The organism is Roseateles sp. FW301-B2, from assembly GCF_058788955.1.
In genome coordinates this window covers 168893-213106 of the sequence record NZ_JBYTBE010000001.1, presented here as the reverse complement: position 1 = coordinate 213106, position 44214 = coordinate 168893, and the positions used below count along the sequence as shown (strand labels likewise).

The window sequence follows — 44214 nt, the reverse complement described above, 5'->3', positions numbered from 1 at the left end:
CTGGAGCGGGAGAAGAGTCTCGAACTCTCGACCTCAACCTTGGCAAGGTTGCGCTCTACCAACTGAGCTACTCCCGCATGGACTTCAACACACGACTCACAGGGCTTTGGCTTTCACCATCTACGCTGCGCTGTTTGCGCTGAAGCTCACATTCTATACCGGATTTTCTGTGTCGCGCAAGGGGTCTCGCGGATTTTCAATGCTTGAGTGCATCTCCACCCGCAACGGCCGCCGTCGCCGGCTCGGGCTTCGCAGCCTCCGCCGCCGCTTTCTCAGGAGCGACCGCGGTCACTTCCTCGTCGGGCAGAGGTTGAGGCGCCGCCTCCAGTGCCACTTCCAGCACACGGTCGATCCACTTCACCGGCACGATCTCGAGCTGGTTCTTGACGTTCTCGGGAATGTCTTGGAGATCCTTGACGTTTTCCTCGGGAATCATCACCGTCTTGATACCGCCGCGGTGCGCCGCCAACAGTTTCTCCTTCAAGCCGCCGATGGCCGTGACCTCGCCACGCAGGGTGATCTCGCCCGTCATCGCCACGTCGGCCCGCACCGGGATGCCGGTCAGCGCAGAGACAAAGGCGGTGGTCATGGCGATACCCGCGCTCGGGCCATCCTTGGGCGTGGCGCCGTCGGGCACGTGGATGTGCACGTCGCGCTTCTCGAAGGCCTCGTCCTTGATGCCCAGGCGGCGGGCACGTGAGCGCACCACCGTGCGTGCGGCCTCGACCGACTCCTTCATCACATCGCCCAGCGAGCCGGTGCGGATGATGTTGCCCTTGCCAGGCATGGCGGTGGCTTCGATGGTCAGCAGATCGCCGCCCACCTCGGTCCAGGCCAGGCCGACGACCTGACCCACTTGGTTCTTCTTCTCGGCGCGGCCAAAGTCGTACTTGCGCACACCCAGGAAGTCGTTCAGGTTGTCCTCGTTGACGAGCACCTTGCCCTCGTAGGTCTTGAGCGCCAGGCCCTTCACCACCTTGCGGCAGATCTTGGAGATCTCGCGTTCCAGCGAGCGCACGCCAGCCTCACGGGTGTAGTAGCGAATGATGCCGCGGATCGCCGATTCGGCGACCTCCATCTCTTCGTCCTTCACGCCGTTGTTGCCACGCTGCTTGGGCAGCAGATAGCGCTGGGCGATGTTGACCTTCTCGTCCTCGGTGTAGCCAGAGAGGCGAATCACTTCCATCCGGTCCAGCAGGGCCGGCGGGATGTTCATCGAGTTCGAGGTCGCCACGAACATCACGTCCGAGAGATCGAAGTCGACCTCGACGTAATGGTCGCCAAAGGTGTGGTTCTGTTCGGGATCCAGCACCTCCAGCAGGGCCGAAGAGGGATCGCCGCGGAAATCCATGCCCAGCTTGTCGATCTCGTCCAGCAGGAAGAGCGGGTTGCGCGTGCCGACCTTGGACAGGCTCTGCAGCACCTTGCCCGGCATCGAGCCGATATAGGTGCGACGGTGACCACGGATCTCGGCCTCGTCGCGCACGCCACCTAGGGCCATGCGCACGAACTTGCGGCCGGTTGCACGTGCCACCGACTGGCCGAGCGAGGTCTTGCCCACGCCCGGGGGGCCCACCAGGCAGAGGATGGGCGCCTTGACCTTGTCGACGCGCTGCTGCACCGCCAAGTACTCGAGGATGCGGTCCTTGACCTTCTCCAACCCGTAATGGTCTTCGTTCAGCACGTTCTCGGCATTCGCCAGGTCGTGCTTGATCTTGGTCTTCTTGCTCCAGGGCAGGTTGACCAGGGTCTCGATGTAGTTGCGCACCACCGTGGCTTCGGCCGACATCGGCGACATCAGCTTGAGCTTCTTCAGCTCGGCATCGGCCTTCTTGCGTGCTTCCTTGGGCATGCGAGCAGCCTGGATCTTCTTGTCCAGCTCCTCCATGTCGGCACCGTCTTCGCCGTCGCCCAGTTCCTTCTGGATCGCCTTGACCTGCTCGTTCAGGTAGTACTCGCGCTGGCTCTTCTCCATCTGGCGCTTGACGCGGCCACGGATGCGCTTTTCCACCTGCAGGATGTCGACCTCGTGCTCAAGCAGGTCGAGCAGCTTCTCCAGGCGCTTGGCCACGTCCGACAGGTCCAGCACCGACTGCTTGGCGTCGAGCTTGAGCGGCAGATGCGCGGCAATGGTGTCGGCCAGGCGGCCGGCATCGTCGATGCCACCGATGGAGGTGAGGATCTCGGGCGGGATCTTCTTGTTCAGCTTGACGTATTGGTCAAACTGCTGGGTCACCGCACGACGCAGCGCCTCCACCTCGGGCTTGGTGTCGGCCTCGGGCGGGATGGGCAGCACCTCGGCGACGAAATGCTCTTCCGTCTCGGTGATGCTTTGCGTGGTGGCGCGCTGCAGGCCCTCGACCAGCACCTTCACGGTGCCATCGGGCAGCTTGAGCATTTGCAGGATGCTGGAGACACAGCCCACCTCGAACATATCGTCCGACTTGGGCTCGTCCTTGCCGGCAGCCTTCTGCGCCACCAGCATGATCTGGCGGCCGGCTTCCATGGCTGCTTCCAATGCCTTGATGGACTTGGGGCGGCCGACGAACAGGGGAATCACCATGTGCGGGAACACCACCACATCGCGCAGCGGCAGCAGCGGCAAGGTGATCGGTTCTGCAGGCAGGATGGGATGACCGGACATAGAAACCTCTCTTTCTCAGACCCATCTAGGGCCTGAGGGGGCTATTACAAGATGCGCGTGCGCTGCTGGATCGCACGAATACCCGGTCAGGCGCTGGCCTTGGCCTGCTCGCGGTAAACGAGCAGCGGCTTCGCGTCTTCTTCGATGTTGTGCTCGTCGAGCACAACCTTGGCCACGCCATCGAGGGCGGGCAATTCGAACATGGTGTCGATGAGCGAATGCTCCATGATGGAGCGCAGGCCGCGCGCACCGGTCTTGCGGGCCAGCGCCTTGCGGGCAATGGCCATCAGCGCCGATGGACGGATCTCGAGTTCGACGCCATCCATCGCAAACAGCTGCTGGTACTGCTTGATCAACGCGTTCTTGGGCTCGGTGAGGATCTGCACCAGGGCATCCTCACTCAGCTCGCCCAGGGTGGCGACCACCGGCAGGCGGCCCACCAACTCGGGGATCAGGCCGAACTTGATCAGATCCTCGGGCTCCACCTCGCGGAACACCTCGGAGACGCGGCGCTCGCTCTTGGTCTTGACGGTGGCACCAAAGCCGATGCCGGACTTCTCCGAACGGTTCTGGATGACCTTCTCCAGGCCGTCAAAGGCACCGCCGCAGATGAAGAGGATGTTGGTGGTGTCGATCTGCAGGAAGTCCTGGTTCGGATGCTTGCGCCCGCCCTGCGGCGGCACCGAGGCCATCGTGCCTTCCACCAGCTTCAGCAAGGCCTGCTGCACGCCCTCACCCGAGACGTCACGGGTGATGGAGGGGTTGTCGGCCTTGCGCGAGATCTTGTCGATCTCGTCGATGTAGACGATGCCGCGCTGGGCCCGCTCTACGTCGTAATTGCAGTTCTGCAGCAGCTTCTGGATGATGTTCTCGACGTCCTCGCCCACATAACCGGCTTCGGTCAGCGTGGTGGCATCGGCGATCACGAACGGCACATTCAAGAGACGTGCCAGCGTCTGGGCCAGCAAGGTCTTGCCGGAACCGGTGGGACCGATCAAGAGGATATTGCTCTTGGACAGCTCGACCGAGTCCTTGTTGCCGCCCATGTGGCGCAGGCGCTTGTAGTGGTTGTAGACCGCCACCGACAGCGTGCGCTTGGCCACATCCTGGCCGATCACATACTGATCCAGGCTGGCCTTGATCTCGCTGGGTACGGGCAGGTCGGACTTGCTGGCGCGGGTTTGCGCGGAGTCGGCCGGGACTTCGTCGCGGATGATGTCATTGCAGAGCTCGATGCACTCGTCGCAAATGAACACCGACGGGCCAGCGATCAGCTTCTTCACCTCGTGCTGGCTCTTGCCGCAGAAGGAGCAGTACAGAACTTTCTCGCTGGAATTGCCTTTTTTCTCGGCCATGGATCTGCTTGGGTTTCATTCAGGCGTCACTGCCTGAACTGATGATAGTTCAAATGCGGCCGGGGCCCTTTTGTCAATAAGGGCCCCGTTCTTGCGCCAGTTGCCCCGGCGGCGGCGCTCAGGCGCGTTTTTCGATCACTTGATCGATCAGGCCATAGGTCGCGGCCTCGGCCGCCGACATGAAATAGTCGCGCTCGGTGTCGAGCTGGATCTTTTCCAGGCTCTGACCGGTGCGCTCGGCCAGGATGCGATTCAATTGCTCGCGGGTCTTGAGGATCTCACGCGCATGGATCTCGATGTCCGTGGCCTGCCCCTGGGCACCGCCCAGCGGCTGGTGGATCATGATCTTGGAGTTGGGCAGCGCGAAGCGCTTGCCCTTGGCACCCGCGGCCAGCAGGAAGGCGCCCATGCTAGCGGCCATGCCCATGCACAGGGTCGACACCGGGGGCTTGATGAACTGCATGGTGTCGAAGATCGACATGCCCGCCGAGACGCTGCCGCCGGGCGAGTTGATGTAGAGGAAGATCTCCTTGTCGGGGTTCTCGCTCTCCAGGAACAGCAACTGCGCCACCACCAGGTTGGCCACCGCGTCATTCACCGGCCCGACCAGGAAGACGATGCGCTCGCGCAGCAGGCGGCTGTAGATGTCGTAGGCACGCTCACCACGGCCCGATTGTTCGATGACGATGGGCACCATGCCCAGATTGCTCGTTTCCAGCGCGCTCATGAAGAATCCTTGAAACATGCGTGTAGCGTTGAGGTGGGCCGATTATGTCGCCCTCGGCACGACCTCGCTGCGGGAATGAAAAAGGCGTCGGCCTTGCGGCACGACGCCTTGCTCGGAAGAGCCTGGCTCAGCCAGCTCAGCCGGCCGTGGCCATCAGCTCGTCGAAGGGCAAAGCCTTGTCGGTGACCTTGGCATTGGCCAGCACGAAGTCGGTGACGTTGTTTTCGATCACAACCGCTTCCACTTCGGCCAGACGCTGACGATCGCTCAGATACCAGCGCACCACTTCGGCGGGCTTCTCGTAGCTTTGCGACAGTTCTTCGATGTGTGCCTGCAGCTGCTCGGGCTTGGCTTGCAGATTGTTGGCGCGCACCAGCTCGGCCACCACCAGGCCCAGGCGCACACGGCGCTCGGCTTGGGGTTGGAAGATTTCGGCGGGGATCGGCGCCTTCTCGGCATCCTTCACGCCACGCTTCTTCAGGTCTTCGCGGGCACCGGCAACCAGGCGCTCCGTCTCGCTGGCGATCAGTGCCTTGGGCACGTCCAGCTCGGCCACCGCCACCACGGCGTCCATCACGGCGCCCTTGTTGCGAGCCAGCACGCGGAACTTTACTTCGCGCTCAAGGTTCTTCTTGATGTCAGCACGCAGCGCTTCCACCGTGGCTTCCTTGATGCCCAGGGACTTGGCAAAAGCCTCGTTCACTTCGGGCAAATGCTGGGCTTCGATCCTCTTAACCGTGACCAGGAAGTCGGCTTCCTTGCCGGCCACATCCTTGCCGTGATAGTCCTCGGGGAAGGCGAGCGGGAAGGTCTTGGACTCGCCAGCCTTCATGCCGCGCACGGCCTTCTCGAAGGCCTCAAGCATCTGGCCTTCGCCGATCAGGAACTGGAAGCCTTCGGCCTTGCCGCCGGCGAAGGTCTCGCCGTCGATCTTGCCTTCGAAGTCGATGGTCACGCGATCGCCTTCGGCGGCCACGTCAGCGGCGGCGCGTTGAGCAAACGTGCGACGCTGCTTGCGCAGGATCTCGACGGTCTTGTCGATCGCCTCTTCGGTCACCTCGCTGGTGACGCGCTCGACCTCGGCGGCCGACAGATCACCCAGCTTGACTTCCGGGTAGATCTCGAAGGTGGCGTCGAAGGCCATCGTGCCTTCGGGTGCTTCGTCCTTCTGGGCGATGCTGGGAGCGCCGGCAACACGCAGCTGGGCTTCGTTGGCGGCTTGCGAGAAGGCCTGACCGAGCTTGTCGTTCATGACTTCGTACTGGACCGAGTAGCCGTAGCGCTGGGCCACGACGCTCATCGGCACCTTGCCGGGGCGGAAGCCGTCGGCCTTGACGGTGCGGGCCAGCTTCTTGAGACGGGATTCGACTTCGCTGTTGATGTCAGCGGCCGCCAGCGTGAGCGTGATGCGGCGTTCGAGCTTTTCGAGGGTTTCGACGGTGACAGCCATATGTGACTCTGAATGTGACTCTGAAAATTGACCTGGTGCGCGGGGCCGGACTCGAACCGGCACGCCCGTGAAGGCGTCAGGACCTAAACCTGGTGCGTCTACCAATTTCGCCACCCGCGCGAGTGGATTCAGAGTTGCCTCGATCTTTCTGATCGCGGCAGCCCTGTGGCGATGCGGCAAACCGGAGATTGTAGCCGGTAGATTAGGCAAAAACCGGCGCGCCATCCACCCAAGGGTTTTGGAGCGCGCCGGCGCGGACGCAGCCGGCGCTCAGGACTCCAGCTTGGAGGGCATGAATCGCGAGGCGGCGGCCGGGCGCTGCACCCGGAACCAGGCCGCGTACATGGCCGGCAGCGCCAGCAGAGTGAGCGCCGTGGCCACGATCAGGCCACCCATGATGGCCACGGCCATCGGCCCCCAGAACACGCTGCGCGACAGCGGCACCATCGCCAGCACGGCGGCGGCGGCCGTCAGCACAATAGGACGGAAGCGTCGCACCGCCGACTCGACAATCGCCGACCAGGCGGGCACGCCACGCTCGCGGTCCTGCTCGATCTGGTCGATCAGGATCACCGAGTTGCGCATGATCATGCCCATCAAGGCGATCACGCCCAGCAGGGCAACGAAGCCGAAGGGCCGGTTCAGCAGCAACAGCGCGCCGGCCACGCCGGCAATGCCCAGGGGTCCGGTCAGGAACACCAGCATGGCGCGCGAGAAACTCTGCAGCTGCAGCATCAGCAGGGTGAAGGTGATGAACAGCATCATCGGTACGCCGGCAGCGATGGAGCCCTGGCCCTTGCTGCTCTCCTCGACCGCACCGGCCACTTCGATGCGATAGCCGGGCGGCATCTTGGCCTGCAGCTCCTTCAGTGCCGGCCAGACTTGCGCCGTCACCGTGGCGCCTTGCAAGCCCTCGGCCACGTCGCCCTGCACCGTGACAGCGAAACTGCGCCCCTCGCGCCACAGCACGCCGGGCTCCCATTCAAAGCGCACCTTGGCGATCTGCGTCAGCGGTACCGCACGGCCGCTGGCGGTGGGCAGGTAGGCGCTGCCCAGATCGGTGATGGCATTGCGCTCCTCGGCAGGCTGGCGCACCACGATATCGATCAGGCGGTCGGCCTCGCGGTACTGCCCCACCGTGACGCCGGACAGCATCACCCGCGAAGCCTGCGCGATGCTCTGGCTCGTCACACCCAATGCACGCGCCTTGTCCTGATCCACCTCCAGCTTCAGTGTCTTGACCGACTCGTTCCAGTTGTCGTTCACACCCCGCATATTCGGGTTGGCGCGCAAGATCTCCTTGGCCTGATCGGCCCAGCGGCGCACTTCCTTGGCATCCTCACCCGCCACCCGGAATTGCACCGGGTAGGGCACGGGCGGCCCATTGGGCAGCAGCTTGACGCGCGTGCGCGCTTCCGGGAACTCCTTGGCCAGCAACTCCGGCAAGCGCTTGCGCAGGCTCTCGCGCTCCTGCAAGTCGCGCGGAATCAGAATGGACTGGCTGACGTTGGCCTGAGGAAAAATTTGGTCCAGCGGCAAATAGAAGCGCGGCACACCACTGCCAACCCAGGTGCTGACCGCGTCGACGCCCGGCTCCTTGAGCATGCGCGCCTCGAAGCGCTTGGCAAGCTCATGGCTTTGCTCGATCGTTGTGCCCTCGGGCAACCAGAGGTCCACCAGCACCTCCGGCCGGCTGGAGTCCGGGAAGAATTGCTGCTGCACGCGGCCCATGCCCACCAAGCCCAGCACGAACAAGGCCACCGTCATCGCAATGGCCTTCCAGCGGTTCTCGACACACCAACGAACCATCGCGCGGAAGCGGTTGTAGAACGGCGTGTCAAAGAGTTCGTGCGCCTCCCCGCCGTTGTGCGCCCGACTTTTCAGCAAGATGGCGCCCAGATACGGAACGAAATAGACGGACACCACCCAGGAGATCATCAGCGAGGCCGCCGTCACCGCAAAGATCGCGAAGGTGTATTCGCCGGTGGAGGACTTGGCCAGGCCGATGGGCAAGAAGCCCACCGCGGTGATCAAGGTGCCGGTCAGCATCGGCATGGCGGTGACCTCGTAGGCAAAGGTCGCCGCATGCATCTTGTCGTAGCCCTCCTCGAGCTTGCGCACCATCATCTCCACCGCAATGATGGCGTCGTCAACCAGCAAGCCCAGCGCAATGATGAGCGAGCCCAGCGAGATCTTGTGCAGCCCCACGCCCCAATAGAACATCGTCACGAAGGTGATCGCCAACACCAGCGGGATGGTGATGGCCACCACCAGTCCGGGCCAGACGTCGATGCGCAGCGGCCGGGTATGCAGGCCCAAGGCGATGAAGCTGACGGCCAGCACGATCACCACCGCCTCGATCAAGACCTGTACGAATTCATTGACCGAGCGTGCCACTGCCTGCGGCTGGTCCTGGATCTGGCTGAGTTCGATGCCGGCGGGCAAATACGCCTTGATGCGCTCGTTGGCCTTTCGCAAGGCCTTGCCCAGCGCAATGATGTCGCCTCCCTTGGACATCGACACACCCAGCGCCAGCACCTGCTTCCCCTGGTGACGCACCATCACCGACGGCGGATCGACAAAAGCGCGATTGATTTCGGCAATGTCCCCCAGGCGCAAACTGCTGGCCGTGGCGGTCTGTGGATTGATGGCCCGGATGGGCATGGCGCGCAAGGCCGCCACTGAGTTCAGCTGCCCCTCCACGCGCACCTGCAGATTGTTGCTGCCGGCATCGAGGACGCCCGCCCCCTCCATCGCATTCTGTGCACCCAGCTGGGCCAGCACCTGGTTGAAATCCACCCCCAACTCGGCCAGGCGCTTTTGCGAGACCTCGATGAAGAGCTTCTCGGCCTGCACGCCAAAAAGCTCCACCTTGGCCACGTCGGGCACCTTGAGCAGTTCGGAGCGCACCCGTTCGGCCTGCTGGCGCAACTCCTCATTGCTGAAGCCATCCGCCGACAGCGCGAATATCGAGCCATAGACGTCGCCAAACTCGTCGTTGAAGACGGGGCCGAGAACGCCCTGCGGCAGGGTTGGCCGCATATCACCGATCTTTTTGCGCGCCGTGTACCAGAGGTTGGTCACCTCATGCGGCGGCGTGCTGTCCTTGACCTGGAAGATCGTCAGCGATTCACCCGGCTTGGTGTAGCTGCGGATCTTGTCGGCATGCGGCACTTCTTGCAGGGTCTTCTCGATCTTGTCGGTGACCTGCTCGGCCATTTGCAAGGCGGTCGCACCGGGCCAGAAGGCCTGCACCACCATGGCACGAAATGTGAAGGGAGGATCCTCGTCCTGCCCGAGCTGAAAGTAGGCTGCGAAGCCCATCACCATCAGCACCACCATGAGGTAGCGTGTCAATGCCGGATGCTCGAGAGCCCAGCGCGAAAGATTGAAACCGCTGCGTGTCGACGTGCTGCTCATGCGATCCTCGCTCGGCTCAATGCGAGGCCGCGCTGGCGGCAGTCGTATTGCTACCGGGCTGGTAGCGGCGCACCTTCTGACCGGGGCTCAGCACGTGCACACCTGCCACCACCACCTCGTCGCCGGGCTTGAGCCCATCGGACACGACCACCTCGTTGCCATCGGCACCAGCGACCTGCACAACCCGCGGCTTCACCGTCATGCTGGCAGGTTCCAGCAGCCATACGGAGGTGTGACCCTGCTGCTCCAGCACCGCACTGAGCGGCAGCTTGATGACCTTTGCCAGCGACGGCGTCTGCAGCAGCACCGTCGCCGTCTGCCCCAGCTTGACGTCCAGCTTGCCCACATCAGCCTTGGCCTGGAAGGTGCGCGTGACGGGATCGGCCGCGGCCGCCAGCTCGCGCAGGCTGATGTCCCTGGGCTGCTGGCCCTCGCCCCAGAGGCGCACCTTGAAAGCGCCCGGCACCGCCGTGGCGGCGCGCAGCAGGCTCACCTGATCCTCGGGCACCGAGAACACCACGTCGCGCGGGCCGTCATGGGCAATGCGCACGATGGGCGTGCCCGGCCCCACCACCATGCCTGGCTCAGCATCCACGCCGGTAATCACGCCGGCGGTGTCGGCCACCAGCATGGCGTAGGCCGCCTGATTGGTTTGCACACCGGCTTGCGCGCGCGCCTGCTCCAATTGCGCTTGCGCGGCCTTGAAGGCGCTGTCGCGGCGCTCCAGTTCGGCCGCGCTGATGAAGCCCTGGTCCTTCAGCTCGATGAAACGTCGATAGTCGGCGCCCAGCTGATCGCGGTTCACCCGCGCGGCAAGCACCGCCGCCTTGGCAGCCTCCTGGGCCAGCACCAGATCCTGCGCGTCCAGCTGCGCCAGCACTTGGCCGGGCCTGACCACGTCGCCCAGATTCACACGCCGCTGCAAGAGCTTGCCGCCAACGCGAAAAGACAGTCGCGACTCGGTGCGCGCACGGATCTCGGCCGCGTATTCGCGCGTACCACCCGCCGAGTCACTGGCCAGCACCAGGGTGCGGACGGCGCGCTCCGGCTCCGGTGCTTGCGCAGGCTTGCTGCAGCCGACCACCAACAAGGCGCCAAGCACCGACAAGGACAGACGCGAGAAGACTTGGGGCATGAACCACCTCGGCAAAGGGGCCGCTCGCGCCGGCGCAGGGTCTTGCGCCCGGGCGACAAAGCATGCCCCGAAGTAACTGACTAACCGGTCAGTAATGTATGCAGACGCCCTCGGGCTGTCAAACCCGCAAGGTCGCGAATTCGGCCGCCGCTCGACAACAAAGCATTCGCAAAACACACACAATCTGGCCCGTGAGCATAGAACACTACGAAAACTTCCCGGTCGCCTCCTGGCTGTGCCCGCCAGCGCTGCGGCCGGCCGTGACAGCGATCTACCATTTCGCCCGCACCGCCGACGATCTGGCCGACGAAGGCGAGGCGACGACCGAGCAGCGCCAACAGGCGCTGCGGGCGTACCGCAGCGATCTCCATGCCGTCGCGGCCGGCATCGCGCCCTCGACACGCTGGCGAGCGCAGGTGTTCGAACCCCTGGGCACGGTCTTTCATGCATATCGACTGCCCTTGCGCCTGCTTGACGATTTGCTGGACGCGTTTGAGCAGGACCTGGTGAAAACGCGCTACGCCGACCGCGCCGAGCTGCTGGACTACTGCCGCCGCTCCGCCAACCCGGTCGGGCGCCTGCTGCTGCATCTCTACGGCATCGACGATGCCGCCGCGCTGCGGCGCTCGGACGCCATCTGCACCAGCCTGCAGCTGATCAACTTCTGGCAGGACATGAGCCGCGACGGCCCGGTCGGGCGCTGCTACGCGCCGAGCCCGGATCTGCAGCGCCACGGCTTGACGGCCGACGACCTGCTCGCCTGCCAGGACGGCCCGGCCGCCCGCGCGCTGTTGCGTGAACTCTGCGCCTGGGCCGAAGGCCTGATGCGCGAGGGGGCGCCGCTGGTGCACCAGCTGCCCGGGCGGGCCGGCTGGGAGCTCAGGCTGGTGGTGCAAGGCGGCCTGCGCATTCTTGAGAGAATCCGCGCCATGGAATTTGCAACCCTCAGCGCGCGCCCCCATCTGGGCGCGCAAGACCTGGCCCCGATGCTGTGGCGCGCCCTGCGCATGACGCCCGCGCGCCTGGCGCGCCAAGCGCAACACGCGGAGGCCGCGTGAGCCCCGAGCAGTACGTGCAGGAAAAGGCCGCCGGCAGCGGCTCCAGCTTCTACTACGCCTTTCTGTTCCTGCCCGCGCCGCGCCGCGCCGCCATCACGGCCTTCTACGCGTTCTGCCGCGAGATCGACGATGTGGTGGACGAGACGCAGGACGCCGGCGTGGCCGCCACCAAGCTGGCCTGGTGGCGCAAGGAGGCGATGGCCGCCTTTGCGGGGCAGCCTCAGCATCCGGTGATGCGCGCGCTCATGCCGCATTGCCCTGTCTACGACATCCGGCTGGAACATTTGATGGCGGTCATCGAGGGTTGCCAGATGGATCTGGACCAGAGCCGCTTTCTCGACTATCCGGGCCTGCAGCGCTACTGCCATCTGGTGGCCGGCGTGGTGGGCGAAGTCGCCTCGGCCATCTTTGGCCGCAGCGAGCCGCAGACGGTGGCCTACGCCCACAAGCTGGGCCTGGCCATGCAGCTCACCAACATCATCCGCGACGTCGGCGACGACGCGCGCCGTGGCCGCATCTACCTGCCGATCTCGGAGCTGCAGCAGTTCGACGTCAAGGCGCACGAGATCCTGCTGAGGCAGGCGCCCTGGGGCTATAGCGAGCGCTTCAGCCGCCTGATGGCCTTCCAGGCCGAACGCGCACATCGCCTATACGACGAGGCCTTCGCGCTGCTGCCCGAGGCCGACCGCCAGGCCCAGAAGCCCGGCATCATGATGGCCAATATCTACCGCGCCCTGCTGCGTGAAATCGAGGCCGAGCGCTTCCAGGTGCTGCACCAGCGCATCTCGCTGACGCCGTTGCGCAAGCTCTGGATCGCGATGCGCACCAACTGGCGCGGTCGTTGATGGCCGACCGCACGCGCCTGGCGGTGATAGGCGGAGGCTGGGCCGGTCTGGCGGCGGCCGTCGAGGCCTGCCAGGCCGGCGCCGAAGTCACGCTGTTCGAGATGGCCAGCGCGCCGGGGGGGCGTGCACGCACGGTCAGCGCCGGCGCGCACGCGCTCGACAACGGCCAGCACATCCTGATCGGCGCCTACAGCGCCAGCCTGTCCCTGCTGCGGACCCTGGGCGTGGACCCCGCCATGGCGCTGCTGCGCCTGCCGCTGCAACTGCGCTACCCCGAGCATGCCGGGCTGCAGCTGCGCGCCGGCCATCCGGTGCCGAGCTTCGCCCTCGCGGTGCTGCGCCATGCAGGCTGGCCGTGGCGGGCGCGGCTCTCGCTGCTGAGGCATTGCACGGCCTGGGCGCTGCGGCGCTTCGAGTGCCCGGAGGCGCTCAGCGTGGCCGAACTCTGCATGGGCCTGGCCGACGAAGTCCGTGCGGATCTGGTCTGGCCGCTGTGCGTGGCGGCATTGAATACGCCGGCGGAGCGCGCTAGCGCGCGCGTGTTCCTGCGTGTGCTGCGCGACGCCTTGTTCAGCGGCCCCGGCTCGGCCGATCTGCTGCTGCCGCGCCTGGGCCTGAGCGATCTGTTGGCACACCCGGCCGCGGCCTGGCTGAGCGGCCATGGCGCAAGGCTGCGCATGTCGCAGCGCGTCGAGGCCCTGCACGCCAGTGATGCGGGCGCTTGGCTGGTCGATGGAGAGCGCTTCGACGCCGTGGTGCTGGCCTGCAGCAGCGTGGAGGCGGCACGCCTGACGCAAGACCTGGCCCCAGGCTGGAGCGGGCTCGCCCGGGCACTGCGCTTTGAGCCCATCGTCACCGTTTACCTGGAAAGCCCGGGCTCGGCCCTGCCCTCGCCCATGCTGGCGCTGCGCGAGGGCCCGGCCGACCCGGCGCAGTTCGCGTTCGACCTGGGCCAACTGGACCCGCGGCGCAGCGGGCAGTTCAGCCTGGTCGTCAGCGGCGCGGCGGCATGGACCGCACGCGGCCTGGACGCCTGCGCGACCGCGTGCCTTCAACAGGCGCAAGGTCAACTCCGCTGGGCCAGCACGCCGCGCCTGCTGCGCGTCTTGGCCGAGAAACGCGCCACGTTTGCCTGCACCCCCGGCCTGGCGCGCCCCGGTAGCGCGATTGCGCCCGGCCTCTATGCGGCGGGCGACTATGTCGACGGCCCCTACCCCGCCACCCTGGAGGGCGCGGTGCGCGCGGGCATGGCCGCAGCGCGTCAAGCGTTGCCGCGCAGCGCCAGCCGCTAATTTCGCGATGTAAAAACGGGGCAATTCCCGCACAATGAAGCCATGAAGCAAAAAGAGGCTCAGACACCCGCGATTCAAGTCCTGGAACGAACGTTTGCACTGCTGGATGTCCTGGCCAGCCAGCAGGATCCGGTCTCGCTAAAACAGATCAGCGAAACCACCGGACTGCATCCCTCCACCGCCCACCGCATACTGAACGATCTGGCGATCGGCCGTTTCGTCGACCGGCCCGAGGCCGGCAGCTATCGACTGGGCATGCGCCTGCTCGAACTGGGCAATCTGGTGAAGGCGCGCCTGGATGTGCGCGATGCCGCCATCGGGCCGATGCGCGAGCTGCACAAGCTGACCCACCAGCCCGTCAACCTGTCGGTCCGCCAGGGCGATGAGATCGTCTATATCGAGCGCACCTATTCCGAACGCTCGGGCATGCAGGTGGTGCGCGCCGTGGGCGGCCGCGCACCCTTGCATCTGACCTCGGTCGGCAAACTCTTCCTAGCCAGCGATGATCCGCAGCGGGTGCGTGCCTACGCCACCCGCACCGGGCTGGCCGGCCACACCCGCAACAGCATCACCGACATCCAGGCCCTGGAACGCGAAATGGCGCTGGTGCGCCAGCGCGGCGTGGCACGCGACGACGAGGAGCTGGAGCTGGGGGTGCGCTGCATGGCCGCCGCCATCTACGACGACCAGGGCAAGCTCATCGCCGGCCTGTCGATCTCGGCGCCGGCGGACCGGCTCGAAGAGGCCTGGCTGGCGCGCGTCAAGGAAACCGCGGCGCAGATCTCGGCAGCCCTGGGCTACCGCGGCGGCTGAATCAACCACCGACGCCGCTGTCGGCCACCGTGCTGGGCTGGGTGCTCAGCCATTTGCGTACCCGCTCGGCATCGCCGATCCGCGAGTACTTGCCGGTCGAATCCAGGAACACCATGATCAGCTTGCGGCCCGCCAGCTTGGCCTGCATCACCAGACAACGGCCGGCCTCGTTGATGAAACCGGTCTTCTGCAGGCCGATGTCCCAGCTGGAGCTGCGCACCAGGCCGTTGGTGCTGTGGAAGGCCATCTGGCGCTTGCCCACCATCACCTGATGGTCCTTGGAGGTGGAGAATTCGCGCAGCAGCGGGAACTCATGCGCCACCTTGACCAGCGCGGCCAGATCCTTGGCGCTCGACTGGTTGCGGCTCGACAGGCCCGTCGGCTCGACGTAATGCGTGTCCGTCATGCCCAGGCTCTGGGCCTTCTGGTTCATGGCCGCCACAAAGGCAGTCGGCCCGCCCGGGTAGTTGCGCCCCAGGGCGCTGGCGGCACGGTTCTCCGACGCCATCAGCGCCAGGTGCAGCAACTCGCCACGGCTCAGGGTAGTACCGATGGCCAGGCGCGAGCCCGTGCCCTTCTCGGTATCCTTGTCCTCATCACTGATGGTCAGCTGCTCATCCAGCGACAAGCCCGCCTCCACCACCACCAAGGCCGTCATCAGCTTGGTGATCGAAGCAATCGGCAGCACCGCCTGGGAATTCTTCGAGAACAGGACCTCGTTGGTGTCCTGATCCAGCACCAGGGCGACGCTCGACTTCAGGTCCAGCGGGTCATCCACGGCATGCAGGCCGTAGAGCTGGCCAAAGGTGGGCTTGGCGGCCGCTTCCACCAGCGCAGCCTTGCGCGGCGAGCGCGGTGCGGGCTTGGCCTTGCGCACGCTCTTCTTGCTGCTGGGCTGCTGCGCGGCCGCCTCGGCCGACTGCACGGGCGCCAAGGCGCCCGCGCCCAGCAGGAGACCGCTCAAAGCAAAGCCGGACAACAGAGTAGCTAAAGTCTTCAATCGCATCCCCAACAAGGTCGACCGCAGTTTAGGCGATAGAAAAAAGCCAGGCAAGATCAAAAACTTAAAGCGCGATGCTTAAGTAAAGCATCGCTTTTGACCCTGACCTTAACCCTGCGCAGCCACCCGCTCCACCTTGCTCTGCAGCTTGTTCAGCGCGCTCAAATATGCCTTGGCCGAGGCCACCACGATATCCGGGTCGGCCCCCACGCCGTTGACCACGCGCCCCGCGTGCTGCAGACGCACGGTGACCTCGCCCTGTGATTCTGTACTACCGCTGGTGATTGCGTTCACCGAATACAGGATCATTTCGGCACCACTTTGCACTTTGCTCTCGATTGCACGTAGGCTGGCATCGACCGGGCCGTTGCCATCGCTCTCGGCGCTGAACTCCTGGTCGCCGGCGGCAAACACCACCCGCGCATGCGGACGCTCACCGGTTTCCGAATGCTGGGCCAGCGAAACCAGGCGGAAATGCTCGTGGTCCTGGGTCACCGACTCGTCCATCACCAGGGCGATGATGTCCTCGTCGAAGATCTCGTTCTTGCGGTCGGCCAGGTCCTTGAAGCGCACGAAGGCGGCATTCACCTCGGCCTCGGACTCCAGCGCCACGCCCAGCTCCTGCAGGCGCTGTTTGAAGGCGTTGCGGCCGCTGAGCTTGCCCAGCACGATCTTGTTGGCACTCCAGCCCACGTCCTCGGCGCGCATGATCTCGTAGGTGTCGCGTGCCTTCAGCACGCCGTCCTGGTGGATGCCCGAGGCATGTGCAAAGGCATTCGCTCCCACCACGGCCTTGTTGGGCTGCACCACGAAGCCGGTGGTTTGTGACACCAGGCGCGAGGCCGGCACGATCTGCGAGGGGTCGATGCCCAGGTCCAGGCCGAAGTAGTCGCGCCGCGTCTTCAGCGCCATCACCACCTCTTCCAGCGAACAGTTGCCGGCGCGCTCACCCAGCCCGTTGATGGTGCATTCGATCTGCCGCGCGCCACCGATCTTCACGCCCGCCAGCGAGTTGGCGACCGCCATGCCAAGGTCGTTGTGGCAATGCACCGACCAGACCGCCTGATCGGAGTTCGGTACCTTCTCGCGCAAGGTCTTGATGAAATTGCCGTAGAGCTCGGGAATGGCGTAACCCACGGTATCGGGGATGTTGATGGTGCGCGCACCCTCCTTGATGACCGCCTCGACCACGCGGGCCAGGAAGTCCATGTCGGAGCGATAGCCGTCCTCGGGCGAGAACTCGATGTCGTCGGTCAGGTTGCGGGCAAAGCGCACCGCCAGCGTGGCCTGTTCCAGCACCTGCTCGCGCGTCATGCGCAGCTTCTTCTCCATGTGGAGCTCGCTGGTGGCGATGAAGGTGTGGATGCGCGAGCGTGCCGCGCCCTTGAGCGCCTCGGCCGCACGCGCGATGTCGCGATCGTTGGCGCGCGCCAGCGAGCAGATGGTGCTCTCGCGCACCGCATCGGCAATCGCCCTGACGGCCTCGAAATCGCCATTGCTGGAGGCGGCAAAGCCGGCCTCGATCACATCGACGCGCATGCGCTCCAGCTGGCGCGCGATGCGCAGCTTTTCGTCCTTCGTCATCGAAGCGCCGGGCGATTGCTCGCCGTCACGCAAGGTGGTGTCGAAGATGATCAGCTTGTCAGCCATGAGAATTCTCCGTGTCAGGCAGGTTGGTGATGAAGTAGCAGGCGAAAAAACAAAAAGCCCGCGAAGCAGATGCTCGGCGGGCTCTTGGGGAGAAGAGACGGCTGGTGTCAGGCGCGCACCGGCCTCAAGCCCAAGGGCCCGATGGCTAGTAGCAAAGCGGCGGTGACGGCAACGGTCTTCATGCGTTCGAATGTAGCATGGCCAGGCCGGATTTTCCCGGCCAGCCTACGTCAATGGTGAAGTCCCTTTTCATCGGGCTCATCGGTCGAGGTGGCGATCACGCTCACGGGCTTGCCCTTCATACGCTTGTAGCCGTACACCACATAGCCCGACAGGCCATAGAAGCAGAACAGGCTGAACAGCACGATGGGCGGGTGGATGTTGATCACCGCAATCAGCAGGGCGATCGCCACGATGGTGATGAAGGGCACCGAGCGCTTGAAGCTCACGTCCTTGAAGCTGTAGAAGGGCGCGTTGGTGACCATGGTGAGTCCGGCATACAGCATGAAGCCGAAGGCCAGCCAGCTGAGCTGCGGATCCTGGCTCACGCCCTTGTAGCCGGCATCATCCAGCACCCAGATCAGCCCCATCACGAGCGCAGCGGCAGCCGGACTGGGCACGCCCTGGAAAAAGCGCTTGTCGACCACCGCCAGATTGGTATTGAAGCGCGCCAGGCGCAGCGCCGCGGCGGCGCAGTAGACAAAGGCCGCGAACCAGCCCCATTTGCCCAGGCCCTTCAGGGCCCATTCATACATGATCAGCGCCGGCGCGGCACCGAAGGACACCATGTCGGAGAGGCTGTCCATCTGCTCGCCGAAGGTGCTTTGCGTGTTGGTCATGCGCGCCACGCGCCCGTCCAGGCTGTCCAGCACCATGGCGCAGAAGATGCCGTAGACCGATTGCTCGAAGCGCCCGTTCATCGCCATCACGATGGCATAGAAGCCACCGAATAGCGCCGCCAGCGTGAACAGATTGGGCAGGATGTAGATGCCCTTGCGGCGCGGCCGCACGGGTTCCAACACTTCGCTGTCCTCATCGTCCAGCAAGTGCTCGGTTTTCTTGGCTTCGGTCATGGGGCGGGAGGATACAACAGCGGGCCAAGCAAAAAAGCCGCGCGGCCTCAAGGCTGCGCGGCTTCAGGGCATGAGCGAGACTCAGTTCTTGGATTGATCGACCAGGCGATTCTTCTTGATCCAGGGCATCATGGCGCGCAGCTTCTCGCCCACTTGCTCGATCGGGTGCTCGGCGGTCAGGCGGCGACGGCTCAGCAGGGTCGGCGCGCCGGCCTTGTTCTCCAGGATGAAGCTCTTCGCGTATTCACCGGTCTGGATGTCCTTCAGGCATTGGCGCATCGCGTTCTTGGTGGCTTCGGTCACCACGCGCGGGCCGGTCACGTACTCGCCATACTCGGCGTTGTTCGAGATCGAGTAGTTCATGTTGGCGATGCCGCCCTCGTAGATCAGGTCCACGATGAGCTTGAGCTCGTGCAGGCACTCGAAGTAGGCCATCTCGGGCGCATAGCCGGCCTCGGTGAGGGTCTCGAAGCCCGCCTTGATCAGTTCCACGGCGCCACCGCACAGCACGGCCTGCTCGCCGAACAGGTCGGTCTCGGTCTCTTCGCGGAAATTGGTCTCGATGATGCCGGCCTTGCCGCCGCCATTGGCCGAGGCGTAGGACAGCGCCAGATCGCGCGCCTTGCCGGTCTTGTCGGCGTAGACGGCGATCAGGTGCGGCACACCGCCACCCTGGGTGTAGGTGCCGCGCACGGTGTGGCCGGGGGCCTTGGGGGCAACCATCCAGACGTCCAGGTCGGCGCGCGGCGTGACCTGGCCGTAGTGCACGTTGAAGCCATGAGCGAAGGCCAGCGAGGCGCCCTGCTTGATATTGGGCTCGACCTCGCGCTTGTAGACCTCGGCGATCTGCTCGTCCGGCAGCAGAATCATCACCACGTCGGCCGCCTTCACGGCGTCGGCAATCTCGGCCACCTTCAGGCCGGCGTTCTCCGCCTTGGCCCAGGATGCACCACCACGACGCAGACCGACGGTCACCTTGACGCCGCTGTCATTCAGGTTTTGTGCATGGGCATGGCCTTGTGAGCCATAGCCGATGATGGTGACGTTCTTGCCCTTGATGAGGCTCAGGTCAGCGTCCTTGTCGTAGTAAACGTTCATGTCGGTCTCCAGGAAAAAACGGTTCAGGGGTGTTGGGTAGGAAAGGCGTTCAGACGCGCAGGATGCGTTCGCCGCGGCCGATGCCGCTGGCACCGGTGCGCACGGTCTCAAGAATCGCGGTGCGGTCGATGGAATCGATGAAAGCGTCCAGCTTGGAGCTGTCGCCGGTCAACTCGATCGTGTAGGTCTTCTCGGTCACGTCGATGATGCGGCCGCGGAAGATGTCGGCGGTGCGCTTCATTTCCTCGCGCTCCTTGCCGACGGCGCGCACCTTGATGAGCATGAGCTCGCGTTCGGTGTAATTGCCCTCGGTCAGGTCGACCACCTTGACCACCTCGATGAGGCGATTCAGGTGCTTGGTGATCTGCTCGATCACCTCGTCGGAGCCGGTGGTGACGATGGTCATGCGCGACAGCGACGCGTCTTCCGTCGGCGCCACCGTCAGGCTTTCGATGTTGTAGCCGCGGGCGGAGAACAAGGCGACGACGCGCGACAGCGCGCCCGGCTCGTTCTCGATGAGCAGTGCAATGATGTGTTTCATGAGTCCTCGTCCTGCGCGCTCTTCAGACCGTCGGCGGTAACCGCCGGCCCTTGGCCACGCTGTTCGATGTCAATGGAAGGGAACGCTTGGGGCCGCTCTGCCGTGCATCCGGCGATGCGCTAGGCTTGCTGCGGTAACAACAAGCCTGCACATCGCCTTCCGCACCTCAGAGGTCCTCGGACCCCAGCAGCATTTCCGAGATGCCCTTGCCGGCTTGCACCATGGGCCAGACGTTTTCGGTCGGGTCGGTGCGCACGTCCAGGAACACGGTGCGGTCCTTCAGCCGGATCGCCTCGCGCAGGGCGGGCTCCACGTCCTCGGGGCGCTCGACCAGCAGACCGACGTGGCCATAGGCCTCGGCCAGCTTGACGAAGTCGGGCAGCGCATCCATATAGCTGTGCGAGTAGCGCTTGCCGTAGTCCAGCTCCTGCCACTGCCGCACCATGCCCAGGTAGCGGTTGTTCAGCGAGACGATCTTCACAGGCGTCTTGTACTGCTGGCAGGTCGACAGTTCCTGGATGCACATCTGGATCGAGCCTTCGCCGGTGATGCAGAACACATCCGACTCGGGCTTGGCCAGCTTGATGCCCATGGCATAGGGCAGGCCCACGCCCATGGTGCCCAGGCCGCCGGAATTGATCCAGCGGCGCGGCTCATCGAAGCGGTAGAACTGCGCGGCCCACATCTGGTGCTGGCCCACATCGGAGGTGATGTAGGTGTCGCGGTCGCGGGTCAGATTCCACAGCGTTTCCACCACGGCCTGCGGCTTGATGACGCCGCTGTCCTTCTTGTAGGCCAGGCAGTCGCGGCGGCGCCATTCGTTCACCTGGCTCCACCAGGCGTTGATGGCGGCCGCATCGGGCTTGGCCTGGGCCTCGCGGATCTGGTGGATCAACTCCTGCAGCACGTCCTTGACGTCGCCGACGATGGGGATGTCCACGCGCACCCGCTTGGAAATCGACGAGGGGTCGATGTCCACATGGATGATCTTGCGCTCCACCTGGGCGAAATGCTTGGGATTGCCGATCACGCGGTCATCGAAGCGCGCGCCCACGGCCAGCAGCACATCGCAATGCTGCATGGTCATATTGGCCTCGTAGGTGCCGTGCATGCCCAGCATGCCGAGGAAGCGCGGGTCGCTGGACGGGAAGGCGCCCAGGCCCATCAAGGTATTGGTGACCGGATAACCCAGCAGGTCCACCAGCTCGCGCAGCTCCTTCGAGGCCTCGCCCAGGATCACACCGCCACCGGTGTAGATATAGGGGCGCTTGGCCTGCAGCAGCAGCTGCACCGCCTTGCGGATCTGGCCGCTATGGCCCTTGCGCACCGGGTTGTAGGAGCGCATCTCCACATGGGTGGGGTAGCTGAAGTGTGCCTTGCTCAGCGAGACGTCCTTGGGGATGTCCACCACCACCGGGCCGGGGCGACCGGTGCGGGCAATATGGAAGGCCTTCTTCATCGTCATCGCCAGATCGCGCACATCCTTCACCAGGAAGTTGTGCTTGACGATGGGGCGGGTGATGCCGACGGTGTCGCATTCCTGGAAGGCATCCAGGCCGATCGCCGGCGTGGGCACCTGGCCGGTGATGATCACCATCGGGATCGAGTCCATGTAGGCGGTGGCAATGCCGGTCACGGCATTGGTCACACCCGGACCTGAGGTCACGAGGGCAACACCCACTTCGCCAGTGGCGCGGGCATAGCCGTCAGCGGCGTGCACGGCGGCCTGTTCATGGCGCACCAGCACATGCTGGATATGGTCTTGTTTGTACAGTGCGTCGTAGATGTACAGCACCGAGCCGCCCGGGTAGCCCCAAAGGTACTTGACACCTTCGGCCTGCAGGCTGCGAACAAGGATTTCAGAGCCGTTCGGCTCCGACGAGGGGGGGGTATTGTGCGGTTGTGCACGACCATCGGGGGTCGCAGCACGCTTGGCGTCCGCGGCAGACATGTCCATATAGAACCTCTGTGAATTTCTCTAACGAAAAACCATCGGTGCCCCTTCTCGCACCCTCGTGAGGTGGATTCGGAGCCTGTGCGGTCAAAAACGAGGCGCCCCGGTTGGGCAGCCAGCTTGAGACTAAGAACTCTTTGTGCGAAGCAGCATTATGCACGCAAACCCGCGGTCACCAATGATTTCCCTAGGGTCCGCTCTCGCAATGCAATAATTCGCGTCGTTTTGCCAGCTCAGGGCTTGCCCTTTCCACATTGGCTTCCGATAAAGAACTCAACGACTTTCTGCGCAGCGCCGAACGCCGGGCCTTCAAACGAACGGCCTACTTGGTCCGTGACGACGATGCCGCGCTGGACATCGTGCAGGACGCCATGATCCGCCTGGCCGAGAAGTACTTCGACCGCCCGGCGGCCGAGTTGCCGCTGGTGTTCCCGCGCATCCTGTCGAACGCGACGATGGACTGGTTCCGGCGCCAGAAGGTCAGAAACGCCGTCATGCACAACATGTCGGACTTCGAGTCATCAGACCCCGACGGCGATTTCGACCTGCTGGAAACCCTCGAATCGCAGGACGGCGCGATGGGCGCGCTGAGCGCGGCCGACGAGGTTTCCAAGGGCCAGATCCTGCAGGCCATCGATCAGGAAGTATCAATGTTGCCGGCGCGTCAACGGGAAGCCTTCCTGCTGCGTTACTGGGAAGAGTTGGATGTCGCCGAGACCGCGGCCGTGATGGGTTGCTCCGAGGGAAGTGTTAAGACACACTGCTCGCGAGCGGTTCATTCATTGGCCAAGTCACTCAAAGCCAAGGGAATCACATTATGAGCAAGCAGCACTCGCAGATCAGTCAGGACCAGGAAGCGCGCATGGCACGCTTTGGCCTGAGCGTCGCCGCGGGCCTGAATGCCCAATGCGAGCAACTCCCGGCCGATATCGGTGAACGCCTGCGCTTCGCGCGCGAGCAGGCCATGTTGAAAGCCAAGGCGGCGCGCCTGGCGCAGCCCGAACTGGTGCAACAAGCGGCAGCCGTTCCCCAGGGCGACAGCCTGGCCCTGCAAGGCGGCCCCGGCGGCAAGCCTTCGCGCTGGCTCAAGCTGGCATCGCTGGGCCCCCTGCTCTTGCTGGTACTGGGCCTGCTGCTGATCCAGCACAGCCAGTGGTACCAGCAGATCCTGGCCGCGGCGGAAGTGGACACGGCCCTGCTGTCGACCCAGCTGCCGCCCGCCGCCTACAGCGACCCCGGCTTCCGTGAGTATCTGAACGAAGACCAGCAACCTGCGACCGAGCAGCCCGAGTGACCGACTGAGAACATGATCCGGCCACTCCCAACAAGTTCGCTCGCCGCCCATTCCATCACTCTCGCCCTCGGCCTGATGACGGCCTGGCTGCCCTTGCAGCCGGCCGGCGCGCAAGCGCCCGAGCCCAGCGCAGACACGGCCAGTGCGGTGCCGGCCAGCCCCGCCGCCAGCGCCGTGGCCAAACCGCTGCCGGCGGGTACTGCCGCGGGCCTGCTGGGCATCGGCAGTTGGCAGGCCCTGAGCCCGGCCCAGCGCTCGGCCCTGGCCCCGCTGCAGCAGGAATGGGACAAGCTCGACAGCTCGCGCCGCGGCAAATGGCTGGAGGTGGCGGCGCGCTTCCATACGCTGCCGGCCGACGAACAGGCGCGCATCCGCGAGCGCATGATCGAGTGGACCAAGCTGAGCCCGATCGAGCGCCAGCAGGCCCGGGTCGGCTTCCAGTCCACGCCGCAGCTCAAGAACAATGAACTGCAGGCCAAATGGGAGGCCTACCAAGCCCTGCCCCCCGAGCGTCGCCAGGCGCTGGCGGACCGCGCCAGCCAGAAGACCCTGCCCGCGGCGAGCACGGCTCCAGGCGGCAAGGCCGCGGCGCCGCTGAGCCTTGCCAAATCCAATCTGGTGCCGGCACCGTCCGTGGCACCGATCACGGCCGTGGCACCGTCCATCCTGCAGGCCCGACCTGGCGCCACCACCGTGCTGATCACGCAGGTCAAGACGCTGCCCGCGCACCAGACCGCCGGCCAACCCAAGGTGCTGGCCGACCCCGATCTGGTCGACCCCAAGACCCTGCTGCCGAAGGCGCGCGCCAACTGACGATGAGCGAAGCGATGAATAGCCCGCAGGCGCCGGGCCTGCTGCGCCGCATGGCCTGCTTCATGTACGAGGGCGTGTTGCTGTTCGGCGTGGTGTTCGTGGCCGGCTATCTGTACTCGGCCCTCACCCAGCAGCGCCATGCCATGCAGGGCCAGCATGGCCTGCAGGCCTTCCTGTTCGTGGTGCTGGGCATCTACTTCATCTGGTTCTGGTCGCATGGCGGTCAGACCGTGGCGATGAAGGCCTGGCATCTGCGCGTGGTGGACCAACAGGGTGCCCCGCTCACCCAGGCGCGCGCGCTGCTGCGCTATCTGCTGAGCTGGCTGTGGTTCATGCCGGCGCTGGTGAGCGTCTACGCGATGGGCCTGCATGGCCTGGGGGCGATCTTCGGCACCCTGCTGGCCGGCGTGCTGGGCTATGCCCTGCTGGCCAAGCTGCATCCGCAAGGGCAGTTCCTGCACGATGTGCTGAGCCGCACCCGCCTCATCACGCAACTGCCCCCCAAGAAGGCATGAGCAATCCGCACAAGGGCCGCACCGGCCTGGATCGCATCCTGCGCGCCACCGGCTACTCGATGGCCGGCCTGCGCGCGGCCTACACGGGCGAAAGCGCGTTTCGGCAGGAAGTCTGGTTGATGGTAGTGGCCACGCCGGCGGCCTTCTGGCTGGGCCGCAACTGGGTCGAGGTGGCGCTGCTGCTGGGCTCGCTGCTGTTGCTGCTGATCGTGGAGCTGCTGAACTCCGGCATCGAGGCCGCGATCGACCGCATCTCGTTCGAGTTGCACGAACTGTCCAAGCGCGCCAAGGACATCGCCAGCGCCGCGGTGTTCCTGGCGCTGCTGCTTTGCGCAGGCATCTGGGGCGCCGCCCTGTGGCAGCGCCTGCTGACCTGAGGCCTTAGACCGCCGCCTCGTCGGTCTCGCCGGTGCGGATGCGCACCACCTGCTCCACGGGGGTGACGAAGATCTTGCCATCGCCGATCTTGCCGGTCTTGGCCGCCTTCAGGATGGCGTCGATGCAGCGCTCGACGTCATCGTCCTTGACCACCACTTCCACCTTCACCTTGGGCAGGAAGTCCACCACGTACTCCGCACCGCGGTAGAGCTCGGTATGGCCCTTCTGGCGGCCGAAGCCCTTCACCTCGGTCACCGTCAGACCCGATGCACCCACCTCGGCCAGAGCCTCGCGGACTTCGTCCAGCTTGAAGGGCTTGATGATGGCGGTGATCTGCTTCATGGTCTGACTCCAGCGATTTGAAAGGATTGGGGCAATTTAAGCACGGAACTTGGAGGTAATCGGGTAGCGCCAGTCGCGTCCGAAGGCGCGGTGCGTGATGCGTATGCCGATGGGCGCCTGGCGCCGCTTGTATTCGTTGATCTTGATCAGGCGGGTGACGCGCTCCACGTCGGCCGCAGCGAAGCCCGCCGCGACGATCTCGGCGATCGACTGGTCTTCTTCCATATAGCGCGCCAGGATCGCGTCCAGCACCTCGTAAGGCGGCAGGCTGTCCTGGTCCTTCTGATCCGGGCGCAACTCGGCCGAGGGCGGCCGGGTGATGATGCGCTCCGGAATCACCGGGCCCAGCGTGCCATCGGCGCGCCGCGTCGGCTGTTCGTTCTTCCAGCGCGCCAGGCGGAACACCAGGGTCTTGGCCACATCCTTGATGACGGCGAAGCCGCCCGCCATGTCGCCGTAAAGCGTGCAGTAGCCGGTCGCCATCTCGCTCTTGTTGCCGGTGGTGAGCACGATGGAGCCGAACTTGTTGGACAGCGCCATCAGCAGCGTGCCGCGCACGCGCGCCTGGATGTTCTCCTCAGTGGCGTCCAGCGGCAGGCCGGCGAATTCGCCCGCCAGGCTTTGCGTGAAGGCCTCGAACATGGGCGTGATGGACTTCTCGTCGTAGCGCACGCCCAGGCGCTCGGCCATGTCGCGTGCGTCGATCCAGGAGATGTCAGCCGTATAGGGCGAAGGCATCATCACGGTGCGCACGCGATCCGCACCCAGCGCATCCACCGCCACCGCCAAGACCAGGGCCGAGTCGATGCCGCCCGACAGCCCGATGATGGCGCCCGGAAAGCCATTCTTGCCGATGTAGTCGCGCACCCCGGTGACCAGCGCCGCCCAGCATTGCGCCTCCAGCTCCGGCAAGGGCATGACCTGACCCCGCGGGCAGGCATCGGCGCCCAGTTCGATCAGCGTCAGGTCCTCCTCGAACATCGGCGCACGCGCCACCACCCGGCCCTGGGCATCGAGCGCGAAGGAAGCACCGTCGAACACCACCTCGTCCTGCCCGCCCACCAGATGGGCGTAGAGCAGCGGCAGCCCCACATCGCGCGCGCGCTGGGCCATGCGCTCCTCGCGCTCGGCCACCTTGCCCAGATGAAAGGGCGAGGCGTTCAAGACGCACAGCACCTGGGCGCCCGCGGCCCTGGCGGCACGCGCGGGCTCCTCGAACCAGGCGTCTTCGCAAATCGTCAGCCCGAAACGCAGGCCATCGATCTCGAACACCACCGCACCCTGCCCCGCATCGCGGCCGGAGATGAAATAGCGGCGCTCGTCAAACACCTGGTAGTTGGGCAGCTCGCGCTTGCAATAGGTGCGCAAGACCTGTCCCCCTGCCAGCACCGAGGCCGCATTGAAGCGGCGCGGCACGCTCAGGGACTTGGACCTAAGATCCCCGCCATCGTCCATTTGATGCGGATGCCCCACCACCACATGCAAGCCTTCGCACGCGGCAAGCTCTTCGGCAATCAGGCGCAGGCTGGCTGCGCAAGCCTCCATGAAGGCCGGCCGCAGCAACAGATCCTCCGGCGGATAGCCACACAGACTCAGCTCCGGCGTGAGCAGCAATCGGGCACCTTGCGCATGGGCACGCCGGCCGTACTCGATGATCTTGCTGGCGTTGCCGGCCAGATCGCCGACGGTGACATTGATTTGCGCAAGCGCGACTTTCACAGACATGGGCGCGGGGTCCTGGCGAGCCCTGGCAAGCGCAGGGCAAAAGCATGAATCGAGGCGTCGCCGATTATGTCATTCGGGTTGCTACCGATCCCCATGATCTGCCCCTGCAAGCCTGGAACGATTTGCTGCGCGCGCAGGAGCTGCCCACGCCCTTCATGCGGCTGGAATATTTCCAGGCCCTGCATGCCAGCGGCTCGGCGGTGGCCTCCACCGGTTGGCAGCCGCAGTTCCTGAGCCTCTGGCATGGCGATGAACTGGTGGGCGCCTGCCCGGCCTATCTGAAGAGCCACTCCTACGGCGAATACGTGTTTGACTGGGCCTGGGCCGACGCCTATGCGCGCCATGGCCTGAGCTACTACCCCAAGCTGCTGGTGGCCGTGCCCTTCACGCCGGTGCCGGGCGCGCGCCTGCTGGCGCGCGACGCGGCCGCGCGCGACGCCCTGGTGCGCGGCCTGCAGGCGCTGGCAGCGCAGTTGCAGCTCTCCTCTGCCCATGTGCTGTTCTGCAGTGACGCGGACATGGCCGCCCTGCAGGGCGCGGGCTGGCTGCCGCGCCACAACGTGCAGTTCCACTGGCAGAACACCCAGCAGACGCCGCGCGAGTTCAAGGACTATCTGGCCAGCCTGCAACGCGACAAGCGCAAGAAGATCCAGCAGGAGCAGCGCCGCGTGCGCGAGGCCGGGGTGCGCTTCGAGGTGCGCGAAGGCGCGCAGATCAGCGCGCAGGACTGGGACTTCTTCTACCGCTGCTACACCCTCACCTACCGCGCACATCGCAGCACGCCCTATCTGAGTCGCAGCTTCTTCGCCGAGGCGAGCCGGCAGATGGCGCAGCATTGGCTGATGTTCATCGCCTACCGCGAGGGCGAGCGCCTGGCCGCCTCCTTGCTCGCCCTGGATCCCGAGCGCCGCACCGCCTATGGGCGCTACTGGGGTGCCCTGGAAGCCGTCCCCTGCCTGCATTTCGACGCCTGCTATTACCAGCCCCTGGCCTGGTGCCTGGCCCAGGGTTACCAGCGCTTCGAGGGCGGCGCCCAGGGCGAGCACAAGATGGCGCGCGGGCTCATGCCGGTGGGCACGCAGTCGGCCCACCGCCTGGCGCACCCGCAGTTCCGCGACGCGGTGGCCGAATTCCTGGCGCGCGAGGGCGAGGCCATGCACGACTACGTGAACGAACTGGAACAGCACCAGCCCTTCAAGAAGGCATGACCTGACCCCAGAAACGACAAAAGCGCCTCGCGGCGCTCTTGTCATCGGCAGCAGGGCTGACCTTACTTCTGCTGCTGCTTGGCGTAGGCGGCGATGCCGGACATGATCTCGGCCTTGGCGGCCTCCGGGCCTTCCCAGCCCTGCACCTTGACCCACTTGCCGGGTTCCAGGTCCTTGTAATGCTCGAAGAAATGCTGGATGGCGTTGAGGCGCATCTTGTTCACGTCCTCGGGCTTCTGCCAATGCGTGTACATGGGCAGGATCTTGTCGATCGGCACGGCCAGCAGCTTGGCGTCGCCGCCTGCCTCGTCGTCCATCTTCAGCACGCCGACGGCACGGCAGGTCACCACCACGCCAGGGGTCAGCGGGAAGGGGGTGATCACCAGCACGTCCACCGGGTCGCCGTCATCCGACAGGGTCTGCGGGATGTAGCCATAGTTGCAGGGGTAGTGCATCGCGGTCGTCATGAAACGATCCACGAACATGGCACCGGTCTCCTTGTCGACCTCGTACTTGATCGGGTCGGCGTTCATCGGGATTTCGATGATCACGTTGAACTGTTCGGGCGCCTTGGCGCCGGGGGTCACGTTGTGCAGGCTCATTGTGTTCTCTACGGCCAGGGGGAAACCCGCATTCTAGAGGCTCAGCTGATAGGGGCCTGACGCCGGAAGCCTGGACGCCGCCTCAAGCTCGCTTCAATCTCGTTTACCCGCATCCGCTGGTAAACGCGCAATCCAAGCGTCACGCCCCTCACTTAGCATGAACTCAGCGACCCTGTTGATACGAAGCGTGCAGGACTGGCGTTCAGAGACGGGGCGTCTTCAATAACGGCAGATACAACAGAGGAGACATGTACATGTCGACGAGTTTGGCGCTGTATTTCGCGCTGGCCTGCGGCCTGGCCGCGGTTCTGTATGGCTTCATCCAACGAAGCTGGATTCTCAGTCAGGATGCCGGCAATGCCCGCATGCAGGAGATCGCCGCGGCGATCCAGCAGGGCGCTGCGGCCTATCTGGCCCGGCAGTACAAGACGATTGCGATCGTCGGTGTGGTGCTTGCCATCCTGATTGCCCTGTTCCTGGACAAGACCACCGCCGTCGGCTTCGTGGTCGGCGCCCTGCTCTCGGGCGCCTGCGGTTTCATCGGCATGAACGTGTCGGTGCGTGCCAATGTGCGCACCGCGCAGGCGGCCACGCAAGGCATGGGCCCCGCCCTCAACGTCGCCTTCAAGGGCGGCGCCATCACCGGCATGCTGGTGGTGGGCCTGGGCCTGCTGGGCGTGAGCCTGTTCTTCTGGTTTCTGAGCGGCGGCGAGAAGGTGGACTCCGCCACGCTCAAGCCGCTGCTGGGCTTCGCCTTCGGCTCCTCGCTGATCTCGATCTTCGCGCGTCTGGGCGGCGGCATCTTCACCAAAGGCGCTGACGTCGGCGCCGACCTGGTGGGCAAGGTGGAGGCCGGCATCCCCGAGGATGACCCGCGCAACCCCGCCGTGATCGCCGACAACGTCGGCGACAACGTCGGCGACTGCGCCGGCATGGCGGCCGACCTGTTCGAGACCTATGCGGTGACGCTGATCGCCACCATGGCCCTGGGCGCCCTGGTCGTCACCAGCGCACCGATGGCCGCGGTGCTCTACCCGCTGCTGTTGGGTGGCGTTTCCATCATCGCCTCCATCATCGGCTGCAGCTTCGTCAAGGCCAGTCCCGGCATGAAGAACGTGATGCCGGCCCTCTACAAAGGGCTGACGGTGGCCGGCGTGCTGTCGCTGATCGCCTTCTACTTCGTCACCAAGGCCGTGGTGCCAGATGACGCGCTGGGTGCCGGCACGCAGCTGCGCCTGTTCGGCGCATGCGCGGTGGGTCTGGTGCTGACCGCCGTGCTGGTCTGGATCACCGAGTTCTACACCGGCACGCAGTATTCGCCGGTGCAGCACATCGCGCAGGCATCGACCACCGGCCACGGCACCAACATCATTGCCGGCCTGGGCGTGTCGATGCGCTCCACCGCGTGGCCGGTGCTGTTCGTCTGCGCCGCCATCATCGCGTCCTATGCGCTGGGCGGGCTTTACGCCATCGCGGTGGCGGCCACGTCGATGCTGAGCATGGCCGGCATCGTCGTCGCGCTGGACGCCTACGGCCCCATCACCGACAACGCCGGTGGTATTGCCGAGATGTCGGAGCTGCCCGAGAGTGTGCGCGCCGTCACCGATCCGCTGGACGCCGTCGGCAACACCACCAAGGCCGTGACCAAGGGCTATGCGATCGGTTCGGCCGGCCTGGCGGCCCTGGTGCTGTTTGCCGACTACACGCACTCGCTGTCGGCACGCGGCATCGACGTGAAGTTCGACCTCAGCGATCCCAAGGTGATCGTGGGCCTCTTCATCGGTGGCCTGATCCCCTACCTCTTCGGTGCGATGGCCATGGAGGCGGTGGGCCGTGCGGCCGGCGCCGTGGTGGTGGAAGTGCGCCGCCAGTTCAAGGAGATCAAGGGCATCATGGACGGCTCGGGCAAGCCCGAGTACGGCCGCGCCGTGGACATGCTGACGACCGCCGCGATCAAGGAAATGATCGTGCCCTCGCTGCTGCCCGTGGTGGTGCCGGTGCTGGTTGGTCTGCTACTGGGCCCGGCCGCGCTGGGCGGTCTGCTGATGGGCACCATCGTGACCGGCCTGTTTGTGGCCATCTCGATGTGCACCGGCGGTGGCGCCTGGGACAACGCCAAGAAGTACATCGAAGACGGCCATCACGGCGGCAAGGGCTCCGAGGCCCACAAGGCCGCGGTGACCGGCGACACCGTGGGCGATCCCTACAAGGACACGGCCGGCCCGGCAGTCAACCCGCTGATCAAGATCATCAACATCGTGGCGCTGCTGATCGTGCCGCTGCTACCGATGGCCGCATCGAGCGTGGAGACGCCGGCGGCCCATGTCGCGCCCGCGGTGGCGCCGGTCAGCGAGGGATCCATACCGATGGCCGCCTCGGCCAGCGAGCCTGCAGCGGCACCGGCATCCGCCGCCTCCCAGCCCTGAGGGCTTTCCCTAGCCGACTCGAAACAGCCCGCGATCGCGGGCTGTTCTTACTTTGACGGGGCCAGAATGCGCGCAACAATAGGCCATCCAAGTGCAGCGCCGATTCCGGCCACCCATACTCCGCGAGCCCCATGATGAAACCAGCGATCACGCAACACGAGTTGATGCGCCGTCGCTCCCAAATGGCCGACCTGCAGCGCTATGTGGTCAGCCAGGAAGAGGCCTTCGGCCAGTTGCACGGCCGGCTCACGGCCTTCATCGATCGCTACGTGGCCACGCTCGGGCCGCTCTACATGGAACTCGATGCGCTGGAATCGCAGCTGCACCTGGCCATGACCTACCTCTCCGAAGCGCTGCGCAGCCATGGCGTCGATGTGCGGGCGCCGCTGCCACCGCGCGCCACCGATCTGCCCCGCCTGAGCGTGCTGCCCAGTGCGGCCCCGATGCCGGTTGAACCCCAGGGCGGCATCGTCGACGTCGCGCCACCCACGCTCAAGCAGCTTTATCGCCGCGCCGCGATGCGCTTGCATCCGGACCTGGCGCGCGGCGAGCGCGAGCGCCGCCTGCGCGAGGATCAGATGATGGCCGCCAACGAGGCCTATGCCGCTGGCGACCGCCCCAGGCTGGAGGCGCTGTTGTTGGCGGCGGGCGAAGACCCGCTCAAGGTGACCGGCAGCAATGGCAGTGCCGTGCTCGAATGGTTGCGCCGCAGCGAGTTGGCCGTGCAGGGCCGATTGCGCGTCGTGCAGGCCCATTTGCTGGCCTTGCAAGCCCATCCCATGCACCAGCTCTGGATCGCCATCGAACGCGCCGAGTTGAAAGGCCTGGATCCGCTGGGCGTGATGGCGAACCGTCTGCGCGCCCAGATCAGCGAACGGCGCCAGGAGCTCTACATCGGCCAACGCCTGCAGCCCGATTCCAAGCTGGCACTCGCCTTTCTGCACCAGCGCGTGGAACGCATGGGCACGATGGCACTGGGCTGATCCGGTCGTTTCGAAACGCGGGCTCCAGATACGACAAAACCCAGCATCTTGCGATGCTGGGTTTCTCGTTTTCATTGGTCGGGGCGGCGGGATTCGAACTCGCGACCCCTTGCACCCCATGCAAGTGCGCTACCAGGCTGCGCTACGCCCCGACTGAGAAAAAGATTATAGAACGATTTTTGACTAGATTGCAAGCAAACTCGCTCGAATCGACAGCAATTCTTCCCGCACCTGATCCAACGAGAGTTTTTCCAGGCTGACCGTGGCGCGCGCACTGTCGTGCACGCCCGCCGCCATCGCTGACACCGGCACATGGCCAGGGGTCAGGTCTTGCGTGAATCCGATCAGCTCCGCGGCATGCGCCTCCTCACGGAAGCTGCTGGCGGCATCGCCACGCGCCGCGCCGCCCTCGATGAGCTGATTGCGCGCACCGCTGATGGTGAAGCCCTGGTCGTACAAGAGATCGCGGATGCGCCGGATCAGCAACACCTCATGGTGCTGGTAATAGCGCCGATTGCCGCGCCGCTTCATGGGCTTGAGCTGCGTGAACTCCTGCTCCCAGTAGCGCAGCACATAGGGCTTCACACCGCACAGCTCACTCACCTCACCAATGGTGAAGTAACGTTTGGCGGGAATGGCGGGAAGCGCTTTGTCCATTGAAATCAAGGGCTTCAGGTGCGGAGGTCAGACTCTACTCGAAGTCGTCTGCGACGGGGGCTTCCCCTTGTACCGCAGCTTTGAGTTTGTGGCTGGCATGAAAAGTAACCACATTCCTGGCCTTGATCGGAATCGCCTCGCCGGTGCGCGGATTGCGCCCCGGGCGCGGCGCCTTGCGGCGGATGTTGAAGTTGCCGAAGCCCGACAGCTTCACATCGCGGCCCTGCACCAGGCTGGCATGGATGATGTCGAAGAAGGCCTCGACCATGTCCTTGGATTCGCGCTTGTTGAGGCCCAGCTTGTCGAACAGCAGCTCGGCGAGCTCGGCCTTGGTCAGCGTGGGCGTCTCGAGGCTGGGCAGCAGCACGCGCGCGCCCTGCTCCTTGGTATCGTCGTCGCTCATCAGCATGTCCTCAGCCGCGCAGACGCGCGCCCAGTTTGTCGCCCAGCGCGGCCACCACGGCAGCCACCGTTTGCTCGATGCGTTCGTCGGTCAGGGTGCTCTCGTCGTCCAGCAGCTCCAGCCGCACGGCCATGCTGCGCTCGCCGTCCTTGAACTCGGCGTTCGCCTGTGCCGGCTTGAACACATCAAAAAGTCTGGCCGAGCGTACCAGCCCGCTTTGCACGCCGGTGATGGCCTGCATCAAGGATTCATGCGTGACCTGCTCGTCCACGATCACGGCGAGATCGCGCAGCACGGCCTGCTGGCGCGGCACGCCCTGCCCTGCCGGCAGGCTGCGCGCCAGCACGGCATCGAGGTCCAGTTCAAACAGGATGGGCGCGCTGGGCAGTTCGTAACCCTGGCGCCACTTGGGATGCAACTCGCCCAGCACGCCGATGTCGCGGCCGTCCAGTTCCACGCGCGCGCTGCGGCCCGGGTGCAGGGCCGGATGCTCGGCAGCGACAAAGCGCAGCTGGCGCGGCGCGAACAAGGCCTCCAGATCGCCCTTCACGTCGAAGAAGTCCACCGCGCGCTCGCGCTGGCTCCATTGCTGCTGCTCGGCCGGGCCCCAGGCCAGGCCGCCCAGGCGCAGCGGCTGGGCCACGCCATTGATGCTCGCATCGCCCTGTGCCACGGAGGCATCGCGCAGGAACACGCGGCCGATTTCGAACACGCGCACGCGCGGCGCCTTGCGCGTCAGGTTGTAGCGCAGCACGTTGAGCAGGCTGCCCAGCAGGCTGGTGCGCATCACCGAGAGCGGCGCCGCAATCGGGTTCAGCAAACGGATCGGCTGCTGATTGCCCGCCAGCTCCTGCTCCCAGCGCTCTTCGACGAAGCTGAAGTTGATGGTCTCGAAGTAGTCGCGCGCGGCCACGGCATGGCGCAGCGCATGCACGCCACGGCGCGCTTCCGAGCGCGTCTTGCCGACGATGGGGGCCAGCGGCGGCGTGGCCGGCAGCTTGGGGTAGCCCAGCACGCGGATGACTTCCTCGATCAGGTCTTCCTCGATCTGGATGTCGAAGCGCCAGCTCGGCGGCGTGACGGTCAGCACGCCGGGCTGCTCGCTGAATTCCAGGCCCAGACGCTGGAACACGCCGACGCAATCGGCCTGCGTGACGGGCATGCCGATGACCTTGGCGGCACGTGCCACGCGCAGTTGCACCGGCTTGCGCTCGGGCAGGGCCAGGGTCTGATCGCTCACCGGGCCGGCCTCGCCGCCGCAGATGTCCAGGATCAGCTGGGTGATGCGCTCGATATGCTCGACGATGGTGGCGGGGTCCACGCCGCGCTCGAAGCGGTGCCCGGCATCGGTGGAGAAGTTGTAGCGGCGGCCGCGCCCCATCACCGCCTCGGGCCACCAGAATGCGGCCTCGACATAGACATGGCGCGTGTCATCCGACACCGCGGTGGCGTCGCCACCCATGATGCCGGCCAGCGACTCCACCTGCTCGGCATCGGCGATTACGCCGACCTTCTCGTCCAACTCGATGGTGTTGCCGTTCAGCAGCTTGAGCGTCTCGCCCGGCCGGCCCCAACGCACCACCAGCTCGTTGCGGATCTTGTCCAGATCGAAGATATGCGAGGGGCGGCCGTACTCGAACATCACATAGTTGGAGATGTCCACCAGGGCCGTCACCGAGCGCTGGCCGCAGCGCGCCAGACGCTCCACCATCCAGGCAGGCGTCTTCGCCCTGGTGTTGACACCGCGCACGATGCGGCCGGCAAAGCGGCCACACAGATCGGGCGCCTCGACGCGCACCGGCAGTTGGTCGTGGTGCTTGAGCGCCACCGGCGGGAATGCCGGCGTCTGCAGCGGCGTGCCGGTCAGCGCCGAGACCTCGCGCGCGATGCCATAGACGCTCAGGCCATGGCCCAGATTGGGCGTGAGCTTGAGGGTGAAGAGCGTGTCGTCGAGATTCAGATGCTGGCGGATGTCCTGCCCGATCGGCGCACCGGCATCCAGCTCGAGCAAGCCGCCATGGTCCTCGCTGAGCTTGAGCTCGCGCGCCGAGCACAGCATGCCGAAGCTTTCCACGCCGCGCAGCTTGCCCACCTTGATCTGGAAGGGCTTGCCGTCCTCGCCCGGGGGCAGCTCGGCGCCCACCGTGGCCAGCGGCACCTTGATGCCGGTGCGCGCGTTGGGTGCACCGCAGACGATTTGCAGCGGCTCCCCATTGTTGAATTGAGCGCCGGCGTTGACCTTGCACACGCGCAACTTGTCGGCGTTAGGGTGCTGCTCGGCCTCGAGAATCTCGGCCACCACGATGCCATGGAAGGGCGGCGCGGCGGGGCGCAGCTCTTCCACCTCCATACCGGACATGGTGAGCAGATTGGCCAGCTCTTGGGTATTCAGGGGCGGATTGCAGAAGCTCCGCAGCCAGGACTCGGGGAATTGCATGTCTTGTTCTCTTCAGGCTTGTTCGGTGGTGGGCGGCAGCAGCGTCTCGTTCACTTGAACTGGGACAGGAAGCGCAGATCGCCATCAAAGAACAGGCGCAGGTCGTTCACGCCATAGCGCAGCATGGCCAGGCGGTCGATGCCCGAGCCGAAGGCGAAGCCGATGTAGCGCTCCGGGTCCAGGCCCATATTGCGTATCACCTGGGGGTGCACCTGGCCGGCACCGGAGACCTCCAGCCAACGGCCTTTCAGCGGGCCGGACTCGAACATGATGTCGATTTCGGCGCTGGGCTCGGTGAAGGGGAAGTAGCTGGGGCGGAAGCGCAACTCGAGCGCGTCGGTCTCGAAGAAGGCCGTGATGAAGTTCAGGTAGACCGACTTCAGATCCTTGAAACTGATGTTCTCGCCCACCCACAGGCCCTCGACCTGGTGGAACATGGGCGAATGGGTGGCGTCGCTGTCCACGCGGTAGGTGCGGCCGGGTGCGATCACGCGAATTTCCGGCATCCCTTCGGGTGTGCTCGCCTGATGCGCATAGCGGCGCGCATGCGCCTGCGCATAGCGGATCTGCATCGGCGAGGTATGCGGGCGCAGATTGAACCAGCGGCCGCCCTCGTCCTTCATGTCCACGTAGAAGGTGTCCTGCATCGAACGCGCGGGATGGTTCTCGGGGTTGTTCAGCGCCGAGAAGCTGAACCAGTCGGTCTCGATCTCGGGACCGTCGGCGACGTCGAAGCCCATCGAACCGAAGATGGCCTCGATACGCTCCATCGCGCGCGTGATCGGGTGCAGGCCACCGGTGCCACGCTGGCGACCGGGCAGGCTCACGTCCAGGGCCTCGGCCTTCAGTTGCAGGGCCAGCTCCGCATCGGCCAGTTGCTGGCGGCGCGCCGTCAGCGCGCTCTCGATGCCTTGCTTGAGCTGGTTGATCTCGGCACCACGACTCTTCTTTTCCTCGACCGTGAGGGCAGCCAGTCCCTTCATCAGCTCGGTGACCCGCCCAGACTTGCCCAGGAATCGGGCCTTGGCATTTTCCAGGTCGGCGGGTGTGTTGGCCGCGGCAAACTCTGCCTGGGCGCTTTGAAGCAGTTGATCGAGGTCGTTCATCGCTGGGGCGAGTCGGAATCAAATAAGAAAAGGCCGAACACCAGGGTGTCGGCCTTTAAAGGTGCGCGCCCCGGCTTGCGTCGGGGCCGCCACGGCCAACCCGCAGAGCGGGCTGGCTGCTGGCAATTAAGCGAGAGCGGCCTTCACCTTGGCGAAGATGCTGGCAAAACCAGCAGGATCGTTGACGGCGAGATCGGCCAGGACCTTGCGGTCGATGTCGATCTGAGCCTTCTTCAGGCCAGCCACGAACTTGCTGTAGGTCAGTCCCAGACCGCGGCTTGCGGCGTTGATACGCGCAATCCACAGGGCACGGAACACGCGCTTCTTGGCACGGCGGTCACGGTAGGCGTACTGGCCCGCCTTCATCACCGCCTGCTTGGCGATGCGGAAGACGTTCTTACGACGACCACGGAAGCCCTTGGCCAGAGCCAGGACCTTCTTGTGACGAGCACGGGCGGTTACACCACGTTTGACGCGAGGCATGTTGTATCTCCTTGAATATGTGGATTACAGACCAGCAAAGGGCAGCATCTGAGCGATGTGACCCATGTTGGTTTCATGCACGTCGGTCGCACCACGCAGGTGGCGCTTGTTCTTCGTGGTCTTCTTGGTCAGGATGTGGCGCTTGAACGCCTGACCGCGCTTGACGGTACCACCCGGACGCACGCGAAAACGCTTCTTCGCGCTGCTCTTGGTCTTCATTTTGGGCATGTTATTGCTCCTTTTAAGTACGTCCCAGGGGCGGCCTCGATTCACTCGCTGCACTTGTTGGCCTCTGGAGACTAATAAACCCGCCGACGACCAAATCGGCGGGTTGAAACTGCAAGACCTCGACTCGCGCCGAGGCCTCTTGCGTCAGCGCTTCTTGGGCGCCAACACCATGATCATCTGCCGGCCTTCCAGCTTGGGCATGTTTTCGACCACGGCCACATCCGACAGCTCATCGCGAATGCGCTCCAACAAGCGCATGCCGATGTCCTGGTGGGTGATTTCGCGACCGCGATAACGCAGCGTCACCTTACCCTTGTCACCGTCTTCGGCGATGAAGCGGCGCAGATTGCGCATCTTGATCTGGTAGTCGCCCTCGTCCGTACCCGGGCGGAACTTGACTTCCTTGATCTCGATGACCTTCTGCTTGGCCTTGGCCTCGGCAGCACGCTTCTGCTCCTGGTACTTGAACTTGCCATAGTCCATCAACCGGCACACGGGCGGGTTGGCGGTGGCAGAGATCTCGACCAAGTCCACATCCAGCTCACCCGCCATGCGCAGGGCTTCCTGGATGCTCACAACCCCGATAGGCTCGTTTTCCGGGCCATTCAGGCGGACTTCGGGAGCAAGAATTTCACGGTTCAGCCGATGCTTTCGCTCGGGAATCGCACGACGGTCAGCAAAAGTAGCGATGGTGCCACCCTTTCAATAAACCCAAGGCAGGGGCTCAGACAAAAGCAAAAACGCGCCCAGCTTTCAACCTCTTCAGGTCTTGGCCGCAATGTCGCTGGTGATCTTCGCGATGAAGTCTTCCAGCGCCATCACACCCAGATCTTGGTTGCCACGGGCGCGCACCGCAACGGCTCCATTTGCCTTCTCCTTGTCGCCAACGACCAGGATGAACGGAACCTTTTGCAAGGAATGCTCGCGGATTTTATACGTGATTTTCTCGTTCCGCAAATCACTCGAGACCCTAAGCCCTTGTTTTTGCAGCGTTTTCACGATTTCCGCGACGTAATCCGCCTGCGCATCGGTGATATTGGCCACCACCACCTGGGTCGGCGCCAGCCAAGCCGGCAGCGCGCCGGCATGCTGTTCGATCAGGATGCCGATGAAGCGCTCCAGGCTGCCGACGATGGCCCGGTGCAGCATCACGGGCGTCTTGCGCTCGCCATGCTCGTCCACATACTCGGCGCCCAGGCGGCCGGGCATCGAGAAGTCCACCTGCATGGTGCCGCATTGCCATTGACGGCCCAACGCGTCCTTCAGCGTGTACTCGATCTTGGGGCCGTAGAAGGCACCGTCGCCGGGGGCGATGACGATTTCCACGCCCGAAGCGCGCAGCGATTCCATCAAGGCATGCTCGGCCTTGTCCCACACCTCGTCAGAGCCGATGCGGGCCTCGGGGCGCGTTGCGACCTTGTAGATGATGTCGGTGAAGCCGAAGTCCTTGTAGACCTTCTGCAGCAGCGCCGTGTAGTTGACGCACTCCTGCAGGATCTGGTCTTCGGTGCAGAAGATGTGGCCATCGTCCTGCGTGAAGCCACGCACGCGCATGATGCCGTGCAGGCCGCCGGTGGGCTCGTTGCGATGGCACTGGCCGAATTCGCCGAAGCGCAGCGGCAGGTCGCGGTAGCTCTTGATGCCGTGCTTGAAGATCAGGATGTGACCGGGGCAGTTCATCGGCTTGAGCGCGTAGTCGCGCTTTTCCGATTCGGTCGTGAACATATTGTCACGGTACTTGTCCCAGTGGCCCGTCGCCTCCCAGAGCGTCTTGTCCAGCAACTGCGGGCCCTTGACCTCCTGGTAGCCGTTGTCACGGTAGACCGCGCGCATGTACTGCTCGACCTGCTGCCACACCGTCCAACCCTTGGGGTGCCAGAACACCACGCCGGGCGCGTGCTCGTCGATGTGGAAGAGCTCCAGCTCCTTGCCCAGCTTGCGGTGGTCGCGCTTCTCGGCCTCTTCCAGCATCAGGAGGTACTTGGCCAGGTCATCCTTGGTCGCCCAGGCGGTGCCGTAGATGCGCTGCAGCTGCTCGTTGCGATGGTCGCCGCGCCAGTAGGCACCGGCCACCTTCATCAGCTTGAAGTGCTTGAGCTTGCCCGTGGACGGCACATGCGGGCCGCGGCACAGATCGGTGAAGGCACCCTCGGCGTACAGCGACACATCCTGGTCGGCCGGAATGCTCTCGATGATCTCGGCCTTGTAGGCCTCGCCGATGCCCTTGAAGTAGCTGACGGCCTCGTCGCGTGGCAGCACCGAGCGCAGCACCTTCTCGTCCTTCTTGGCCAGCTCGGCCATCTTGGCCTCGATGGCGGCCAGATCATCGGGCGTGAAGGGGCGCTTGTAGCTGAAGTCGTAGTAGAAGCCATGCTCGATCACCGGGCCGATGGTGACCTGGGCCTCGGGGAACAGCTCCTTCACCGCATAGGCCAGCAGGTGGGCCGTCGAGTGGCGGATCACCTCCAGGCCATCGGCATCCTTGTCGGTGATGATGGCCAGCTGCGTATCGGCCTCAATCAGGTGGCTGGTATCCACCAGGCGCGCGGCATCGCCCTGCCCCACGCGTCCGGCCAGTGCGGCCTTGGCCAGGCCGGCGCCGATGGAGGCGGCCACCTCGGCCACCGTGACGGCCTGGGCGAACTCGCGCTTGGAACCGTCTGGCAATTGAATCGAAATCATGATGAGCAAACTCCAAAAAGCAAAAAGCGCGGCCACTTGCCGCGCTGTTCAATGCCGGACGTTTGAGTTCCAGCTGAGATGAGACGTGACGAGCCGCGGCCGACTAAACCCTCGAGGTGGTGGTCGTAGTTCGCGGTGTCATAACCAAGTCGCCTTTCTCAGCCCTTGTGCGTTGATCGTGGCCCAATTGTAGGCGAGGCCCGGGTTGGGCCGTCAAGCGCATCACAAGCGTTGCAGGCGACCCTCAACCACGCGCACGCGCTCGCCCACCCGCAGGCCATCCAGGCGCTCGAAATCAAAGGCCTGCTCGCCCGCGCCCTCCAGGTGGACCCAGACGCGAAAGCGCGCCTGAGCGCGCCTCTCATCGCGCCGCTCATCGCGCCGCCCCTCCTGGCGCTCGATCTCATTGCCGATCACGGCGCCCGCCACGGCGCCGATCACCGTCGCGGCGGCGCGACCTTCGCCACGCCCCATCTGGTTGCCCACCACGCCACCGATGACGCCACCGACCACGGCGCCGGCCCCGCTGCTGCCCGGGCGTTCGTTCTCGTAGCGACCGTCATAGCGGCTCTCGCGCCCACCGCCCAGCTGTTCGATGCTGCGCACATAGCCGTACTGGACGAACTGCTGCGCGCCACGGTAGTCGGCCCCGTAATAGCCTTGCTGATAGGGCTGCGGATAGCCCCGCTGATCGCGCGGCCCATGGGCGCAGGCAGACAGGCTCAACAGCCCGAACAGCAGACATGGGGCAAACAGTCTTGAGGGAAGCAAGGCCATCATCTGAAACTCCAGGAAGCAATCCGACCCCGCCACAACGCCGGCAGGGCCCGGCCGGTTGTCAGGCATTTACGTTTGTTACGGCGCGCGGCTCCCTAAGTTTCAGGCTGGGGCCGGCGGCACTCTGGGCGTAGCCTGCGAACTTTCGAGCACGCCGCTCGAGAGCCACCGCAAAGGGAAGCGCCATGCCCCACCCACACCACTTCACCGCGCTGCTGGCCCTGCTGATCGCCTCGGCCTCGTACGCGGCGCCCCGCCAGCTCGACGTCAGCGCCCCCGGCGGTTTTCTCAACGCCTGCGCCGCCCCCAGTGGTGGCGGCAGCGGCGGCTGGGCCGGCGACGACATCAGCGGCTGGTTCACCAGCGGCAGCTGCGATGCGCATGACTTCGGCAGCCCGGGTGGCGCCAGCGGCAGTGCTGCATCCAGCGGCCCTTCGATCAGCAACAACGCCAGCGGCTGGGCGACGCTGGGCGCGACGCTGATGAGCGCCGAGAACCACTCGCCGGCGTCCACCTTCTTCGCGCATGGCGGCGTCAACGGCGGCTATACCGATCAGCTGACGGTGTCGCTGCCGGGCTTCGAGGGTCAGGCCGGCTACCTGCTGCTACGGGTGGGTGTGGCCGGCACCCTGCAAGCCAGCGCCGAGACCGGCGCGGCCGGTTTCGAGGTGGTGCCCTATGTCAACAAGCAGTTGCTCAATGCCGGCAACCCGGGCTATGACGACGGCAGCTCCAACCATCTGTGGGCCACCGATCGCCAGGTCGGCGCCTGGGGCGTGGCCTCGGCCCCGGATGCCAGCCTGGCGGTCAACGAGATCGTGGTGTTCAGCCTGCCGGTCGTGGTCGGGCAGGCGCTGGATGTCGGCATCTACGCGATGGCCGAGGCCGGCCAGCGCAGCTCGGGCGGCTTCCCCGGCTGGTATGCCAACAGCCAGGTGCAGTTCGGCAGCTTTCTGGCCGGCGCGCCGCTGCTGATGATCGGCGGCCAGGCGCAGCCAGGCTTCAGCATCAGTTCCGCCTCGGGCTTCGACTGGACGCAGGCCGCGGCCGTACCCGAACCGCAGCAATGGGCGCTGTGGGCCGCCGGCCTCGGCTGGCTGGTACTGCGACTGCGGCGCCGCGCCGGCTGAACCGGCCCTACAGCGCCATGGCCTGGAGACCGGGCCTGGCGCAGGCGGCCGCGAACTCGTCGCGCAGACGCTGACTCTCCGCGATAGCGCGCCGCCAGGCCCCGGCGCGCGCGGCCACATCGTCGCCGTAATGCATGAAGTCCGCGCGGTCCGGCAGCTTGGCGCGCGGCAAGCTGGCCACCCAGTCGGGGTGCGGGGCCAGCAGCACCACATTATCCAGAAACGCCGAGGCGCGATGCCGGTGCTTGAGCGCCTTGTCCAGCCAGCCCGGGATGACTTCGCGCTGGAAATGCGGGTACAGCACCAGGCCGTCGCCCAGCATGGCGGCGTAGTTCAGGTGCAGGTGGTAGTCGGTGATGCCGCCGTCCCAGTAGGCGCCGGCGGGCGCGCCGGCGATGTCGTGCACGGCGCGCAACCAGAACGGAATCGAGCAGCTCGCCAGCATGGCCGCCTGCAGGTTCGCGGGGCTCAGCGCCACCTGCCGGCTGCGGTAATCGTGCAAGGGAATGGGCAGGGGCGCGCGCGGGTCCGAGAACACCACGCGTTCCAGCCAGCCGCCCATGGCGCGGCGCGACAGGGCATTCGCGGCGAAGGCCGCGCCATAGCCCAGCGGCGTGCGCCAGCGGCTCTCGCGCGCCAGCAGATGGCGGCCGCGCGAGGTGAACACATGCAGGCGCCAGCGCGGGTGGGCCAGCAGATCGGCCTCGCGGCCGTCGAAGATCGCGGCCAGCGTGGCGGCAAAGCCGCGGCTCACCGCACTGGCATCGGGCTGCTTGCCCGGCGCACTCTCGTAGCGCTGCGCCACATAGGCCTCGGCCATGCGCTCGAACTCGCGCGCCGCCGCCGCGCCGTCCCGCGCCAGGCAGGCCGTGGCCATGCGCCAGCAGCCGATCGAGGCACCCAGCAGATGCACCTCCTGGGCGCTGGCAGCCAGCCACTCGCCGAAGATGAAACGGTCCAGCGGATTCAGGATCAGGCCCTTGGGTCCGCCGGCCGCCGCGGGGATCACCCGCACATCGTCGGGCCGCAGGCCGCGCTCGGCCAAACGCGCGCGCGCCCGCGGTCCTGCGAAGATCTGCAAGGCCTGCATGCCGTCCCTTACCCCCGCCTACAGCTTCATTTCCAGGTTCACGCCAAACCAGCCACGGCCCTCGCGCGTGCTGGTGCTGCCATAGCCACTGGCCAGCAGGGTCGCTGAGCGCGTCTGCACCGGGGCGAAGTTGTTGGCCGAGACGCGCAGCGACAGCTGGCGGCTGAAGGCCCATTGGGCGAACATGTCCAGCGAGCGCGTGCGCGTGATCTCGAGCGCCTGCACGGCCGTCTGCTGGGTCGCGTAACCCGGCGTGTAGGCCAGGCTCGCCCCCATATTGAGCGGCAGGCCGCTGACGCGGTAGTCGAAGCCCAGATTGGCCGACCAGGGTTGCTGGCTGTCCAGGCGGTTGTTGGGGCCCAGCACCGCGTCCACCCTGGAGTGGTAGAAATTCAGCGCCGCACGCAGATTCAGCGCCAGCTTGGGATCGAAGAGCGCGGGCAGCAGCTCGCCGGCACGGCCCTTCATCTCCAGCTCCAGGCCCATGCTCTGCGCCTTGGAGAAGTTCACCGGCCGCGACACATAGCGCTGCACCGGCGACCACGACACCGTCTCCAGCGTGGTGACGCTGCGTATCAGCTCGTTCACATGGCGGTAGAAGCCGCCCACGCTGATCATGCCGCCGCCGGCCAGGTACTTCTCGAAGGCGATGTCCAGGCCGGTGGCCAGCTCGGGCTTGAGCCCGGGGTTGCCGACGCGGTCGGGCGCCAGCTCGGTATTGGCCATGCCGGCATCGGGAAACAGGCTGCTCAGGGCCGGCCGTGCCAACAGGGCGTTCAGGTCCGGCGCCTTGTAGCTGCGCGTCAGCGAGGCGCGTATCAGGTCGCGCCCCTTGGCGTCGAGCTTGTAGTTCAGGTGCCAGACCGGCGTGATCACGCGG

Annotated in this window: 39 protein-coding genes and 3 tRNA genes (1 of these 42 running past the window's edge); 13 read left to right on the top strand and 29 right to left on the bottom strand. The window is 65.3% G+C overall.

The features are described from left to right. Window position 1 precedes the first annotated feature (1 nt). The 8 genes from AC3WQY_RS00930 to AC3WQY_RS00895 form a co-directional block, all read right to left on the bottom strand. Window positions 2-77, bottom strand: a tRNA-Gly gene (locus AC3WQY_RS00930). A gap of 119 nt (window positions 78-196) precedes the next feature. After that, on the bottom strand, window positions 197-2644 hold the full coding sequence (gene lon, locus AC3WQY_RS00925) for an endopeptidase La (RefSeq protein ID WP_285232940.1): 2448 nt from the start codon (window positions 2642-2644) through the stop codon (window positions 197-199). A gap of 86 nt (window positions 2645-2730) precedes the next feature. Beyond that, window positions 2731-3999 (bottom strand): ATP-dependent Clp protease ATP-binding subunit ClpX, encoded by a 1269-nt coding sequence (gene clpX, locus AC3WQY_RS00920; RefSeq protein ID WP_285232941.1) that lies wholly within the window; start codon window positions 3997-3999, stop codon window positions 2731-2733. A gap of 118 nt (window positions 4000-4117) precedes the next feature. Further along, window positions 4118-4726, bottom strand: a complete 609-nt coding sequence (gene clpP, locus AC3WQY_RS00915) for an ATP-dependent Clp endopeptidase proteolytic subunit ClpP (protein WP_285232942.1) — start codon at window positions 4724-4726, stop codon at window positions 4118-4120. A 136-nt stretch (window positions 4727-4862) separates the two neighbouring features. Beyond that, window positions 4863-6176 (bottom strand): trigger factor, encoded by a 1314-nt coding sequence (tig, locus tag AC3WQY_RS00910; protein ID WP_492705049.1) that lies wholly within the window; start codon window positions 6174-6176, stop codon window positions 4863-4865. A gap of 33 nt (window positions 6177-6209) precedes the next feature. Beyond that, window positions 6210-6296, bottom strand: a tRNA-Leu gene (locus AC3WQY_RS00905). A gap of 150 nt (window positions 6297-6446) precedes the next feature. Next, a complete protein-coding gene (locus AC3WQY_RS00900) occupies window positions 6447-9596 on the bottom strand; it encodes an efflux RND transporter permease subunit (RefSeq protein ID WP_492705047.1) in 3150 nt (1049 codons plus the stop codon). 16 nt (window positions 9597-9612) lie between these two features. After that, window positions 9613-10731, bottom strand: coding sequence for an efflux RND transporter periplasmic adaptor subunit (locus AC3WQY_RS00895; protein WP_492705045.1), 1119 nt, complete (start codon window positions 10729-10731; stop codon window positions 9613-9615). A 191-nt stretch (window positions 10732-10922) separates the two neighbouring features. Between AC3WQY_RS00895 and hpnC the strand changes: the two genes are divergently transcribed. Genes hpnC through AC3WQY_RS00875 form a run of 4 tightly spaced genes read left to right on the top strand, consistent with a single transcriptional unit; the run spans window position 10923 to window position 14739 of the window. After that, window positions 10923-11789 (top strand): squalene synthase HpnC, encoded by an 867-nt coding sequence (hpnC, locus tag AC3WQY_RS00890; protein ID WP_492705043.1) that lies wholly within the window; start codon window positions 10923-10925, stop codon window positions 11787-11789. Then, a complete protein-coding gene (gene hpnD / locus AC3WQY_RS00885; protein WP_492705041.1) occupies window positions 11786-12634 on the top strand; it encodes a presqualene diphosphate synthase HpnD in 849 nt (282 codons plus the stop codon). The genes hpnC and hpnD overlap by 4 nt, the downstream gene beginning before the upstream one ends. Then, window positions 12634-13926, top strand: a complete 1293-nt coding sequence (gene hpnE / locus AC3WQY_RS00880; protein ID WP_492705039.1) for a hydroxysqualene dehydroxylase HpnE — start codon at window positions 12634-12636, stop codon at window positions 13924-13926. Before hpnD ends, hpnE begins: the two co-directional genes overlap by 1 nt. 42 nt (window positions 13927-13968) lie before the next feature. Then, on the top strand, window positions 13969-14739 hold the full coding sequence (locus AC3WQY_RS00875) for an IclR family transcriptional regulator (RefSeq protein ID WP_285232949.1): 771 nt from the start codon (window positions 13969-13971) through the stop codon (window positions 14737-14739). Between the two features lies 1 nt (window position 14740). On the opposite strand, the gene pbpG is transcribed toward AC3WQY_RS00875, so the two are convergent. From pbpG to AC3WQY_RS00845, 6 genes are all read right to left on the bottom strand, one after another. Then, window positions 14741-15745: a D-alanyl-D-alanine endopeptidase gene (pbpG, locus tag AC3WQY_RS00870; protein WP_425334642.1), complete on the bottom strand. Its 1005-nt coding sequence runs from the start codon at window positions 15743-15745 to the stop codon at window positions 14741-14743. A gap of 102 nt (window positions 15746-15847) precedes the next feature. Beyond that, window positions 15848-17389 (bottom strand): 2-isopropylmalate synthase, encoded by a 1542-nt coding sequence (locus tag AC3WQY_RS00865; RefSeq protein WP_285232951.1) that lies wholly within the window; start codon window positions 17387-17389, stop codon window positions 15848-15850. A 230-nt stretch (window positions 17390-17619) separates the two neighbouring features. Next, the gene (pssA, locus tag AC3WQY_RS00860; protein WP_285232952.1) at window positions 17620-18462 is read right to left on the bottom strand and encodes a CDP-diacylglycerol--serine O-phosphatidyltransferase; all 843 of its coding nucleotides are present in this window, start codon (window positions 18460-18462) and stop codon (window positions 17620-17622) included. Between the two features lie 81 nt (window positions 18463-18543). Further along, window positions 18544-19560: a ketol-acid reductoisomerase gene (ilvC, locus tag AC3WQY_RS00855; RefSeq protein WP_285232953.1), complete on the bottom strand. Its 1017-nt coding sequence runs from the start codon at window positions 19558-19560 to the stop codon at window positions 18544-18546. Between the two features lie 49 nt (window positions 19561-19609). Then, window positions 19610-20101 (bottom strand): acetolactate synthase small subunit, encoded by a 492-nt coding sequence (gene ilvN, locus AC3WQY_RS00850; RefSeq protein WP_285232954.1) that lies wholly within the window; start codon window positions 20099-20101, stop codon window positions 19610-19612. Between the two features lie 166 nt (window positions 20102-20267). Next, entirely contained in the window at window positions 20268-22058 is a 1791-nt protein-coding gene (locus tag AC3WQY_RS00845; RefSeq protein WP_285232955.1) for an acetolactate synthase 3 catalytic subunit, read from the bottom strand. 251 nt (window positions 22059-22309) lie between these two features. Here AC3WQY_RS00845 and AC3WQY_RS00840 point away from each other — a divergent pair, with 251 nt between their 5' ends. The 5 genes from AC3WQY_RS00840 to AC3WQY_RS00820 are packed head-to-tail and all read left to right on the top strand — an operon-like array spanning window position 22310 to window position 25054. After that, window positions 22310-22876: an RNA polymerase sigma factor gene (locus AC3WQY_RS00840; RefSeq protein ID WP_285232956.1), complete on the top strand. Its 567-nt coding sequence runs from the start codon at window positions 22310-22312 to the stop codon at window positions 22874-22876. Next, entirely contained in the window at window positions 22873-23349 is a 477-nt protein-coding gene (locus AC3WQY_RS00835) for a DUF3619 family protein (RefSeq protein ID WP_285232957.1), read from the top strand. The genes AC3WQY_RS00840 and AC3WQY_RS00835 overlap by 4 nt, the downstream gene beginning before the upstream one ends. Window positions 23350-23361: 12 nt before the next feature. Beyond that, window positions 23362-24162: a DUF3106 domain-containing protein gene (locus tag AC3WQY_RS00830; protein WP_492705033.1), complete on the top strand. Its 801-nt coding sequence runs from the start codon at window positions 23362-23364 to the stop codon at window positions 24160-24162. Between the two features lie 14 nt (window positions 24163-24176). Further along, complete coding sequence (locus tag AC3WQY_RS00825; RefSeq protein WP_285232959.1) at window positions 24177-24677, top strand: RDD family protein; 501 nt, start codon at window positions 24177-24179, stop codon at window positions 24675-24677. Next, window positions 24674-25054 carry a diacylglycerol kinase gene (locus AC3WQY_RS00820; protein ID WP_285232960.1) on the top strand — a complete coding sequence of 127 codons (381 nt, stop codon included), beginning with the start codon at window positions 24674-24676 and terminating at the stop codon, window positions 25052-25054. Before AC3WQY_RS00825 ends, AC3WQY_RS00820 begins: the two co-directional genes overlap by 4 nt. Window positions 25055-25058: 4 nt before the next feature. Here AC3WQY_RS00820 and AC3WQY_RS00815 read toward each other — a convergent pair whose 3' ends face one another. Beyond that, window positions 25059-25397, bottom strand: a complete 339-nt coding sequence (locus tag AC3WQY_RS00815; RefSeq protein WP_241298315.1) for a P-II family nitrogen regulator — start codon at window positions 25395-25397, stop codon at window positions 25059-25061. A 36-nt stretch (window positions 25398-25433) separates the two neighbouring features. Beyond that, window positions 25434-27122: an NAD+ synthase gene (locus AC3WQY_RS00810; protein ID WP_285232961.1), complete on the bottom strand. Its 1689-nt coding sequence runs from the start codon at window positions 27120-27122 to the stop codon at window positions 25434-25436. Between the two features lie 44 nt (window positions 27123-27166). Between AC3WQY_RS00810 and AC3WQY_RS00805 the strand changes: the two genes are divergently transcribed. Further along, window positions 27167-28330: a GNAT family N-acetyltransferase gene (locus AC3WQY_RS00805; protein WP_285232962.1), complete on the top strand. Its 1164-nt coding sequence runs from the start codon at window positions 27167-27169 to the stop codon at window positions 28328-28330. A 62-nt stretch (window positions 28331-28392) separates the two neighbouring features. On the opposite strand, the gene ppa is transcribed toward AC3WQY_RS00805, so the two are convergent. Next, window positions 28393-28932 carry an inorganic diphosphatase gene (ppa, locus tag AC3WQY_RS00800; protein WP_285232963.1) on the bottom strand — a complete coding sequence of 180 codons (540 nt, stop codon included), beginning with the start codon at window positions 28930-28932 and terminating at the stop codon, window positions 28393-28395. Window positions 28933-29186: 254 nt separating this feature from the next. Here ppa and AC3WQY_RS00795 point away from each other — a divergent pair, with 254 nt between their 5' ends. Then, window positions 29187-31358 carry a sodium-translocating pyrophosphatase gene (locus AC3WQY_RS00795; RefSeq protein ID WP_285232964.1) on the top strand — a complete coding sequence of 724 codons (2172 nt, stop codon included), beginning with the start codon at window positions 29187-29189 and terminating at the stop codon, window positions 31356-31358. A 131-nt stretch (window positions 31359-31489) separates the two neighbouring features. Next, on the top strand, window positions 31490-32341 hold the full coding sequence (locus AC3WQY_RS00790; RefSeq protein WP_492705029.1) for a hypothetical protein: 852 nt from the start codon (window positions 31490-31492) through the stop codon (window positions 32339-32341). A gap of 75 nt (window positions 32342-32416) precedes the next feature. Here AC3WQY_RS00790 and AC3WQY_RS00785 read toward each other — a convergent pair. The 10 genes from AC3WQY_RS00785 to AC3WQY_RS00740 form a co-directional block, all read right to left on the bottom strand. Continuing rightward, window positions 32417-32493: transfer RNA gene (locus AC3WQY_RS00785), tRNA-Pro, on the bottom strand. Window positions 32494-32524: 31 nt separating this feature from the next. Continuing rightward, window positions 32525-32998 carry a MerR family transcriptional regulator gene (locus tag AC3WQY_RS00780; RefSeq protein ID WP_492705027.1) on the bottom strand — a complete coding sequence of 158 codons (474 nt, stop codon included), beginning with the start codon at window positions 32996-32998 and terminating at the stop codon, window positions 32525-32527. Between the two features lie 34 nt (window positions 32999-33032). Beyond that, a complete protein-coding gene (locus tag AC3WQY_RS00775; RefSeq protein ID WP_285232966.1) occupies window positions 33033-33401 on the bottom strand; it encodes an integration host factor subunit alpha in 369 nt (122 codons plus the stop codon). A gap of 10 nt (window positions 33402-33411) precedes the next feature. After that, complete coding sequence (pheT, locus tag AC3WQY_RS00770) at window positions 33412-35838, bottom strand: phenylalanine--tRNA ligase subunit beta (RefSeq protein ID WP_492705025.1); 2427 nt, start codon at window positions 35836-35838, stop codon at window positions 33412-33414. Window positions 35839-35888: 50 nt separating this feature from the next. Further along, window positions 35889-36944 carry a phenylalanine--tRNA ligase subunit alpha gene (pheS, locus tag AC3WQY_RS00765; protein WP_492705023.1) on the bottom strand — a complete coding sequence of 352 codons (1056 nt, stop codon included), beginning with the start codon at window positions 36942-36944 and terminating at the stop codon, window positions 35889-35891. A 126-nt stretch (window positions 36945-37070) separates the two neighbouring features. Further along, a complete protein-coding gene (gene rplT / locus AC3WQY_RS00760) occupies window positions 37071-37427 on the bottom strand; it encodes a 50S ribosomal protein L20 (RefSeq protein ID WP_102766472.1) in 357 nt (118 codons plus the stop codon). 24 nt (window positions 37428-37451) lie between these two features. Next, window positions 37452-37655, bottom strand: a complete 204-nt coding sequence (gene rpmI / locus AC3WQY_RS00755) for a 50S ribosomal protein L35 (RefSeq protein ID WP_285232969.1) — start codon at window positions 37653-37655, stop codon at window positions 37452-37454. Window positions 37656-37799: 144 nt separating this feature from the next. Beyond that, a complete protein-coding gene (gene infC, locus AC3WQY_RS00750) occupies window positions 37800-38345 on the bottom strand; it encodes a translation initiation factor IF-3 (protein ID WP_339603565.1) in 546 nt (181 codons plus the stop codon). A gap of 72 nt (window positions 38346-38417) precedes the next feature. Next, window positions 38418-40337 (bottom strand): threonine--tRNA ligase, encoded by a 1920-nt coding sequence (gene thrS / locus AC3WQY_RS00745; RefSeq protein ID WP_492705020.1) that lies wholly within the window; start codon window positions 40335-40337, stop codon window positions 38418-38420. A 222-nt stretch (window positions 40338-40559) separates the two neighbouring features. After that, a complete protein-coding gene (locus AC3WQY_RS00740) occupies window positions 40560-41117 on the bottom strand; it encodes a glycine zipper 2TM domain-containing protein (protein WP_492705018.1) in 558 nt (185 codons plus the stop codon). Window positions 41118-41299: 182 nt separating this feature from the next. Between AC3WQY_RS00740 and AC3WQY_RS00735 the strand changes: the two genes are divergently transcribed. Next, a complete protein-coding gene (locus tag AC3WQY_RS00735; RefSeq protein WP_492705016.1) occupies window positions 41300-42244 on the top strand; it encodes a hypothetical protein in 945 nt (314 codons plus the stop codon). 7 nt (window positions 42245-42251) lie between these two features. On the opposite strand, the gene AC3WQY_RS00730 is transcribed toward AC3WQY_RS00735, so the two are convergent. Both AC3WQY_RS00730 and AC3WQY_RS00725 read right to left on the bottom strand, forming a co-directional pair. Next, window positions 42252-43334 (bottom strand): patatin-like phospholipase family protein, encoded by a 1083-nt coding sequence (locus tag AC3WQY_RS00730; RefSeq protein WP_492705014.1) that lies wholly within the window; start codon window positions 43332-43334, stop codon window positions 42252-42254. Between the two features lie 18 nt (window positions 43335-43352). Next, a protein-coding gene (locus tag AC3WQY_RS00725; protein WP_492705012.1) for a TonB-dependent receptor plug domain-containing protein crosses the window boundary here: on the bottom strand, window positions 43353-44214 show its final stretch. It continues 1334 nt past the right edge of the window; 862 of the gene's 2196 nt are visible here — the last part of the coding sequence; its start codon lies beyond the right edge, outside the window — the gene reads right to left on this strand; it ends in the stop codon at window positions 43353-43355.

Coding starts and splice junctions, on each gene's coding strand:
- lon (WP_285232940.1), bottom strand. CDS start 2,644: ATGTCCGGTCATCCCATCCTGCCTGCAGAACCGATCACCTTGCCGCTG.
- clpX (WP_285232941.1), bottom strand. CDS start 3,999: ATGGCCGAGAAAAAAGGCAATTCCAGCGAGAAAGTTCTGTACTGCTCC.
- clpP (WP_285232942.1), bottom strand. CDS start 4,726: ATGAGCGCGCTGGAAACGAGCAATCTGGGCATGGTGCCCATCGTCATC.
- tig (WP_492705049.1), bottom strand. CDS start 6,176: ATGGCTGTCACCGTCGAAACCCTCGAAAAGCTCGAACGCCGCATCACG.
- AC3WQY_RS00900 (WP_492705047.1), bottom strand. CDS start 9,596: ATGAGCAGCACGTCGACACGCAGCGGTTTCAATCTTTCGCGCTGGGCT.
- AC3WQY_RS00895 (WP_492705045.1), bottom strand. CDS start 10,731: ATGCCCCAAGTCTTCTCGCGTCTGTCCTTGTCGGTGCTTGGCGCCTTG.
- hpnE (WP_492705039.1), top strand. CDS start 12,634: ATGGCCGACCGCACGCGCCTGGCGGTGATAGGCGGAGGCTGGGCCGGT.
- AC3WQY_RS00875 (WP_285232949.1), top strand. CDS start 13,969: ATGAAGCAAAAAGAGGCTCAGACACCCGCGATTCAAGTCCTGGAACGA.
- pbpG (WP_425334642.1), bottom strand. CDS start 15,745: ATGCGATTGAAGACTTTAGCTACTCTGTTGTCCGGCTTTGCTTTGAGC.
- AC3WQY_RS00865 (WP_285232951.1), bottom strand. CDS start 17,389: ATGGCTGACAAGCTGATCATCTTCGACACCACCTTGCGTGACGGCGAG.
- pssA (WP_285232952.1), bottom strand. CDS start 18,462: ATGACCGAAGCCAAGAAAACCGAGCACTTGCTGGACGATGAGGACAGC.
- ilvC (WP_285232953.1), bottom strand. CDS start 19,560: ATGAACGTTTACTACGACAAGGACGCTGACCTGAGCCTCATCAAGGGC.
- ilvN (WP_285232954.1), bottom strand. CDS start 20,101: ATGAAACACATCATTGCACTGCTCATCGAGAACGAGCCGGGCGCGCTG.
- AC3WQY_RS00845 (WP_285232955.1), bottom strand. CDS start 22,058: ATGGACATGTCTGCCGCGGACGCCAAGCGTGCTGCGACCCCCGATGGT.
- AC3WQY_RS00835 (WP_285232957.1), top strand. CDS start 22,873: ATGAGCAAGCAGCACTCGCAGATCAGTCAGGACCAGGAAGCGCGCATG.
- AC3WQY_RS00830 (WP_492705033.1), top strand. CDS start 23,362: ATGATCCGGCCACTCCCAACAAGTTCGCTCGCCGCCCATTCCATCACT.
- AC3WQY_RS00825 (WP_285232959.1), top strand. CDS start 24,177: ATGAATAGCCCGCAGGCGCCGGGCCTGCTGCGCCGCATGGCCTGCTTC.
- AC3WQY_RS00820 (WP_285232960.1), top strand. CDS start 24,674: ATGAGCAATCCGCACAAGGGCCGCACCGGCCTGGATCGCATCCTGCGC.
- AC3WQY_RS00815 (WP_241298315.1), bottom strand. CDS start 25,397: ATGAAGCAGATCACCGCCATCATCAAGCCCTTCAAGCTGGACGAAGTC.
- AC3WQY_RS00810 (WP_285232961.1), bottom strand. CDS start 27,122: ATGTCTGTGAAAGTCGCGCTTGCGCAAATCAATGTCACCGTCGGCGAT.
- AC3WQY_RS00805 (WP_285232962.1), top strand. CDS start 27,167: ATGAATCGAGGCGTCGCCGATTATGTCATTCGGGTTGCTACCGATCCC.
- ppa (WP_285232963.1), bottom strand. CDS start 28,932: ATGAGCCTGCACAACGTGACCCCCGGCGCCAAGGCGCCCGAACAGTTC.
- AC3WQY_RS00795 (WP_285232964.1), top strand. CDS start 29,187: ATGTCGACGAGTTTGGCGCTGTATTTCGCGCTGGCCTGCGGCCTGGCC.
- AC3WQY_RS00790 (WP_492705029.1), top strand. CDS start 31,490: ATGATGAAACCAGCGATCACGCAACACGAGTTGATGCGCCGTCGCTCC.
- AC3WQY_RS00780 (WP_492705027.1), bottom strand. CDS start 32,998: ATGGACAAAGCGCTTCCCGCCATTCCCGCCAAACGTTACTTCACCATT.
- AC3WQY_RS00775 (WP_285232966.1), bottom strand. CDS start 33,401: ATGAGCGACGACGATACCAAGGAGCAGGGCGCGCGCGTGCTGCTGCCC.
- pheT (WP_492705025.1), bottom strand. CDS start 35,838: ATGCAATTCCCCGAGTCCTGGCTGCGGAGCTTCTGCAATCCGCCCCTG.
- pheS (WP_492705023.1), bottom strand. CDS start 36,944: ATGAACGACCTCGATCAACTGCTTCAAAGCGCCCAGGCAGAGTTTGCC.
- rplT (WP_102766472.1), bottom strand. CDS start 37,427: ATGCCTCGCGTCAAACGTGGTGTAACCGCCCGTGCTCGTCACAAGAAG.
- rpmI (WP_285232969.1), bottom strand. CDS start 37,655: ATGCCCAAAATGAAGACCAAGAGCAGCGCGAAGAAGCGTTTTCGCGTG.
- thrS (WP_492705020.1), bottom strand. CDS start 40,337: ATGATTTCGATTCAATTGCCAGACGGTTCCAAGCGCGAGTTCGCCCAG.
- AC3WQY_RS00740 (WP_492705018.1), bottom strand. CDS start 41,117: ATGATGGCCTTGCTTCCCTCAAGACTGTTTGCCCCATGTCTGCTGTTC.
- AC3WQY_RS00735 (WP_492705016.1), top strand. CDS start 41,300: ATGCCCCACCCACACCACTTCACCGCGCTGCTGGCCCTGCTGATCGCC.
- AC3WQY_RS00730 (WP_492705014.1), bottom strand. CDS start 43,334: ATGCAGGCCTTGCAGATCTTCGCAGGACCGCGGGCGCGCGCGCGTTTG.